The 54841-nt window shown below is 68.9% G+C and carries 67 protein-coding genes and 4 tRNA genes (2 of these 71 cut by a window edge); 55 read left to right on the top strand and 16 right to left on the bottom strand.

The window, feature by feature from the left end; all coding sequences use genetic code 11:
• Both pdxS and pgsA read right to left on the bottom strand, forming a co-directional pair.
• Positions 1-383 carry the 5' portion of a pyridoxal 5'-phosphate synthase lyase subunit PdxS gene (pdxS, locus tag QM714_RS02970; RefSeq protein WP_415097417.1) on the bottom strand. Its footprint begins 559 nt before the window's first position, so 383 of the gene's 942 nt are visible here — the first part of the coding sequence; the start codon lies at positions 381-383; its stop codon lies off the left edge, out of view.
• Positions 384-415: 32 nt separating this feature from the next.
• On the bottom strand, positions 416-1027 hold the full coding sequence (pgsA, locus tag QM714_RS02965; protein WP_415097415.1) for a phosphatidylinositol phosphate synthase: 612 nt from the start codon (positions 1025-1027) through the stop codon (positions 416-418).
• A 190-nt stretch (positions 1028-1217) separates the two neighbouring features.
• Between pgsA and xylB the strand changes: the two genes are divergently transcribed.
• Positions 1218-2624: a xylulokinase gene (gene xylB / locus QM714_RS02960; RefSeq protein ID WP_415097413.1), complete on the top strand. Its 1407-nt coding sequence runs from the start codon at positions 1218-1220 to the stop codon at positions 2622-2624.
• A 22-nt stretch (positions 2625-2646) separates the two neighbouring features.
• Here the strand turns inward: xylB and QM714_RS02955 are convergent, their stop codons facing one another.
• Together QM714_RS02955 and thrS are read right to left on the bottom strand one after the other, a co-directional pair.
• The gene (locus QM714_RS02955) at positions 2647-3168 is read right to left on the bottom strand and encodes an HIT family protein (RefSeq protein WP_415097411.1); all 522 of its coding nucleotides are present in this window, start codon (positions 3166-3168) and stop codon (positions 2647-2649) included.
• A 204-nt stretch (positions 3169-3372) separates the two neighbouring features.
• A complete protein-coding gene (thrS, locus tag QM714_RS02950; RefSeq protein WP_415097409.1) occupies positions 3373-5361 on the bottom strand; it encodes a threonine--tRNA ligase in 1989 nt (662 codons plus the stop codon).
• 631 nt (positions 5362-5992) lie between these two features.
• On the opposite strand from thrS, the gene QM714_RS02945 reads away from it, so the two are divergent.
• A complete protein-coding gene (locus QM714_RS02945; RefSeq protein ID WP_415097407.1) occupies positions 5993-6904 on the top strand; it encodes a 3,4-dioxygenase subunit beta in 912 nt (303 codons plus the stop codon).
• A 278-nt stretch (positions 6905-7182) separates the two neighbouring features.
• Here the strand turns inward: QM714_RS02945 and QM714_RS02940 are convergent, their stop codons facing one another.
• A complete protein-coding gene (locus tag QM714_RS02940) occupies positions 7183-7875 on the bottom strand; it encodes a thermonuclease family protein (protein WP_415097405.1) in 693 nt (230 codons plus the stop codon).
• 182 nt (positions 7876-8057) lie between these two features.
• Between QM714_RS02940 and QM714_RS02935 the strand changes: the two genes are divergently transcribed.
• A complete protein-coding gene (locus tag QM714_RS02935; RefSeq protein WP_415097403.1) occupies positions 8058-9107 on the top strand; it encodes a DUF4232 domain-containing protein in 1050 nt (349 codons plus the stop codon).
• A 26-nt stretch (positions 9108-9133) separates the two neighbouring features.
• Here the strand turns inward: QM714_RS02935 and QM714_RS02930 are convergent.
• Positions 9134-9205: transfer RNA gene (locus QM714_RS02930), tRNA-Val, on the bottom strand.
• A 65-nt stretch (positions 9206-9270) separates the two neighbouring features.
• Positions 9271-9744 carry a PGPGW domain-containing protein gene (locus QM714_RS02925; protein ID WP_415097401.1) on the bottom strand — a complete coding sequence of 158 codons (474 nt, stop codon included), beginning with the start codon at positions 9742-9744 and terminating at the stop codon, positions 9271-9273.
• Between the two features lie 161 nt (positions 9745-9905).
• On the opposite strand from QM714_RS02925, the gene QM714_RS02920 reads away from it, so the two are divergent.
• Entirely contained in the window at positions 9906-10331 is a 426-nt protein-coding gene (locus tag QM714_RS02920) for an SsgA family sporulation/cell division regulator (RefSeq protein ID WP_415097400.1), read from the top strand.
• Between the two features lie 85 nt (positions 10332-10416).
• Here the strand turns inward: QM714_RS02920 and QM714_RS02915 are convergent, their stop codons facing one another.
• Positions 10417-11241 carry an aminotransferase class IV gene (locus QM714_RS02915; protein WP_415097398.1) on the bottom strand — a complete coding sequence of 275 codons (825 nt, stop codon included), beginning with the start codon at positions 11239-11241 and terminating at the stop codon, positions 10417-10419.
• Between the two features lie 129 nt (positions 11242-11370).
• On the opposite strand from QM714_RS02915, the gene QM714_RS02910 reads away from it, so the two are divergent.
• The 4 genes from QM714_RS02910 (at position 11371) to QM714_RS02895 (ending at position 12992) form a co-directional block, all read left to right on the top strand.
• A tRNA-Gly gene (locus tag QM714_RS02910) sits at positions 11371-11443 on the top strand.
• Positions 11444-11467: 24 nt separating this feature from the next.
• A tRNA-Cys gene (locus QM714_RS02905) sits at positions 11468-11538 on the top strand.
• Positions 11539-11556: 18 nt separating this feature from the next.
• Positions 11557-11631, top strand: a tRNA-Val gene (locus QM714_RS02900).
• Between the two features lie 71 nt (positions 11632-11702).
• Positions 11703-12992: a tyrosine-type recombinase/integrase gene (locus QM714_RS02895; protein WP_415097396.1), complete on the top strand. Its 1290-nt coding sequence runs from the start codon at positions 11703-11705 to the stop codon at positions 12990-12992.
• On the opposite strand, the gene QM714_RS02890 is transcribed toward QM714_RS02895, so the two are convergent.
• Positions 12989-13336, bottom strand: coding sequence for a hypothetical protein (locus QM714_RS02890; RefSeq protein WP_415097394.1), 348 nt, complete (start codon positions 13334-13336; stop codon positions 12989-12991). The genes QM714_RS02895 and QM714_RS02890 overlap by 4 nt on opposite strands.
• A 207-nt stretch (positions 13337-13543) precedes the next feature.
• Positions 13544-13957 (bottom strand): hypothetical protein, encoded by a 414-nt coding sequence (locus QM714_RS02885; protein ID WP_415097392.1) that lies wholly within the window; start codon positions 13955-13957, stop codon positions 13544-13546.
• 80 nt (positions 13958-14037) lie between these two features.
• On the opposite strand from QM714_RS02885, the gene QM714_RS02880 reads away from it, so the two are divergent.
• From QM714_RS02880 to QM714_RS02710, 35 genes are all read left to right on the top strand, one after another.
• The gene (locus tag QM714_RS02880) at positions 14038-14277 is read left to right on the top strand and encodes a hypothetical protein (RefSeq protein ID WP_415097390.1); all 240 of its coding nucleotides are present in this window, start codon (positions 14038-14040) and stop codon (positions 14275-14277) included.
• Positions 14274-14483, top strand: a complete 210-nt coding sequence (locus QM714_RS02875; RefSeq protein ID WP_415097388.1) for a hypothetical protein — start codon at positions 14274-14276, stop codon at positions 14481-14483. Before QM714_RS02880 ends, QM714_RS02875 begins: the two co-directional genes overlap by 4 nt.
• Complete coding sequence (locus QM714_RS02870) at positions 14480-15259, top strand: hypothetical protein (RefSeq protein WP_415097386.1); 780 nt, start codon at positions 14480-14482, stop codon at positions 15257-15259. Before QM714_RS02875 ends, QM714_RS02870 begins: the two co-directional genes overlap by 4 nt.
• The gene (locus QM714_RS02865) at positions 15256-15750 is read left to right on the top strand and encodes a hypothetical protein (protein ID WP_415097384.1); all 495 of its coding nucleotides are present in this window, start codon (positions 15256-15258) and stop codon (positions 15748-15750) included. The genes QM714_RS02870 and QM714_RS02865 overlap by 4 nt, the downstream gene beginning before the upstream one ends.
• Positions 15751-16126: 376 nt before the next feature.
• The gene (locus QM714_RS02860; RefSeq protein WP_415096509.1) at positions 16127-16303 is read left to right on the top strand and encodes a hypothetical protein; all 177 of its coding nucleotides are present in this window, start codon (positions 16127-16129) and stop codon (positions 16301-16303) included.
• On the top strand, positions 16300-16647 hold the full coding sequence (locus QM714_RS02855; protein WP_415096507.1) for a hypothetical protein: 348 nt from the start codon (positions 16300-16302) through the stop codon (positions 16645-16647). Before QM714_RS02860 ends, QM714_RS02855 begins: the two co-directional genes overlap by 4 nt.
• A complete protein-coding gene (locus QM714_RS02850) occupies positions 16644-16883 on the top strand; it encodes a hypothetical protein (protein WP_415096505.1) in 240 nt (79 codons plus the stop codon). Before QM714_RS02855 ends, QM714_RS02850 begins: the two co-directional genes overlap by 4 nt.
• On the top strand, positions 16883-17194 hold the full coding sequence (locus tag QM714_RS02845) for a hypothetical protein (protein ID WP_415096503.1): 312 nt from the start codon (positions 16883-16885) through the stop codon (positions 17192-17194). The genes QM714_RS02850 and QM714_RS02845 overlap by 1 nt, the downstream gene beginning before the upstream one ends.
• Positions 17191-17346, top strand: a complete 156-nt coding sequence (locus tag QM714_RS02840) for a hypothetical protein (RefSeq protein WP_415096501.1) — start codon at positions 17191-17193, stop codon at positions 17344-17346. Before QM714_RS02845 ends, QM714_RS02840 begins: the two co-directional genes overlap by 4 nt.
• The gene (locus QM714_RS02835) at positions 17340-18134 is read left to right on the top strand and encodes a PD-(D/E)XK nuclease-like domain-containing protein (RefSeq protein ID WP_415096499.1); all 795 of its coding nucleotides are present in this window, start codon (positions 17340-17342) and stop codon (positions 18132-18134) included. Before QM714_RS02840 ends, QM714_RS02835 begins: the two co-directional genes overlap by 7 nt.
• Positions 18131-19093 (top strand): RecT family recombinase, encoded by a 963-nt coding sequence (locus tag QM714_RS02830; protein ID WP_415096497.1) that lies wholly within the window; start codon positions 18131-18133, stop codon positions 19091-19093. Before QM714_RS02835 ends, QM714_RS02830 begins: the two co-directional genes overlap by 4 nt.
• Positions 19090-19233: a hypothetical protein gene (locus QM714_RS02825; protein WP_415096495.1), complete on the top strand. Its 144-nt coding sequence runs from the start codon at positions 19090-19092 to the stop codon at positions 19231-19233. The genes QM714_RS02830 and QM714_RS02825 overlap by 4 nt, the downstream gene beginning before the upstream one ends.
• A complete protein-coding gene (locus tag QM714_RS02820) occupies positions 19233-19916 on the top strand; it encodes a hypothetical protein (RefSeq protein WP_415096493.1) in 684 nt (227 codons plus the stop codon). Before QM714_RS02825 ends, QM714_RS02820 begins: the two co-directional genes overlap by 1 nt.
• Positions 19913-20227, top strand: a complete 315-nt coding sequence (locus tag QM714_RS02815) for a hypothetical protein (RefSeq protein WP_415096491.1) — start codon at positions 19913-19915, stop codon at positions 20225-20227. The genes QM714_RS02820 and QM714_RS02815 overlap by 4 nt, the downstream gene beginning before the upstream one ends.
• Positions 20228-20688: 461 nt before the next feature.
• Positions 20689-20976 (top strand): hypothetical protein, encoded by a 288-nt coding sequence (locus QM714_RS02810; protein WP_415096489.1) that lies wholly within the window; start codon positions 20689-20691, stop codon positions 20974-20976.
• Positions 20977-21052: 76 nt separating this feature from the next.
• Positions 21053-21760, top strand: coding sequence for a class I SAM-dependent methyltransferase (locus tag QM714_RS02805; RefSeq protein ID WP_415097382.1), 708 nt, complete (start codon positions 21053-21055; stop codon positions 21758-21760).
• A 311-nt stretch (positions 21761-22071) separates the two neighbouring features.
• Complete coding sequence (locus tag QM714_RS02800) at positions 22072-22335, top strand: hypothetical protein (protein ID WP_415096485.1); 264 nt, start codon at positions 22072-22074, stop codon at positions 22333-22335.
• A 274-nt stretch (positions 22336-22609) separates the two neighbouring features.
• Positions 22610-22786, top strand: a complete 177-nt coding sequence (locus QM714_RS02795; RefSeq protein ID WP_415096483.1) for a hypothetical protein — start codon at positions 22610-22612, stop codon at positions 22784-22786.
• 237 nt (positions 22787-23023) lie between these two features.
• Positions 23024-23653 (top strand): hypothetical protein, encoded by a 630-nt coding sequence (locus QM714_RS02790; RefSeq protein ID WP_415097380.1) that lies wholly within the window; start codon positions 23024-23026, stop codon positions 23651-23653.
• Positions 23650-24981, top strand: a complete 1332-nt coding sequence (locus QM714_RS02785) for a replicative DNA helicase (protein ID WP_415096479.1) — start codon at positions 23650-23652, stop codon at positions 24979-24981. The genes QM714_RS02790 and QM714_RS02785 overlap by 4 nt, the downstream gene beginning before the upstream one ends.
• A 311-nt stretch (positions 24982-25292) precedes the next feature.
• Positions 25293-26186, top strand: coding sequence for a hypothetical protein (locus QM714_RS02780; protein WP_415096477.1), 894 nt, complete (start codon positions 25293-25295; stop codon positions 26184-26186).
• A gap of 115 nt (positions 26187-26301) precedes the next feature.
• A complete protein-coding gene (locus tag QM714_RS02775) occupies positions 26302-26610 on the top strand; it encodes a hypothetical protein (protein WP_415097378.1) in 309 nt (102 codons plus the stop codon).
• Between the two features lie 124 nt (positions 26611-26734).
• Positions 26735-27094, top strand: a complete 360-nt coding sequence (locus QM714_RS02770; RefSeq protein ID WP_415097376.1) for a hypothetical protein — start codon at positions 26735-26737, stop codon at positions 27092-27094.
• A complete protein-coding gene (locus tag QM714_RS02765; RefSeq protein WP_415097374.1) occupies positions 27084-28877 on the top strand; it encodes a hypothetical protein in 1794 nt (597 codons plus the stop codon). The genes QM714_RS02770 and QM714_RS02765 overlap by 11 nt, the downstream gene beginning before the upstream one ends.
• Positions 28878-28899: 22 nt before the next feature.
• Positions 28900-30303 carry a phage portal protein gene (locus QM714_RS02760; RefSeq protein WP_415097372.1) on the top strand — a complete coding sequence of 468 codons (1404 nt, stop codon included), beginning with the start codon at positions 28900-28902 and terminating at the stop codon, positions 30301-30303.
• Complete coding sequence (locus tag QM714_RS02755) at positions 30303-30926, top strand: hypothetical protein (RefSeq protein ID WP_415097370.1); 624 nt, start codon at positions 30303-30305, stop codon at positions 30924-30926. The genes QM714_RS02760 and QM714_RS02755 overlap by 1 nt, the downstream gene beginning before the upstream one ends.
• Before the next feature lie 51 nt (positions 30927-30977).
• Positions 30978-31664, top strand: coding sequence for a hypothetical protein (locus QM714_RS02750; protein WP_415097368.1), 687 nt, complete (start codon positions 30978-30980; stop codon positions 31662-31664).
• A 17-nt stretch (positions 31665-31681) separates the two neighbouring features.
• Positions 31682-32887 (top strand): DUF5309 family protein, encoded by a 1206-nt coding sequence (locus tag QM714_RS02745; protein ID WP_415097366.1) that lies wholly within the window; start codon positions 31682-31684, stop codon positions 32885-32887.
• Between the two features lie 40 nt (positions 32888-32927).
• Complete coding sequence (locus QM714_RS02740) at positions 32928-33323, top strand: Gp19/Gp15/Gp42 family protein (RefSeq protein ID WP_415097364.1); 396 nt, start codon at positions 32928-32930, stop codon at positions 33321-33323.
• A complete protein-coding gene (locus QM714_RS02735) occupies positions 33320-33736 on the top strand; it encodes a DUF6093 family protein (protein WP_415097362.1) in 417 nt (138 codons plus the stop codon). Before QM714_RS02740 ends, QM714_RS02735 begins: the two co-directional genes overlap by 4 nt.
• The gene (locus tag QM714_RS02730; RefSeq protein WP_415097360.1) at positions 33733-34125 is read left to right on the top strand and encodes a hypothetical protein; all 393 of its coding nucleotides are present in this window, start codon (positions 33733-33735) and stop codon (positions 34123-34125) included. The genes QM714_RS02735 and QM714_RS02730 overlap by 4 nt, the downstream gene beginning before the upstream one ends.
• 19 nt (positions 34126-34144) lie before the next feature.
• Entirely contained in the window at positions 34145-34336 is a 192-nt protein-coding gene (locus QM714_RS02725) for a hypothetical protein (RefSeq protein ID WP_415096456.1), read from the top strand.
• Positions 34336-34854 (top strand): hypothetical protein, encoded by a 519-nt coding sequence (locus QM714_RS02720; protein ID WP_415096454.1) that lies wholly within the window; start codon positions 34336-34338, stop codon positions 34852-34854. Before QM714_RS02725 ends, QM714_RS02720 begins: the two co-directional genes overlap by 1 nt.
• A gap of 1 nt (position 34855) precedes the next feature.
• Positions 34856-35248 carry a hypothetical protein gene (locus QM714_RS02715; RefSeq protein WP_415097358.1) on the top strand — a complete coding sequence of 131 codons (393 nt, stop codon included), beginning with the start codon at positions 34856-34858 and terminating at the stop codon, positions 35246-35248.
• An 826-nt stretch (positions 35249-36074) separates the two neighbouring features.
• Positions 36075-36620 carry a hypothetical protein gene (locus QM714_RS02710; RefSeq protein WP_415097356.1) on the top strand — a complete coding sequence of 182 codons (546 nt, stop codon included), beginning with the start codon at positions 36075-36077 and terminating at the stop codon, positions 36618-36620.
• A 307-nt stretch (positions 36621-36927) separates the two neighbouring features.
• On the opposite strand, the gene QM714_RS02705 is transcribed toward QM714_RS02710, so the two are convergent.
• Complete coding sequence (locus QM714_RS02705) at positions 36928-37380, bottom strand: MmpS family transport accessory protein (protein ID WP_415097354.1); 453 nt, start codon at positions 37378-37380, stop codon at positions 36928-36930.
• A gap of 32 nt (positions 37381-37412) precedes the next feature.
• Here QM714_RS02705 and QM714_RS02700 point away from each other — a divergent pair, with 32 nt between their 5' ends.
• From QM714_RS02700 to QM714_RS02650, 11 genes are read left to right on the top strand one after another with little or no spacing between them, the layout of a single operon-like run.
• Positions 37413-40043, top strand: a complete 2631-nt coding sequence (locus QM714_RS02700; RefSeq protein ID WP_415097352.1) for a phage tail tape measure protein — start codon at positions 37413-37415, stop codon at positions 40041-40043.
• 4 nt (positions 40044-40047) lie between these two features.
• Positions 40048-41469, top strand: a complete 1422-nt coding sequence (locus QM714_RS02695) for a hypothetical protein (protein ID WP_415097350.1) — start codon at positions 40048-40050, stop codon at positions 41467-41469.
• Positions 41466-43097, top strand: a complete 1632-nt coding sequence (locus QM714_RS02690) for a hypothetical protein (RefSeq protein WP_415097348.1) — start codon at positions 41466-41468, stop codon at positions 43095-43097. The genes QM714_RS02695 and QM714_RS02690 overlap by 4 nt, the downstream gene beginning before the upstream one ends.
• Positions 43094-43534, top strand: coding sequence for a hypothetical protein (locus tag QM714_RS02685; protein ID WP_415096436.1), 441 nt, complete (start codon positions 43094-43096; stop codon positions 43532-43534). Before QM714_RS02690 ends, QM714_RS02685 begins: the two co-directional genes overlap by 4 nt.
• Positions 43531-44292, top strand: a complete 762-nt coding sequence (locus tag QM714_RS02680; protein ID WP_415096434.1) for a hypothetical protein — start codon at positions 43531-43533, stop codon at positions 44290-44292. Before QM714_RS02685 ends, QM714_RS02680 begins: the two co-directional genes overlap by 4 nt.
• Entirely contained in the window at positions 44289-44852 is a 564-nt protein-coding gene (locus QM714_RS02675) for a M15 family metallopeptidase (RefSeq protein WP_415096432.1), read from the top strand. Before QM714_RS02680 ends, QM714_RS02675 begins: the two co-directional genes overlap by 4 nt.
• 10 nt (positions 44853-44862) lie before the next feature.
• Entirely contained in the window at positions 44863-45090 is a 228-nt protein-coding gene (locus tag QM714_RS02670; RefSeq protein ID WP_415096430.1) for a holin, read from the top strand.
• 5 nt (positions 45091-45095) lie between these two features.
• Positions 45096-45362 carry a hypothetical protein gene (locus QM714_RS02665; RefSeq protein WP_415096428.1) on the top strand — a complete coding sequence of 89 codons (267 nt, stop codon included), beginning with the start codon at positions 45096-45098 and terminating at the stop codon, positions 45360-45362.
• On the top strand, positions 45362-47926 hold the full coding sequence (locus QM714_RS02660; RefSeq protein ID WP_415096426.1) for a hypothetical protein: 2565 nt from the start codon (positions 45362-45364) through the stop codon (positions 47924-47926). The genes QM714_RS02665 and QM714_RS02660 overlap by 1 nt, the downstream gene beginning before the upstream one ends.
• On the top strand, positions 47923-48681 hold the full coding sequence (locus tag QM714_RS02655) for a hypothetical protein (protein WP_415097346.1): 759 nt from the start codon (positions 47923-47925) through the stop codon (positions 48679-48681). Before QM714_RS02660 ends, QM714_RS02655 begins: the two co-directional genes overlap by 4 nt.
• Before the next feature lie 9 nt (positions 48682-48690).
• On the top strand, positions 48691-49560 hold the full coding sequence (locus QM714_RS02650) for a hypothetical protein (RefSeq protein ID WP_415097344.1): 870 nt from the start codon (positions 48691-48693) through the stop codon (positions 49558-49560).
• A 537-nt stretch (positions 49561-50097) separates the two neighbouring features.
• Here the strand turns inward: QM714_RS02650 and QM714_RS02645 are convergent.
• From QM714_RS02645 to QM714_RS02635, 3 genes are all read right to left on the bottom strand, one after another.
• Entirely contained in the window at positions 50098-50316 is a 219-nt protein-coding gene (locus QM714_RS02645; RefSeq protein WP_415097342.1) for a helix-turn-helix domain-containing protein, read from the bottom strand.
• A complete protein-coding gene (locus QM714_RS02640) occupies positions 50313-50645 on the bottom strand; it encodes a helix-turn-helix transcriptional regulator (protein WP_415097340.1) in 333 nt (110 codons plus the stop codon). Before QM714_RS02640 ends, QM714_RS02645 begins: the two co-directional genes overlap by 4 nt.
• 702 nt (positions 50646-51347) lie before the next feature.
• Positions 51348-52406, bottom strand: a complete 1059-nt coding sequence (locus QM714_RS02635) for a Fic/DOC family protein (RefSeq protein WP_415097338.1) — start codon at positions 52404-52406, stop codon at positions 51348-51350.
• A 74-nt stretch (positions 52407-52480) separates the two neighbouring features.
• Between QM714_RS02635 and QM714_RS02630 the strand changes: the two genes are divergently transcribed.
• Positions 52481-52639 carry a hypothetical protein gene (locus QM714_RS02630; RefSeq protein WP_415097336.1) on the top strand — a complete coding sequence of 53 codons (159 nt, stop codon included), beginning with the start codon at positions 52481-52483 and terminating at the stop codon, positions 52637-52639.
• A gap of 367 nt (positions 52640-53006) precedes the next feature.
• Here the strand turns inward: QM714_RS02630 and QM714_RS02625 are convergent, their stop codons facing one another.
• Positions 53007-53645: a LysE family translocator gene (locus QM714_RS02625; protein ID WP_415097334.1), complete on the bottom strand. Its 639-nt coding sequence runs from the start codon at positions 53643-53645 to the stop codon at positions 53007-53009.
• A 69-nt stretch (positions 53646-53714) separates the two neighbouring features.
• Positions 53715-54841, bottom strand: partial view of a substrate-binding and VWA domain-containing protein gene (locus tag QM714_RS02620; RefSeq protein ID WP_415097332.1) — the 3' portion only. Its footprint extends 556 nt past the window's final position; only the last 1127 of its 1683 coding nucleotides appear in the window; its start codon lies off the right edge, out of view; its stop codon occupies positions 53715-53717.

The raw sequence follows: 54841 nt of genomic DNA, 5'->3' as shown, positions 1-54841 counted from the left end.
GGAGTCAGCACCTCGGACTCGTCGATGTAGTCCACACCGAGCGACTGCAGCACCTGCGCCTCGGCGAAGTGCCCGATCCGAGCCTTGGCCATCACCGGGATCGAGACGGCCGCGATGATCCCGTCGATCATGTCCGGGTCGCTCATCCGCGACACCCCGCCCTGAGCGCGGATGTCGGCCGGCACCCGCTCGAGGGCCATCACCGCGACGGCACCGGCATCCTCGGCGATCTTCGCCTGATCGGGGGTGACGACGTCCATGATCACCCCGCCCTTGAGCATCTCGGCCATGCCACGCTTGACGCGGGTGGTGCCGGTGGACTGCTCGGTGACGGGGGCCGAGATTTCGGTGGGCTCGGAGGTGGGCTCGGACTGCTGTGGCATGTCTCTCATCGTATCGCCGTGGCCGGGCCGGCTCACTGGTGGGCGAGCGCCTGACGGCGCACCACCCAGATCCGCTGGCCCACGGTGACGGTGCTGGCGATCGCAAGCGCCCACAAGGTGACCCACAGCAGGACGGGTGCGTCGAAGATGTCGCTGAGACCGGTCATCACCAAGATCGCGACCAACCGGTCGGCGCGCTCGGCGATGCCCACCTTGGCCTCGAAGCCCAGCGCCTCGGCCCGGGCTCGGGCGTACGACGTCACCGAGCCCATCACCAGGCAGGCCAGCGACAGGACCAGATAGAGCATGGAGTCACCAGGACCGGCGAAGTAGAGCGCCAGCCCACCGAAGACCGCGGCATCGCCGATCCGGTCCAGGGTGGAGTCGAGGAAGGCACCGAACGAGTCGGTGCGGCCGGACTCGCGAGCCATGTAGCCGTCGACCATGTCGCTGAAGACGAACGCGGTGATCACCAGCACGCCGATCAGCAGCTGACCGCGGGGGAAGAAGATCAGTGCCCCGGCCGCGACACCCAGGGTGCCGACCAGGGTGACCGCATCGGGGCTGACCCCCAGTTTGAGCAGCAGCCCACCGACCGGTGCCGCGATGACCTTGGTCCAGAAGGCGCGGAAGTGTTCCATCATGGCGGTTGCAGGGTAGCCGTCCTGCTCTTGCCCGAGAGAATCCCTGGGCATTGGGCAAGGTCACTCATCCGGTCGCCGGAGCGACTGAGGGGACGACCCACACCATGACGTCCGCTGCACGACTCCTCGACCTCAACAGGCAGACTGGACCCATGATGACGAGCTCAGGCGCGGCACCCGAGGCTGACCGGTGACGCTGGTCGCCGGGGTCGACTCCTCGACCCAGTCGTGCAAGGTCCTCGTCTTCGACGCCGACACCGGGGCGGTGGTCCGTGAGGGCCGGGCCACCCATCCAGATGGCACCGAAGTGGATCCCGAAGCCTGGTGGTCCGCCCTTCAGGTGGCCATCGGAGAAGCCGGTGGCCTGGCCGACGTGGCGGCACTCGCCGTCGGTGGCCAGCAGCACGGCATGGTCTGCCTCGACTCGACCGGAGAGGTGGTCCGGCCGGCACTGTTGTGGAACGACACCCGCTCCGCCGACGCCGCGACCGACTTGATCGCCGACCTCGGCGGCGCCCGGGCGTGGGCCGAGGCGGTCGGACTGGTGCCGGTGGCCTCGTTCACCAACACCAAGCTCCGCTGGCTGGCCGACCACGAGCCGGAAGCGGCGCGCCGCACCGCTGCGGTCTGCCTCCCCCACGACTGGCTCACCTGGCGCCTGCGCGGCACCCGGGACATCGCCGACCTGGTCACCGATCGGGGCGACGCCAGCGGCACGGGCTACTGGTCGCCCACCTCGGGCGAGTATCGCTCCGACTTGCTGCGTCTCGCCCTCGGACATGACGCGCTGGTGCCGCAGGTGCTCGGGCCCGCCGAGGCGGTCGGCTGGACCGACACCGGTGTCGTGCTCGGGCCCGGCACCGGTGACAACGCGGCCTCTGCCCTGGGGCTGTCCGCCTCGACCGGCGACATGGTGGTCTCGATCGGCACCTCCGGGGTCGCCTGCGCCGTCTCCGAGGTCCCCGCCGCCGACTCCAGCGGGGCCGTCGCCGGGTTCGCCGACGCCACCGGTCGCTTCCTCCCGCTGGTGTGCACGCTCAACGCCGCACGGGTGCTCGACAGCACCGCGGCCCTGCTGGGCGTCGACCACTCCGGGCTCTCCTCGCTCGCCCTGTCCGCACCGGCCGGTGCCGGTGGCGCGGTCCTGGTGCCTTGGCTGGAGGGCGAGCGCACCCCCGACCGTCCCCTGGCGACCGCGTCGTTGCACGGTCTCACGCTCACTTCGTGGACCCCCGCTCATGTGGCCAGGGCCGCGGTCGAGGGGCTGCTCTGCGGCCTCGCTGACGCGGTGGACGCGTTGATCGACCAGGGCGCCGAGGTCTCCCGGGTGTTGCTCGTCGGAGGCGGGGCCTCCTCAGCCGCATTGCGCGAGATCGCACCCGCGGTGCTCGGTCGCCCGGTGCACGTGCCGCCTGCCGGGGAGTACGTCGCCCGCGGCGCGGCGCGCCAGGCCGCCTGGGTCCTCAGTGGCAGCGTCGAGCCCCCGGTGTGGGAGCTGCCGGCGACGGAGGTCTACGAGGCGGCCGCGCTGCCCGCCGTACGGCAGCGCTATGCCGAGGCCCGCGACCACGTTCTGGACCGCCTCTCCGCCTCCTGAGCGGCGGCTGTCCAGGCTTGGGTTAGGTCGGCCAGGCCTGGCTGAGCAGGTCGCGGGTGTCGGTGAGCAACTGGGGCAGCACCTTGGTGGCAGCGAGGACGGTCATGAAGTTGGCGTCACCAGACCAACGCGGCACCACGTGCTGGTGGAGGTGCTGGCTCAGCGAGCCGCCCGCCGCGCCCCCGAGGTTGAGCCCGACGTTGAACCCCTGGGGCGCGGAGACCTCCCGGATCACGCGCAGAGCGTCCTTGGTCAGCTCCGCGACCTCGAGCGTCTCGGCCTCGCTCAGATCGCCGTAGTCTGCGACGTGTCGATCCGGCACGACCATGAGGTGGCCGGGGTTGTAGGGGTAGAGGTTCAGCACGACGTAGGCCGTCGTCCCTCGATGGACCACCAGCTCTGACTGCGGACCGCCGTTTGCCATCCGACAGAACGGGCAGCCCTCGTCGGGCTCGGCCACCTCCCCGCGCACGTAGGCCATTCGGTACGGCGTCCACAGCCGCTCGAGTCCGTCGGGATCACCCAGCTCATCTAGATGAGTCACCGGGTCAGCATGCCAGGTCAGCCGCTCCAGCCTCGCGCGTTCTCAGCCTGGATCCGTGGAGGGGCGCCGTCGCGAGCGGCACCGGAGGGGTGCGATGGCAAGGCGTCGACGCGAAGGCAGACTGGACGTCTTTCGAGCGTCCGGCAACGCAGCCAGGGCGCCGCTCCGGCGCCGCGCAGTAGGCGGCCTTCCACGGACCCAGGCTCAGACCTGCTCGCGCGACTCCACTGCCGCGCGAACCCGGTCGACGGCCTCCTCGATCGGGACTCCGTTGTCCTGGTGGCCGTCGCGGTAGCGGAACGACACCGCCCCGGCGGCGACGTCGTCGTCTCCGGCGATCATCATGAACGGGACCTTCTGCAGTTGAGCGTTGCGGATCTTCTTCTGCATCCGGTCGTCGGACTCGTCGATCTCGACCCGCAGCCCCTCGCCGGTCATCCGGTCCGCGACGCCACGCAAGTAGTCAACGTGTCGCTCGGCGATCGGGATGCCCTGCACCTGCACCGGCGCGAGCCAGGGCGGGAAGGCACCGGCATAGTGCTCGACCAGCACACCGAGGAACCGCTCGATCGAGCCGAACTTGGCCGAGTGGATCATCACCGGCTGCTGCCGCGAGCCGTCCGGGGCGACGTACTCCAACTCGAAGCCGGCCGGCTGGTTGAAGTCGTACTGAATCGTCGACATCTGCCAGGTCCGCCCGATCGCGTCGCGCGCCTGCACCGAGATCTTGGGGCCGTAGAACGCGGCGCCACCGGGATCGGGAACGAGCTCGAGGCCGGAGTCGACCGCTACCTCCTCGAGGACGGCGGTGGCAACCGCCCAGTCCTCGTCGGAGCCGACGAACTTGTCCGGTTTGGAGTCGTCGCGGGTGGACAACTCGAGGTAGAAGTCGTCGAGTCCGAAGTCCTTGAGCAGGGACAGCACGAAGCCCAACAGATGGCGGATCTCGTCGGCCGCCTGCTCGGGCATGCAGTAGGAGTGCGAGTCGTCCTGCGTCATCCCCCGGACCCGGGTGAGCCCGTGCACGACACCGGACTTCTCGAACCGGTAGACGCCGCCGAACTCGAACAGCCGCAGCGGCAGCTCGCGGTAGGACCGTCCGCGCGAGGAGAAGATCAGGTTGTGCATCGGGCAGTTCATGGCCTTGAGGTAGTAGTTCGCGCCCTCCATCTCCATAGGCGGGAACATCGTGTCGGCGTAGTAGGGCAGATGCCCGGAGGTGTGGAACAGCCCCTCCTTGCTGATGTGAGGGGTGCCGACGTAGGAGAAGCCCTCCTCGATGTGGCGCTGCCGGACGTAGTCCTCCATCACCCGCTTGACGACGCCGCCCTTGGGGTGGAAGACCACCAGGCCGGAGCCGAGCTCGTCGGGAAAGCTGAACAGGTCGAGATCGCGGCCGAGCTTGCGGTGGTCGCGGCGCTCGGCCTCCTCGATCCGGTGCAGGTGCTCGGCGAGCGCCTCCTTGGACTCCCACGCTGTGCCGTAGATCCGCTGCAGCTGCTTGTTCTTCTCGTCGCCGCGCCAGTACGCCGCCGCGGAGCGCATCAACTTGAAAGCCGGGATGCGCTTGGTGGTGGGCAGGTGCGGGCCCCGGCACAGGTCCTTCCAGGCGAGCGAGCCGTCGCGCCGGAGGTTGTCGTAGATGGTCAGCTCGCCCGCACCGACCTCGACCGAGGCGCCTTCGGCGGCATCCTCGCCGCGGCCGGAGCCCTTGAGCCCGATCAGCTCGATCTTGTAGGGCTCGTCGGCGAGCTCGGCGATGGCGTCGTGGTCGGAGACGGGCCGTCGGGAGAAGCGCTGCCCCTCCTTGATGATCTTGCGCATCCGGGTCTCAAGGGCGGCGAGATCCTCCGGCTTGAAGGGCTCCTCGACGTCGAAGTCGTAGTAGAAGCCGTTCTCGATCGGCGGACCGATGCCGAGCTTGGCGTCGGGGAACAGCTCCTGGACGGCCTGTGCCAGCACGTGCGCGGTCGAGTGGCGCAAGATGTCGCGGCCGTCCGCGGAGTCGATCACTACGCCCTCGACCTCGTCGCCGTCCTGGAGCTCGTAGGCCAGGTCGCGCAGGTCCTCGCCTACCCGCGCCGCGATGACCGAGGTGTCGTCCGTGAACAGCTCCCAGGCCTTGGTGCCGGTCGTCAGGGTCTGCTCCTCGCGCGCGTCGGCGGTGCGGAGGGCGACCTTGATCTCGGACACGGAAGGACTCCTAGTGGGCTGCTGGTGCGGCGCTGCCGCTGGACCCGTCGATGGTATCGGCGGGTTGGCCTGGCCCGCACCGCGGTTTGCCCGTCAGGCCAACCTTGCTCAGCCGACCGGCTCCAGGCGACGGCGCCGCGCTGGATGGCCGCCGCGCCGACCAAGACCAAGGAGGTCACCATGCTCAGCCTGAGCGACGGCACGGTGAGGTTGGCCGCCCACATGTGGGCGCCGTGCTCCCAGATGTCATGGGTCTCCTTGTTGACCCAACCGTCCTGGCCCACGCGGACCACCGCCGCGATCAGCACTGGTCGTTTCATCTCGGGCGCTCCTCCTTGTCACGGTTCAGCTGATCACGGTTCAGATGTCGGTGACGCTAGGAAGCCGCGGGTCAAGCGCGCATCGGCAGCTAGGTAGGCGAACCACAGTCGACCCCGGACCATCGGCATCCCCCGACTATCGCGGCTGCGCGAACCCACGGCTACTGGTGCGTACGACGCAGATGCCATGTCGTACGCACCAGTAGCCCTGCCGGCCCTTTCGTTCGCCCAGCACAGTGATGGCACAGGAATCGCACAGGCGCAGTCGGTTTGCTGGGACGCATCGGCCCCGGACGTCAGGAGGACATCCCATGAGTCACGACCACGACGAGCACCGCGAAGGCTTCGCCTACGACCTGCCCCGGCTACAGGAACGAGGCATGGTCCGACGCACGCTCGGACGCCGAGGGGTCCTCGGCGTGCTCGGCGGCGGGGTCGCGGCGACCGCACTCGCCGCCTGCGGCGCCAGCGAGGCCGACGACGCCAAGAGCGCAACCAATGCCGGCGACACCCACAGTGGTGGTCCCGGTGGTACACCACCGGACGGTGGCAGTGGCGGCGCCGCAGGAGCGGTCTCCCAGGACGGTGTGTCGGAGGGCGACATTCCCGAGGAGACCAACGGGCCCTATCCCGCCGACGGCAGCAACGGGGTCAACGTGTTGACCGAGTCCGGCATCGTCCGCAGTGACATCCGGTCCAGTTTCGGCGACGCGACCGGGGTCGCCGAGGGAGTGCCCATGAAGATCCGGCTCAAGGTCTACAACCACGACGGCGACGAACTGACACCGTACGCCGGCGCGGCGGTCTATCTATGGCACTGCAATCGGGAAGGGAACTACTCGCTCTACTCAGAGGGGCTGGAGAACGAGAACTACCTGCGTGGCGTCCAGGAGGTCGCCGACAACGGCAGCATCGAGTTCACCAGCATCTTCCCCGCCTGCTACTCCGGCCGCTGGCCGCATCTGCACTTCGAGGTCTATCCCTCCCTCGACGACGCGACCACCGCTGCCAACAAGCTGCGCACCTCCCAGATCGCCTTCCCCGAGGCCGTCTGCCTGGAGGTCTACAACAACGCCGAGGGATACGAGGCCTCGCAAGACAATCTCGCCCAGGTCAGTCTCGACAGCGACAACGTCTTCGGCGACGGCCACTCACTGCAGATGGCCAAGCTCACCGGCTCCGTCGACGAGGGCTACGTCCTCTCCATGGCGGTGCCGGTCTGACCCCGATCCAGCGGGGCTGGCAAGTGAGGGACAACAGCACGCACAAACCGCGTCATAGTGCGTGACCTCGACCGTTACATGTCCGCAGGGCCACGGGGGAAACGGCCCTCACAAGCCACAGTGCCCCGCGCCGTACCCGAGAGCGGCGTGGGGCGCTGTGCTGTGTGGAGGTAGCGGCGTGGGACGTGATCAGCGGCGCGCAGACCCGTGCGGCGGGACTGCTGGCGTCCTCGGCGCACCTACCGCGTCTCAAGTGCCAGTAGCCGAAACCCAACCGGCTAGCCGCAGGCTCCCCAGAGGCCGCGGTCGCCCTTCTTGGCCTTGCGCTGCGCCTTGCGGTAGGACTTCACCCGCTCGAATGGATGGCGGTGATAGACGTACACCTTCGCCGCGCCCCGCCGGACCTGCACCTGACCGATGTCCTTGTCGCCCTTGAGCACGTATCGCAGGATCCGGCCGTATCGATCCTTGAGGTCCTGAGTGCGATCGGAGATCAGCCGGACCTTGGTTCCCTCGGGTAGCAACGCCTCCATCGATGCCGAAGCCTCGGGGCCGTAGCACTCCACGCCGTCGTAGACCTCGGGAGTGTCGATGCCAAGCACCCGGACGCGCTTGAGGCGGCCACCCTTGATCTTGACGTCCACGGTGTCTCCGTCGACGACGTGGGTGACCTTGCCGCGCTGTCGGACGCGAGCGGGCCTGCTGTCTCCGCCGGGCGGCTTGGTCCCGTAGTAGCAGGGGCACGGGTTGGACTCGCAGGCGACGCCGTCACCGTCATAGTCCAGTCGGTGCGGGTCACGCTTGGGGCCGCCATGGTTGAGAAAGAAGATCTGGGCAGCCTTCTGCGTCTTGAAATCCCCGCAGTCCTTGTCGGCGGCCTCGGCTGGTGAGGTCGGCACGAGTGCGATCATCAGCCCGACCATCAACGCGATGAGGGTGGCTGTCGCACTGAGACGAGGCCAGAACGGCACGATGATCGGTCCTTCTTCTTGTGGTCCTTGGCATGCCCTACGCCGCACGCACGCTAACCGCCGGGCCAGCGGCCCCGCAGACGAATCAACGACACGGCCGCAACTCAAGAGGCTCGCCGGGAGTCCCAGGAGTGGCGTAGCACCTCACTTGAGGTGACGAGCACACACCCGGGGGAGGTGACATGGAGGGACCTGACCGGGACAGGTACGGGGCAGAGGTTGCCCTCCACGCCGCGTGGATGGGGGCTCTGGTCGCCGCGGGCGCGGTGGTCGCCACGGGCGTCATCACCGCCGTACTCTCGCGACCCGGCCCGACCGGGCCCGCCCCCGCCGCGACGCCGACGACCTCCTCGACACCGGCGGACCTGGCCACAGGAGTGGTGCCGTGGAGCAACCGGACCGACTACGAAGAGTGGATCTACACACATCCCACCGAGGCTCCGTGTCACACCGCCGATCTCAAGCCGCTGCCGAGTGACGTCGAGGGAGCCGGACAACACCTCGGCTGGTTCCTCAAGTTCCGCAACCACGGGGCTGCGGCCTGCACTCTCGGCGGCTATCCCACCGTCCAGACCCGCACGTCCGGTGGGAGCTGGACGACGGTTGGCCTTCGTCGGGGAACCTTCTTTCCGGTCGGCTACACCCCCGGCACGGTCAGGCCCGGAGCGGATCCCGCCGAGCTGACCTTGGAGTTCCCGGCCAACGAGACGACCTGCCCATCCGCGCCCAGCGGCCTGGAGATCCGCCTGATGCTCGATGACGGAACCGCACTTCCGGTTATCGCCCCCGAAGGCAGCACCCAGACCTGCGCCCCCATCGCGGTGAGCCAATGGCACGCCGGTCTTGTCGAGCAACCCGATCGCTTTCCCGGTCTCCAGATCCGGCTGGAGACGCCCGCCTCCGTCCGGCCGGGGTCGACTCTGGAGTACGTCGTCACCCTGACCAACCGCGGCGACGAAACAGTTGATCTGAGGCCGTGCCCAGGCTACGAGCAGAGCCTCTCGGCCTACGACACGGTCGCGATGAGCTCTGGAGAGGCCCTGGTCCGGGGCCGCTGGCGACTCGAGTGCGGCTCCACGCCGCTGGTCGCCCCGGGCGCGAGTGTGCGCTACGCGATGCGGCTGGATGCTCCCACCGACGTCCGGGACAGTCCGGAGATCGACTTGCGCTGGAACTTGGTCGACCTCAGTCCCGACTACGACGGCCAGGAGTGGCTCCAAGTCGTGCCCTGACGTCGGGCTACAGGGTGAACTAAGGGTGGGCGATACTGGGTTCGAACCAGTGACCTCTTCGGTGTGAACGAAGCGCGCTACCACTGCGCCAATCGCCCGTGCGGTGGGCAACGTTAGCGCATCGCCGGGGCGTCCTCACATTCGAGGCCGCCTGGCTGGCGCCTCACATTCCGGGGAGCTCGGGGACGAAACGGCTGAGGCCCTGGACCCAGTCCCAGCCGGTGACGGCGAAGCTCGGCCAGTCGTACGTCGCCACGTAGGCCCACACCGCTCCGGCGATGCAGATCACTCCGAGCACGATGAAGACGAGACGGCGACGTCGGACCTTGGGGTCCATGTCGCGGGCCTTGTCGGCGGCCGCCTGCGCCTTCGCCTTCATCGCGTGCATCCACCGCTGCGCCCAGTGCCACTCGGTGCCGAGGATGCCCAGTCCGACCACGATCGCGACGATGCCGGGGCCGGGCGTCACCATCATGACTAGACCAGCTCCGATGACCGCAGCGCCGAGGATGGTGACCACGATCTTGGTCACGAATCCGGTGACCGGATTCCTGTGCAGGTGGCGGTGCGTGCGATGGAATCGGTGGCGGACACGGTGCCAGAAGCCGGATTCCGCGGCTTCCTCGGTGTCGGTCACGTGGGCTCCTGAGCTGGGTTAGCGTCCTCACGACGCGCTCGGACGAGGTTTCTCAGCCTACCTGTGGACACCCGGGCGGCAACTGTCCAGGAATCGGCGTCATGGCTCGATGGGTGACCCGTCTCATCAGCGGAAGGCACAAACTCAAGGAGGAGAGCGAGATGGGCGAGAGCCACCCGCTGACAAGCACCCTGACCCAGGACGTCATCTTGGAGTGCGTGGACGTGACCGGTCACGCCCGCCAACTCGATGCCGAGCTGGCCTACGACGCGAAGGACCCCTTTGCCGTCACCATGACTTTCCGCACCCGCAGCGGCGACGTCCCGTGGGTGTTCCACCGAGAGCTCCTTCTCGGTGGCATGTCGGACCCCGCCGGCGAGGGCGACGTCCGCATCTCCCCCAGCATCGACCTGGAGGGCCGCGCGGTCACCGTGATCGAGCTGCACTCCAACACCGGCTCGTTCGTGGCGCAGACCCGGACACCCGAGGTGGCCCGCTTCGTCGAGCGCACGCTCGAGATCGTGCCGCTCGGTGCCGAGACCATCGACGTCGACGCGATGATCGACACCTTGCTGCCTTCAGCCTGAGCCTCCCAAGCCGCCCGAGCAGAGCCTGGGCCCCTTCCTCCTTAGGGGCTCAGGCTCTCGGCATTTCGGGTGTCGTACGACGACCTCAGGGATCGAGGTTCTTCGCCTCCCGCTCGGCCCATACGCGGGCCACCTCCTGAGTCACCGATCCCCGAGCGACCAGCGCTCGGTCGTCCCAGCGGCGCACACCTTGGACGTCACGTGTCGTGGAGGCCAAGAAGATCTCGCTGGCCTCGCGAAGCACGTCGATCGGCTCATCGACCTCGCGCGCGCCATACCACTCCAGTACCAGCGCCCGGGTCACCCCGGCCAAGCACCCGGACGCCAGCGTGGGGGTGCGCAGCTCGCCGTCGAGGACGTAGAAGACGTTGGAGCCGGTGCCCTCGCACAGGTGGCCGGCCAGGTTGGCGAAGACGGCCTCCGAAGCACCCACCTGCTGCGCGCGCGCGAGGGCGACGACGTTCTCGGCGTACGACGTGGTCTTCAGGCCGGCCAGCGGTCCCCGCTCGTTGCGTGGCCAGGGAACGGTCGCCACGACTGTCGTCTCGGGGGTAGGCGCCATCTCGTCCACCACGACCGCGAGCGTCGTCGGCTCCAAGTCCCCACGTCCGGAGCCCAGTGGCGCCGGACCGCCCGTGTAGGTGATGCGCAGTCGGCCCAACGGCGCGTCGAATCCGTCCAGCACAGCCGCAACCCCGCGGCGTACCTCCACCAGGTCGACCTCCGGGAGCCCCAGCCCGCGTGCCGAGTGCACCAGCCGCTCCAGATGCCGGGTCAGCGCAAACGGGACGCCACCGAGCACCTTGACGGCCTCGAACACCCCGTCGCCAACCGTGAACCCGTGGTCCACGACCGTCACCGCCGGGCCGGTCGGGTCGCTCAACAGTCGTCCGTCCAGCCACGCGCGCATGGGGAGACTCTAGGAGGCCACTCCCTCGCTCTCACCACTGCCAACACGCGCCGAGCCTTGATTTTGATCGGTTCGGGGCATCCGTTAGTGTTCTCTGCGCACCTCCGGCCGAGCGTTGGCCGGGAGCGCGCGGACGTAGCTCAGTTGGTAGAGCGCAACCTTGCCAAGGTTGAGGTCGCGAGTTCGAGCCTCGTCGTCCGCTCGGAGCGGGTCTCGACCCATCCACGGTGGGTTGGCCGAGAGGCGAGGCAACGGACTGCAAATCCGTCTACACGGGTTCAAATCCCGTACCCACCTCGAAAACCCGAACAACCCGGGCGATTGGCGCAGCGGTAGCGCGCTTCCTTGACACGGAAGAGGTCACTGGTTCAAACCCAGTATCGCCCACCAGTTTTACGCTCAAACACTGGCTTTCAGACTAGGCATGACACACCATGTTGAAACATGAAATGGCTGACAACATGGCTGACACGACCGTGACGCGCTCGGCATACGGCACCGGCACCATGTACCAACGCCGCTCCGACTGGCGCTGGATCGCCGCGGTGGAGGCCGACACCTTCACGGCCGCGGGCGGCCGGAAGCGCCCCACTGTCTCCGGCAAGGGCTGCGTCGGCGGCTGCCAACAGCGCTGTCCACACCGGGCAGCAATCAAACGGAAGCTCCGCAACAAGCGCGCCGAGCTTGAGCGCGACAACGGCCATGTCGCGAAGCGCACGGTCACCATCGCGATGTACGCCGAGCAGTGGTTGCAGGACATCGAGCCACACGTGACGCCCAGCGCCTACACGACCGACAAGGCCGCCGTGAAGGCCATCGTCGCCTCGATCGGCAAGACGCGACTCAACGAGGTCGAGCCCTCCCACGTCAAGGCGCTCGACCGGTACATCCGGAAGCAGGGCAACAACTCCAGCACGTCCCAGCGCTACGCCGGCAGCCTCATGCGCCTGCTCAAGGCGGCCGCACAGGACGGCTACACCATCCGCCCCAACGTGCTCCACACCAAGAAGCCCAAGGCCGCCGTCAACGACCGCGACGCTGTGCCGGTGGACGAGGCGATCAGGGTGCTCACCTATCTCGCCGAACTGCCCACAGAGGAGGACCTTGTACGCCGTGGCGGTGTGTCCAGGTGGGCGCTCACGTTCCTGCAGGGCCACCGATCCGCCGAGTCCCGCGGGCTCACCTGGCCGATGGTCGACTTGGAGGTCGAGTCACTCACGATCGCCTGGCAGATCCAGGGCCTGAAGTACATCGAGAACCGCAACCCCGCCGCCGGGTTCCGGGTGCCCGACGGCTACGAAGCCGTGCGTGTCGTCGGAGCACAGCACCTCGTGCGCCCCAAGTCCGAGGCGGGTTGGCGCGTTCAGCCGCTCGTCCCCTGGGCTGCCAACAGCCTCCGTGCATGGCGCGAGATAGCGCCCGACAACCCCCAGCAGCTCGTCTGGCCAGGACGTAGCACCAAGGCCGGCACCTGGCCGCGCAACCCAGCCAGCGACCTCGACGAATGGCACGACATCCAGAAGGCCGTAGGGATCGCGCACCCGACCGGCCGGCCCTGGCACCTCCACGAGATCCGCCACGGCACCGCAACCCTGCTCATGGCCCTCGGCGTCCCCGAGTCCGTCCGCATCGCGATCATGGGCCACTCCTCGATCGCCAGTACCCGCGACTACGAGCACGTCGACCTCACCGAAGCCCGAAGGGCGCTGGAGAAGGTCGCGGCGCGACTGGAGCTCGTGCAGTCGAACTAGCCTTCGCTCCGGCTGTTGTCCATGTCTCCCCCGATGTTCACCGTGTCGGCATGCACGGCACCGGCCACGCCGATGGCGCTCTGCTGGTGAGGCTCGAACGGCGGCGGGCTCGGTAGGCGCCGTTCCGCCCGGCGCCAGAACTCGCTCACCGTGATGCCGAGCGCGTCGGCGACGATCTCCAACTTGGCGAGGTCGATCGCCTCGGCGGCCTCCATGGCCGCGATCTCTTTGAGTGGTAGGCCCGACCGCTCAACCAGGTCCGTGGCCTCTATGTCGAGAGCCGCCCGCTCGGCTCTGATCTGTGCTGCTGCTGCGTCCGCCATGGGGCTTCTCTGCTCTGACATTGCGCCAGGCTAGACCACTGCCCAAACCGCCTGCGAGCGGTCGCGGGACCATGCATCATGGGCGCTCTCGGAAGGGGGTCGCCGTGGGGAACCCGGAGCCGTTCGCAGTGCTAGAAGCGATGGGCGTGAAGGTGCAGACGATGTGGCGGTTAGGTGGGCCAGCGTTCTGGTACGCCGATACGAAGACCCTCTTGGTCGACCTTGACCTCAATCCCGACGAGCGCGAGAACCTCGTTTGCCGGATGCTCGGGATTCTTGCTGAAGAGGCTCGACGCTGACCTCTTCGGGGTCATCCTCGGTCCGGCGCTGAGCCTCACCTTCGGCCTTCTTGATCGCGTCACCCTGCTCGACCCATAGGCGCTCAGAGTGAGTGTCCCATGCCCGTTGGACGAACTCGTCGACATCCTCGTCAAGGTAGTGAGTGATCAACTCCAAGTCGTCGAGCGTGAGCGGCTTGGCGTCGCGCAGTCGCAAGGCCAGGTAGTTATTCCCGAGGCCGATCTTGCTGCCAAGTTCACGGCGCGACATTCGGCGGGCGGCAAGCACGGCGCGGATCTCGGCGCTAATCGCGCGGGCGAGCACGCTCTGCGTCCCACTGGGGAAGGCGTAGAAAACATCCACAGGCCGGGAATGTACCCGAAATCCGGCGCGCCGTCACCGTGCCCTTGCATTTGTACCCGAGACGTGCTTACTGTACCGACATGGGTACACCAGCGACTTTCCGCCAACGCGTCGCGGCCGAGATCCGCGCCGAGATGGCACGGCAGAAGCGTACCGGAGTGCAGCTCGCTGAGGTGCTCCAGTGCAGCCAGCAGTCTGTCTCGCGACGACTCGCGGAAGGCCAGGGGCTCGACCTCGACGAACTGCCGTTGATCGCGGAGTGGCTGGGGATTGATGTCCTCGACCTAATCGCTCCCGGTCGTGAGCGGGTGTCGGCATGATCGCCGCGACTGCCCCGATCTCCTACTCGCTTGCCGGGGCGGCCTTGGCCACGGGGCTCTCGAAGGCCACGCTCGATCGAGCAATCAAGGCGGGCCACCTCCAGGCCAAGAAGTCGAGCATCGACGAGGACGGCAACCCGGTCGGCTCCTGGGTCATCACGGCCGACGCGCTGCGGGCATACGTGGACGGACTGCCGGACGCATGACCATCGTCAACACCGAGGTCACCTACGGCCAGGTCCGCGAGTCCGTCGCCCTGGCCCGCGAGTCCGGCTCGACGTTCTTCGAGGCCATCGTCTGGCAGATCGAGAACCAGGCGTGGACCGTGCTCGGGTACGCCGACTGGGACGAGATGCGCGAGGCCGAGTACAAGGGCCTTGGCGTGGTCTGCCCCAAGGCGGATGTCCCCGAGATCGGCGCCCGGCTCCGACGCGGCGGCCTCACGCATCAGCAGATTGCCGACACGCTCGGGCACCCGGAGACGACGACGCGGCGCGAGGTCAACCGCCAATTGGCGGATGAGGACGTGACCATCACCAACGCTCGCGGCCAGGAGCGGCCCGCGACGTACACCAAGACCCCCGCCGCCCCGACCGAATACCAAGCGGCCGGGACGTCGGGCGCCACCCGGCCGGAGCCCGAGCCCGAGACGAGGGCTCCGGCTGCGGTGGTCGATATCGGACGATCGTCCGATATCGCGCAGGGTGCCCCCGAAGTAACACCCGCTTTCCCGCCTGCCCCGGTTGAGACGCCCGAGCAGCGCGCCGAGCGAGAGCTTGAGCACGGCCGCCAGTCCACCGTGACCCGCATCGCCGAATGCGTGCGGTTCCTCGACGGCGGCGCCGACCAGGCCGCCATCTTCCTCCGCGACTTCTACCCCCACGAGGCCCGGTTCCTCGCCCACGGCATGCGCCTGACCCGCACCCGCGTCGACTCCTGCATCGCCTTCCTGGCAGCCATCCGAGAAGAGGTCCCAGCGTGAACATCGACGACCGCATCATCGACCTGTACGACGCCTACGTGCGCGGCAGCGACGACGCCGAGGTCAAGACCTCCGAGGCCAAGGCAGCCATCCGCGAGGACGTGCTGGCGATGGTCACCGGCTCCGACCGCGACCCGCAGCGGGAGACCGACCTGCTCATGTCGCAGGTCATCGGCAACGCCCGGTCGGCCCGCTCGCGATCCATCAAGCGCAACCTTGAGCACTTCCTCGACGGCTTCGAAGAGGGCGACGACTACGCCGACCCGCTGATGGACATGGCGTTCCCGGTTGGCGACGAACGGGGCATCGACAAGACGCTGCGGCGCTGGACCACCGACGACTTCGGCGACCTCGTGGTGACCCGCTACCGAGTAGCAGCCGAGTCCACTGCTGCCGCTGCGCAACTCGACGGCACTGTCTCCCGCGTGCTCGACCGGATGCGCGCCGATGCTGCCGGGACGTTCGGCGACGTCGCCTGGGAGCAGCGATGACCGACCTCCTCTGGTTCGACCAGCTCTTCCAGACTCCCGCCGCGCCGGCGATTGGGGAATACCCGGTCGCGGCGGGACACAACGCCCTCCCCGACCCACCCGTGTCGGGTTGAGCGGCAGCCCGGGTCGCGCTACGAGGTCGCGGCCCGGGCACAGACTTCCGGCCCGCATATGGGGAGTGGGCCGGAGCAAACCAAATAACAGCGGGGCCGCCCGGACACCCAGTCACAAGCGGCCCCACCAACCACAGCAAAGGATACGTGATGACCGACCCAGTCGCAGCCATCCAGGCCGCCGAGGCGCGAGCCCTGGCCGAGCACGAGGCGGGCACCTGCTCGGAGTCCGAGTGGACGTGCAGCACATGCGAGGCGGCCCGATGAGCCCCGCCGCCCTCGTCGCCTTCGTCGTCGCTGCCGTCGTCTGTGCCATCGGCCTGTCCGGCCACGCGCAGGACTTCCTGATCGCCGTCTGGTCCCTGCGCGGGCCCATCGTCGTCGCTGCCGTGCTCGCGCTGGTCGCGGGTGCGCTCGACCGGATGGGGGTGCGGGCATGAGCGCCATGGCCCCCGAGCAAGAGCCCACCGTCATCGAGCGCACCGCGCCCCGCGTGTGGCGCGAGGTGGACGAGTCCGGGCTGCCCCGTGCGACACGGCGGGCGGTCGAGGCGTGGGTGCGGACGGTGTGCGAGTGGGTCGGGGTCCGCAAGCCACGCATCGGCTTCAATGCCGAGGACGCGGAGGTTGCGGTCACCCTGCGCAGCACCCGGGAGATCGAGCGGCTCGGCCTGGCGCTGCTGGCCGACTACTGGCAGGTGGGCATCGGTGGTGGCGGGCTGTGGCTTGTGGACCATCCGCTCGGGGTCGGGGTCATCTTCCGCACGAAGGTCGGTGCGGCATGAGCGACGACGGCCACTGGCAGAACGCCGACGGCACGTGCCCCGAGGCCACCTGGCCGCAGCCCGAGCGTGGCGTCCCTCGCACCTACATCGCGACCCTTCCCATTCCCGGCGAAGTGCCCTTCGGGCTCGACCTCCTCATCACCGTCCACCCCGACGAGGCAGACGGCATCGAGGTCGCCCCGCGCCTGGACGAGACGCGCTGGGGTGCGCCGCTGCCGGTCAGGAGGGCGGACTAGTGCCTGACGTGCCGAGCCCAAGGCCTGCCCCCGACGACCTGACCGCCCTCGCTGATGCCGTCGGCGTCCTGCGCACACCACTGGACGCGCTGGACTTCGAGCACGTGCCGATGTGCGAGGCGCGGCCCGGCTTCCACGACAAGGTGCCGCCTGCTGACTTCCTGGTCATTGTCGGCCCGACCTGCTCGTGCCCCATTCACCCGAGTAACGCCTATCTGTGCTCGGGTTGCTGGCGGTGCTACGCGGGCAAGTTCGCGGTCTGCAACGCGTGCAAGCGGTTCGTCGCCTTCCGAGCGGAGGCGCTGCGATGAGCACGCCGACCAACCTCCGCGAGGGCCTCGACGCCGCCGAGCGCGCCGAGGCAGCAGACAACGAGCGGGCGCTGCGGGTCGCCGAGTTCCTGGCGTGCGCTGACGACGAGGAGAAGGCCGAGTACTGGCGGGCGAGGGGGCGGCGATGCTAGATCCCGGCATCTACCCCAACCTCGACCGCGCCGACCTCCCGCCCGGACTGTCGTACTCCGGCGCGAAGGACATCCTCAACTGCCCCGCGCTCTACAGGTGGAAGCGCGCCAACCCGAGCGCGCCCAGCGAGGCGATGGAGACCGGTACCGTCACCCACGCCCTCATCCTCGACACGCCCCAATGCTGGCGCACCATCGACGGCGGACGCGGAGTCACCGAGCGACGCAAGGCAGCCCGCGCCGAAGGGCTCATCCCCATCACCACCGACGCGCTGGCCACCGCAGCACGCATGGCCGTCGCAGTCCGGGACCTGCCCGAGGCCGCCGACCTGCTCGACCGTTGCAGCTCCGAGAACCGCGAGGTCGCCGCCATCGCACAAGACCCCGAGACGGGCGTGTGGGTGCGCTGCTACTTCGACGCCCTGCACGACGGCGGCCGCTACGGCGTAGACGTCAAGACAGGCCGAGAGGGCACCCTGGGCGACTTCGCCCGGACCGCCGCGAATCTCGGCTACGACCTACAGGCAGCCACTTATGCCGCCGTCATGGAGTGGCTGGGGCAACCGATCGACGCGCTGCTGTTCTGCATCGTCGAGTCCTCCGAACCGCACTTCGTCGGGGTCCGCGAACTGGACGCCGACTTCCTCGCCCGCGGCCGAGCACGACTCCGGCGCGCCCTCGACACCTACGCCGCGTGCGTCGAGACGGACACCTGGCCCGGACCGGCCACCTACCAGACCATCAGCGCCCCGCCCTGGGCGCTCCGAGCAGAAGGAATCCCAGCGTGACCGTCGCAATCCACGAGCCCAGCGGCTCAACCCTCGCCATCGCCGCCGAACAGAGCGGCTTCACCGACGCCCAGGTATCCGCGCTCCAACAGATCGGCGTAGACAAGGCGTCCTCGGGCGACCTGCAAGTGTTCTTCCACGTCTGCCAGCGCACCGGCCTCGACCCCTTCGCCAGGCAGATCCATCTCATCGGCCGCCAGGTCAGCGAGATGGGCGCAGACGGCCAGTGGACCAAGGTCACCAAGCAGACCATCCAGACCGGCATCGACGGCTTCCGCCTCATCGGCCGCCGCGCCGCCGACCGGGCACACCACAAGCTGAGCGTCGGCGCGGCCGAGTGGGCGCACCCGGACGGCACCTGGCGGCCCGTGTGGTCCAAGGAGTGGGGCTTCCCGGTCGCAGCCCGCGTCACCATCCACCGCGACGGCGAGCCGTTCACAGCCGTGGCGATGTTCGACGAGTACAAGCAGACCAAGCGCGGCGGCGACCTCAACAGCATGTGGTCGCAGCGTCCGGCCGGGCAGATCGCCAAGTGCGCCGAGGCGCTGGCGTGGCGAATGGCGTTCCCGCAGGACCTCGCCGGGCTCTACTCCGACGACGAGATGGGGCAGGCCGACAACCGCCACCATGAGCCCGCGCCCAACCCGACCACCCGCCTCGCGGACCTGACCGCAGAGCCCGAGGTCGTCACCGCCGAGCGCGAGGAGTACGACGCCCTCCTCGCCGAGGCTGAGGAGAACTACCAACTGCTCGACACCACGAGCCAACTCGCCAAGCGGCTCTACGCCACGGTCGGACAGGCGGGCATCCCCGAGGAGCAGATGCACGAGTTCCTGTCCTCAGCGGTCGGGCGCGACATCCCATCCAGCAAAGACCTCCTCGAGCGAGAGGTCCGGGAGATCCTCGACAACTTCGACGCCCTCCTCGCCGCCTTCATGGCAGACGGGAGCGCGTCATGAGCAGAGCACCACGCCGCACGCCCGGGCAGATGGCCGCCGCCGACCTCACCCGAGCGCGCGGCGAGCAGCGGCGACTCAAGGCCCTGCGCAACTACCAGGCCGCGCACCCGCTGCTGGCCGAGAGCAAGGAGGACGAGTGATGGCACGCCTCCCGCACCCGACCAAGTGTGTCGGGGTCTGCACGGGCTGCAGTCACTGGCAGGTCGACGTCCCGCCCATCGCAGGCCGCGACTTCGACGGCCCCAACGCCATCGTCTGGGCCATCGGCGAACTGCACCATGAGCACGTCTACGGCGACTGCCCCGGCGGCACCGAGGGCCGCATCAAGGTCATGGGCCAATGGGTCGAGCGTCCCGGCGTCGACGACGGCACCCCCGTACAAGGCGCGCTGGCCTTCCAGATGCTGCCCGAGTGGTGGGTCTGGCGTGGACTGATGGCGGTGAACGCGGCACGGGAGTTGGCGGTGAACGCGGCACGGGAGTTGGCGGTGAACGCGGCACGGGAGTTGGCGGCGACGGGGACACCTGGCGAGTGGGTGGTACTCGGCAACTCGATCGGCGCGTCGATCGGACAGTGCAACTGCGGCACGCAAGGCATGGATGGCTATGGCCACGAGCCCGGCTGCGGCCTAGAGCAGGTTGCCTCAACTCAGGCCGACGATGCCGTCAAGATCACCAAGGCCGTCAACGCCCTGCCCGCGATAGGCGACCTGCTCGACGCGGTGGAGGGCCTGCGCAGGCACTGCGCCAAGGGGTCTGCCTGCGACTGGGCGCCGTGTCGCACCGTGCGTGCTGCGGACGCGCTCACGGAGGCACTGCGATGACCGCCCCGACGCTCGCCGAGCGGCTGAATGAGCATCAATGGACCACGTGGCGGTCGTTCACCAACGACAACACCATCCGCCGCTGCTGTGGGCAGGACTTCGGCAACGCCACCCGCAAGGGCCGGCGAGGCGATGCCGAGGCCGCTGCGGCCGCACTGAACGAGCACCTTGCCTCCGTCGCCCTCGCGTGGATGCGGGAGCGGCTGGCGGAGGTCGAAGCGCCGGGATACCTCGGGCACGGGTCTCCTGGCCGCTTCTGGTATCAAGTCGCGCTCGCCGAGGTGGCCGAGGCGCTTGGAGGCGAGTCGTGAGCGCCAAGTGCCTGTGCGACCAACTCTCGGCTGACTTCGGAGTCGGCATCAACCACTCCCGGCGGTGTCCAGCAGGCCACGGCTACCAGCCCCCCGGTGGGCTGAGCCTTGCGCCGGGCGGCAAGGCCTGCCGTCAATGCGGACACCCCGCACGAGACCACGCCGCGGAAGGTGAGTCGTGAGTATGCAATGGCTGGGCCAGTCGATCCGGGTCGAGCACCTTGTGGCTCCTGGTGGCTGGCTGACCAGTCTGGGTCGACATGTGGCCTCTTGCCACTGTCGGTGCAGCGAAGTGCAGACATGTCCCAAGTGTTTCGGACCGGCCTCCCCTGCGGCCATCAAGGGTCGCTGGGACGCCGAGGGCGGCCACACGGCGCGACCATTCGACCCCGTGTGGGTGCGGCTCTCCTGCGGCTGCGAGTTCGGAGACGCCTCGCTGGCCCACCCACTTGGAGGCAGCGATGACTGACGTCGTGCACCTGACCGAGGCCGAGATCGCCAAGATGCGCGAGGCCAGCGAGTGGCTACGCACTCACCCCGGCGCCGTGGACGTGCAGCTGTGCGCCGTGGAGCGCATCCTCACCGCCCGCCTCGCTGCCCGTGACGCCGAGTGGCGGGTCAAGATCAAGGCGCTGGCGGACGAGTGGCAGGCGCAGTACGAGGCCAGCGACTACAGCGAGCACATGTCACTCGCAGGCACCGTCGCGGTCCTCCGCCGCCTCCTGCGCGACATGGAGGCCGACTCATGATCGACCCCGTCGTCTGGTGGGACGAGGACGAGCAGCGATGGTTCCGGGTCAGCGATGTGCTCGCAGAGGGGGAAGCATGAGGCGGCCACGGCTCTTGGACCTGTTCTGCGGCGAGGGCGGGGCCGGCATGGGCTACCACCGCGCCGGCTTCGACGTGACCGGCGTGGACAACGACGACAAGCGCCTCGCGCACTACCCCTTCGAGCACCACCGCGCCGACGCACTGGAGTACCTGCTCGCCCGCGGCCGCGAGTACGACGCCATCCACGCCTCGCCCACCTGCACCGGATACACCCGCGGCACCGCAGCAATCCCCAACCGATACGAGCGCTACGACCGCCTCATCGCAGCAACCCGCGAGGCACTGCGCGAGATCGGCCGGCCGTACGTGATCGAGAACGTCGAGGGCGCACGCCCCGAGCTCATCTCACCTGTCCTGCTGTGCGGACGCATGTTCGGGCTCAGCGCCACCGACACCGACGGCACGTCACTGGTGATGGACCGACACCGCCTGTTCGAGTCCAACATCCTGCTGCTGGCACCCGAGCACGTCAAGCACGACCGCAGCTTGCAGGTCGCCGGAGCGTACGGCGGCGCCAGACGCGACAAGCACGAGGCCCGGCACGTCCGGAAGGGCGGCTACGTCCCGGCCGACCTGGGCGTGCTGCGCGACCTCCTCAACACGCCCTGGATGACCGAGCGCGGCTGCTTCCTGTCGATCCCGCCCGCCTACACGACCTTCATCGGCGCCCAGCTCATCGAGCACCTGGAGGCCGCAGTATGACCCACCGCCCACCACCCGCAGCAGTCCCCGCCGCCCTCGCGCGCCTCATCGCCCGCCGCCCCGAGCTCGCACACATCGGCCTCGGGTGGGTCGTCGTGGTCAGGAGCGCCAATGCGTGAGACCCCCGCCCGCTGCATCGTCTGCGGGTCATCGCCAACCAAGGCCCGCGGGCGCTGCGGCGCCTGCTACCAGCGGCTCCGGTACCACTCGCGGCGAGAGGCCCTCCATGACACCGTCGCGGACCTCGCCTACACCGGCGGCTGGACGCGGCAGGGGCTCGTGCTGGTGCCCAACCAACGGAGGTGTGCGGAGTGAAGGGCTGGGAACTGCGAGCACTCAGCGACCACGCCCGGCAGCGAGCACAGTGGACCAGCGCGAAGATGGCCCGGCTCGCCTGCTCGGACCGGACGGCATTCGGGACACCGAAGCCACCCGACCACGCCAACTGCGGCGACGAGTACGGGTGCGCGTGCGAGTGTCACCGGCCCACTGACCGCGAGCGGAGGCTGTGGACGCAGATCGCCGACGAGCTGGACGCCTACCTCGCCGACGAGCAGGAGGAGGCGCTGTGGTGACCACCTGCCCCTGCGGCACCCCCATCGCCTCCGAGGCCGCCGCGCAACGCCACGCCAAGGTCTGCCCCTACCAGGGATGGCCACAGGCGGCCTACGAGCGCGACCAGGGAGCGCTGGGGCGGCTGGTGCGCACAGGCACTGTCGACAGCACCGGCAACTTGTCGGCAACACGTGGTGCACTTGTGACCACAGGGACGACGACAGAAGTCGGCCCCGGTGGCGCGCCAACGCCGAACCCGGGGCCTCGCCGATCAGAAAGGACAACGACCGACTCATGACCACCGTAAACGCGCCCCCTGACACAACACCACCCGCCACCTGTCCGACCTGCGGGCTGCCCGGCGAGGGATTCACCCGCAGCGAGCGCACCATTCACCACGCGCAGTACCAGTGCCCGGCCGGACACATCTGGATCACCAAGTGGGCCGACCTGACGGGAGGCGCCGCCTGATGCGCATCAGGTCGACCAAGCCGGAGTTCTGGCGCAGCGAGCGAATCGCCTCGGTGAGCTGGGACGCGAGGCTCGTCCTCAAGGGACTGGAGTCCTACGTCGACGACAACGGCGTGGGCAAGGACGACATCGCCCTCATCGTCTCCGACGTGTTCCCTCGCGACATGGTGCGAGACCCTCGCGAGACCCTCGCGAGGGTTGCAGACGCCATTTCTCGAGCTCCACGAAGCCGGACTCGTGCACCGATACGAGGACGACGACACCGAACTGCTCTTCGTCTCATGGTGGGAATCGGTCCAGCGCATCGACAGACCCAACAAACCGCGTTTCCGCAGGCCAGACGGCACATGGGCCTACTCGGAGTCCGAAATTCGCGGAACCCTCGCGACACCCTCGCGAGTATCTCGCGACACCCTCGCGACTGGAACAGGGGAACAGGGGAACAGGGGAACAGGGGAGAACCCCTCTTGCCCATCGGCTGACGCCGATGAGGCGACGGAGGCCGACTCGCGCTTCGACGAGTTCTGGAACACCTACGCCAAGAAGGTCGGCCGCAAGAAGGCCGAGCAGCGCTGGCGCATCGCACTGAGGAAGCCCGGCGTTGACGCGGACCGGCTCATCGCGGCTGCTGGCCGCTACGTCACGGCGCAGCAGGTCAAGGGCAAGCACCCCGAGTTCACCAAGGACGCAGCGACCTGGCTCAACGGCGAGCACTGGAACGACGAGGCCGCCACGGCGACCACGACCACCACCACCCCGGCGGCGTACGCCGGGCCCATCGAGCGACCCCCGGACAACCTCAGCCCCGAGGAGTACCACGCCTGGCATATGGAGCAGGTCGCCAGGAGACGGGCGGCCAGCCAGTGATCGACGAGCCCCCGATCGACCCCGACGACGAGCCGACCCCGGGCAGCCAGATGGCCGACGTCCGCGACGCCGAGATCTCGCTGCTCGGCGCGGTGATGTCCGGCTACGACGACCTCGACGGCCTGGCCGAGCAGGTCACCGGCGCGGACTTCTACCGCCCCGAGCACGAGGAGACCTGGGACGCCGTGATGCGCGTCCACCGCGGCGGCGTCAAGCCCGACCCCGTCTCGGTGCGGCTCGCGCTCGACAAGGGCTCCCGCGTCGACCCGCTCTCGCTGCTGCACATGACGCAGATGGTGCCGCTGGTCAGCCAGGCGCCCTACTACGCCGACCGGGTCGCCACCGCCTCCGGGCTCCGCCGCATCCAAGCCGCGGGCCTGCGCATCCAGCAGCTCGGCAACGCCACCGGAGGCGACCTCGACGACATCCGCGAACGAGCCCGCGCCGAGGTCGACGCCGCCACCACCGGCCGCGTCGTCTCCCGCGCCCGCACCGTCGCGGACCTGCTGCCCGACGTCCTCGACATCGCCGAGCACGGACAGGCCAACGTGCTGGGCACCGGCTGGCCCGACGTCGACGACAGCATCGGCGGACTGGGTCCCGGCAGGCTCGTGGTCGTCGGCGCGAGGCCCGGTGTCGGCAAGTCCCTGATGGGCACCAACCTCGCGCTGCACATGGCCCACCACCACGGCCATGCCGTCCTGCTCGCCTCCCTGGAGATGCCCGAGCGCGAGGTTGGCCAGCGGATGCTCGCCGCGTTCGCACAGGCCAACCTCACCGACCTGCAGACCGGTCGCACCGACGAGCGCACCTGGGAGCGCATCGGCCGCCACGCCCAAGCCCTGATGGACCTGCCGATCACCATCGACGACAGCCCCGACCAGACCGTGACCAGCATCCGACGCGCCGCCCGCAACGTCCAACGCAAGCGCGACGACCTGGCGCTCATCGTCGTGGACTACCTCCAGCTCGTCCGGCCGGTCGACAACCGCCCCAACCGCGCCGAGCAGTTGGGCGAGGTCTCCCGCGGGCTCAAGCTGCTGGCCCGCGAGACCGGCGCCTGCGTGGTCGCCATGGCGCAGGTCAACCGCGAGTCCACCAAGCGCACCGACGGCCGCCCGATGCTCGCAGACCTCCGTGAGTCCGGGTCCATCGAGGCCGACGCCGACCAGGTGCTGCTGCTGCACCACCCCGACGACGAGCTTCCCGACCTTGAGGTCATCACCGCCAAGAACCGGCACGGACCCAAGGCGACCCGCCACCTGTACATGCAAGGCCACTACGCCCGGCTCACCTCCACGACCTGGGCACCACGGGAGGACGCATGACCTGCGGCAACTGCGGCAAGCCCACCGAGGAGCGTTGCGAGCACTCCGACCTCCCTCGCTCGTCCTGTGCGCACTGTCGGCCAGGCCAGGAATACCCCGAGAACGCACAGAAAGGCCCCTCTGAGCGCCGCAGGGCCGAAACGGGCACCGAATTACGCGGATGTGGTTCTAGGCCCTCAGAGCCCCGATTTCGCCGAATCTGGCCACCCGTCGCACCGACCCGGCCGACAGCCTCCACGTCGCCGCCCGCCGAGGAGCCCACCGACGACCCGCGCGTCCAGGTCGCCCGAGACCTCCGCGCCATCGGTCACATGGCCGCGATGCTGTCCGACCGGGCGCTCGACCTCGCCGACGACCCACACATCCCCGGCGGCGACGCGATGGTCAACCTCGCGCCGGCCGCCAACCTCGAAGCGTGGCAGCACCAGGTCGAGACCGACGAGCGGCTAGAGCTCGCCAAGCTGCGGCACGCGCCCTACACGTCCGCGGCCGACGAGGACCCCGACGAGTCCTGGCCCGCCTACCAGACGCTGCGGTACTGGTCCGAGGACTGGCGGCGCGACCTCGAACAGCCCGACATCGAGCTGCCCACCATCGCCACCGAGACCCGCTTCCTCGGCAGGCTCATCGACTGGGCATGGAGCACCGAGCCGCACTTCGAGGAGTTCGCCGCCGACATCCACGCCGCCCGCGTCAAGCTGGAGAACGTCGTACGCGACGGCATCCGTGAGACCCGCTCCCGCGTCCTGTGCGACCGGTGCAACCACCCGAAGCGACTCATCCGCAAGTACGGCAAGCGCGACCGCGAGGACACATGGAAGGCGCCGTGCTGCAAGGCCGTGCTCACCGCCGACGAGGCCAAGCGCGCCCTGGCCAGGCAACTGCGCTCAGCGGGTGCCGAGCGGTGGGTGACGCTGACCGAGGCGTTCGGTGCACTGAGCGTCAAGGGCTGGACCGAGGCGACCGTACGCGGCTGGCTCGCCGACCCCGACGTGGCGGTCGGGCAGCTGGATGACGGACGCCTGGCGATCTGGTGGCCGGACCTGTGGCGATGTCACCTGACCGCAAGTGCCCAGCGCGAGGAGCGGGCACGACGACGGGCCGAGAAGGCGGCAAGGAAGGCGGCGTGCGAGCAGGCTCACGGCACCGACTGCTGGGAACGCGGGCGCTGCACGGCGGGGAAGCGAGAGGCGCGTGTGGTCTAATGGGTCTCGCGAGGGCCCTGGTCGCCGCCGTTTACTGCGTGATACGACCGCGCCCTCAGCCGCCCACCGTCGTCGCCAAGGCCACGGTGGGTTTGTACGTTCGGGGGTGAGTTGGGTGGCATGGGAGACCAGTACCCGACGCAGCCGACTCCCCAAGGACTGGGCCAAGCGAGTGACCCGGGTCAAGCGCAGGGCACGCGGTAGGTGCGAGGCCAAGGTGCACGAGCCCGAGTGCGATGGCTACGGCCGCGAGTGCGACCACATCGACTCGCCCGACGACCACAGCCCCGCCAACCTGCAGTGGCTGAGCACGCCGTGCCACCGAGCCAAGACGCTGGCCGAGGCCAAGCGGGCACGCGGAGGCAAGGCACTGCGGCCCGCTGAGCGGCACCCAGGGGCCCGTCGAACCCCCGTTCGGAAGTAGGGGGGAGGGCCCCCGTACCCCCCGGAGCACAGGACCGGGGGCATAGCGGCTCCGGATCTGCGTGCGGTTCGACCCTGTTTTTCCGGCCCCAGGCGGGCCGTTGTCTGCCCCAGGAGGGCCCGTCATGTCGAAGCTGAATCACCCTGTCCCGGCGTCTCTCGGCAAGGCCGGGAAGGCGTTGTGGTCCGATGTCGCGGCGAAGTACACGCTGCGGCCGGACGAGTTGCGGGCGCTGGAGGATGCGTGCGCCGCGTCCGACATGCTGGCCGAGTTCGAGAAGGCGTGGCGTGATCTTGGGCGGCCGTACATGTCCAAGGGCAGCATGGGCCAGGAGGTCGAGCACCCGTTGATCGGGAGTATCGACAAGCAGCGAAAGGCGCGGCAGGCGTTCTTGGCGAAGCTGGAGCTGCCGGACGACGCTCCGGCCGGCGAGTCGAACCAGCAGCGCGGCGCGGCTCAGCAGCGCTGGAAGCATGGCGCGTAGCAGTGGCCCAGCACTCATCGAGGACCTGTCCGGCGACTATGCGGCCATCGAGCGGGAGTACCGCGACCTCCTAGAGCGGACTCAGCCGCCGGCCGACCTGGAGTGGGAGCCGGTCCGCATCGGCCCGACGTGGCAGTACGGCGACGCGGGCTGGCTGCTCCCGGAGGCGTCTCTCGGCTGGGGCTTCTTGTCGTGGACGACGTACTGGCTGACCGGCAAGGCCGGGCGCCCGTGGTGGTGGACGGCCGAGCAGACCCGTTTCCTGTTGTGGTACTTCGCGGTCGACACGCACGGCGATGCGCTCTACCACTCGGCGATGCTGCAGCGGCTCAAGGGCTGGGGCAAGGACCCGCTGGCGGCGGGCGTCTCGGCAGGCTCGCTGCACGCGCCGGTCATCTTCGACCGATGGGAGGGCGACCGCCCGGTTGGGCGGGACGACCCGGAGGCGTGGACGCAGATCGCGGCCGTGTCGCAGGAGCAGACCAAGAACACGATGAAGCTGTTCCCGGGCCTGATCCCGCAGCGGACCCGGGACCGGTACGGCATCCAGATCGGGAAGCTGAACGTCTGGTCCGATGGCGACCGGCGGCAGATCGAGGCCATCACCGCGAGCCCGGACAGCATCGAGGGCGGTCGTCCGCACCAGATCATCCGCGCTGAGACTCAGAACTGGTTGGCCACGAACGGCGGCCACGAGATGGTCGGCGCGATGGAGGGCAACGCGGCGAAGGCCGAGGTCGGCACTCCGGCGCGCATCTTGGACATCTTCAACGCCTTCCGCCCCGGTCGTGACTCGGTGGCCGAGCGGGCTCGCGAAGCGTGGGAATCGACGCAGGGCGACGATGCGACACAGGCCGACTACGGCGTGCTGCTCGACTCGCTGGAGGCGCCACCGAAAGCGCCGCTGACCGCCGAGGACGCGCCCGCTGTGGTCCGCTCGATCGCCGGTGACGCGACGTGGCTGGATACGCGACCGAAGGGCCGGATCGTGAAGTCGATCCTGAACCCGGACAACTCCCCGAGCGAGTCGCGGCGCAAGTGGTACAACCAGATCACCGGCACCGAGGACGCCTGGGTGGACCCGGGGGCGGTGGACGCCGCCGCGGTCGACGACCCGGAGCAGCACCTCAAGCCGGGTGACCGCATCGTGGCGTTCGGTGATGGCTCGAAGTCGGGCGATGACACCGGCATCCTCGCTATCCGCATCTCCGACGGCTTCGCGCAGACCCTGCACTGGCAGCATCCGAAGGACGGCGAGCTGGTCGACCGGGCCGCGGTGGATGCGGCAGTGACCGAGATGTTCGACACCTACAAGCCGGTTGCGTTCTATTTCGACCCGAGCCACGCGAAGGCCGACGACGGCGCGGAGGACGACCGGTTCTGGTGGCCACTGGTCGATGCGTGGCACCGCCGCTATTCGGGGCGACTGAACAAGAAGTTCTGGCCGGTCAAGTCCGGCCCCAAGGCGCACGCCATCGCGTTCGACATGATGACCACTCCGGCGCAGCAGCTCTTCCAGCCGGCCGTCTCCCAACTCGCCGAGGACCTGGAGAACGGCGAGGCGCACCACCACGGCGGCCGCCAACTGCGCCGCCAGATGAAGGCCGCTCGCCGTCGCGAGGGCCGTTTCGGCGTGACCATCGGCAAGGAGCACCGCTCCTCGAAACGCAAGGTCGACCTGGCGGTGTGCTACGTGGGCGCCCGGATGCTGTGGCGCCTTGTCCGGATGCAGCAGAAGTCAGGCGCCCCAGGCAAAGGCCGAGTGATCGTCATGGACGACTAGGGCATGGAGTGAGGGGGTCTGCGTGCAGTTCCCCACCCTTGTGGCCCCGACCCTGCCGCTGCTGGGCCTCTCTGAGGACGAGCGGGCGCTGATCGAGCGTCTGCAGCGAGCAGGCATCGCGGCCCGCGCCGACATGGCACTGACCGAGGCCTACTACCAGGGCGCCTACATCGTGCGGAACCTCCGCATCGCGGTGCAGAAGGAGCTGGAGTTCATCCGCACCATCGTCGGGTGGCCCGCCGTGGCCGTCGACCCGCTGGTGGAACGGCTGTTCGTGGACGGCTTCCGGGTGCATGGTGCCACGGACTCCGACGACTACCTCGCCGAGCTGTGGGAGGCCAACGGCGGCGACGCGGAGCAGTCGCTCGCGTTCACCGACGCGCTGTCAATGAGTCACTGCTACTGGTCGGCCGGGTCTCCGCTGGAGTCGGGTGGCGCGCCCCGCATCACGGTGGACTCGCCGCTGAACATGTCGGTCCTATGGGACCTGCGCGGCCTGGAGGCTCGCGCGGCGCTCAACGAGTACCAGGAGAACGGCAGCAAGCGCGGGACGCTGATGGTACCCGGCAAGGCCATCCACCTTGCCCAGGCCGACAACTGGAGCCAGTGGGAGGTCGTCGACCGCGACGAGCACGACTTCGATTTCGTGCCGGTGGTGCGGATGTCGAACAAGCCGCGGACTGCGAACCGGAATGGCTCCTCGGAGATCACTCCGGCGCTGATGTCGCTGGTGGACTCGGCGTGCCGGACGCTGCTCGGCCTGGAGGTCTCCCGGGAGATCTACTCGGTGCCGCAGAAGATCATCCTCGGCGCCAGCGAGGACGCCTTCGTCAAGACCGACGGCACGCCGAAGTCGGCGTGGGAGACCTACATCACCAAGACGCTCGGCCTGGAGCGCGACGAGAACGGCGACCTGCCCGACATCAAGCAGTTGCAGGCCTACGACCCGTCGGTGTTCACCAAGCTGATCGAGATGTACGCCTCGCAGGCCGCTGGCCTGATGGGCGCGGTGCCCCAAGACCTCGGCCTCTACACCGAGGGCAACCCGACGTCGGCCGACGCCGCCCAGGTCAGCGAGTCTCGTCGCGACCGTCGCGCGATGCTGCGCCAGGCGATGTTCGGCCCGTCACTGACCAAGGTCATGCAGTACGCCGTCCGGTTCGACAACAAGGGCTCCCTGCCCGAGGAGTACCGCCGCATCAGCGCGGACTGGCGCGACGTGCGACTGGAGTCGCCGGCCACGACCTCGGACGCCATCACCAAGCAGATCACCGCTGGCGCCATCCCGGCTACCTCGGACGTGACGCTCAAGCGGCTCGGCTACACCGCCGTGGAGCGGCAGCGGCTCGAGCAGGACCGGCTCCTTGAGCGCGGACGCAACCTCGCCGCCACTACCGCGGAGCCCGAGCAGCCGCAGGCCGAGTGATGGCCGTCTCGGACAACCCGACCGTCCAGCGCTACTACCGGTCGAACCTTGCCCTCTCGGCAGCCGTGGAGCGGGCGCTCGCGCAGGCGGGGACCCGGGCGGCCGTTGAGGCGATCTTGCGGGCCTACGCCGAGGCCGCGATCGCCGATGCGCACGACTACTACCTAGCTATGCGCCTAGATGCCGGAGTTCGCGGCCGCTTCCGGATGCCGGTCGAGACGCCGAACCGGGAGCAGTGGGACGCCTCGCTCGACTGGGCGATGCAACAGCCGGAGACCGCGCTCCTTGGCGTCGGGCAACGACTGGTCGCCAACGCCGGGCGCGGCCAGATCCTCGCCGGAATCCGTGCCGACGCGAAGGCGAGGCGGTGGGCGCGGGTCACCTCGGCCACCGGTTGTGCGTTCTGTCGGATGCTCGCCACCAGGGGCGCGGTCTACCGCTCCGAGGAGTCCGCAGACTTCCGGGCCCATGATCACTGCGGCTGCACCATCGAGCCGCTGTTCGGTGGCCGCTACGAGCCCCCGGCGCACGTCCGCGCGGACCAGCAGCTCTGGGCCGAGTCCACTGACGGCCTGTCGGGCGGCGACGCCCTCAATGCCTTCCGCCGCGCTGTCGGCGCCTAGGACCACCCGCCAGACGCGGGGCAGCACACCCCGACCCAGGAGGTCACCCACATGTCCAAGCCGGACACCGGCACCACCCCGCCCGTAGTTGTCGAGCCCTCGGCCGCGACGCCACCCCAGGAGCCGCAGGCGCCCGCTGCAGCGACGCCCGAGCCTCCGAAGCCCACCGAGCCCCCGGCGAAGTCCGGGAACGTGTGGGACGACCCGTCGGCCGCCGAGGCCGAGATCAAGCGTCTCCGGCAGGAGAATGGCGCAGCCAGGACCAACGCCAAGGCGCAGGCCGCCGAGGACGCGAAGAAGGAACTGGCTCAGACCATCGGCAAGGCCCTCGGCCTGGTCAAGGACGAGCCGATCGACCCGACTGCCCTCACCGAGCAGTTGACCAAGTCCCAGGCCGACGCGAAGCAGGCGCGAGTCGAACTCGCGGTGTTCCGCGCGGCCTCCAGTGCGGGCGGCGACCCGATCGCCCTGCTGGACTCCACGAGCTTCTTGAGGTCGCTCGACAACGCCGACCCGTCCGACGCCGAGGCCGTCAAGGCGGCCATCGCGGCGGCGGTGCAGGCCAACCCGCGGCTAGGTGCCGCGCCGAACGAACCCCGCGTCCCCGCCCCGAACCCTGGCCAGGGTGCCAGCGGCGGCGGGCCGTCCATCGACCAGCAGATCGCGGAGGCGACCAAGAAGGGCGACCACGCCCGCGCCATCGCGCTCAAGCGGCAGAAGTACGCCGCGCAGACCTGACCTAAGGAGACACCACCATGGCTGGCGCCATCACTGGCATCGGGACCACCTTCAACCTCCCGAACTACCACGGCGAGCTGTTCGCCCTCAGTCCGACCGAGACCCCGTTCCTGTCTGCCATTGGCGGACTCACCAGCGGCGGTCAGTCCGACGACTACGAGGCCGAGTGGCAGACCTACGACCTCCGCGACCCTTCGGACCGCCAGCGCACCGAGGGCGCGGATGCCCCGACCGCCGAGGAGCGGGTCCGCGGCAACGTCCGCAACGTGGCCGAGATCCACCAGGAGAAGGTCTCGGTGTCCTACACCAAGCAGGCCGCCATCGGCCGCTACGCCACCCCGCAGGCGGCGCCCTTCGGCTCCGGCTCCGGCGGCGCGAACCCGGTCACCAGCGAGCTCGACTGGCAGGTCGTGCAGGCCATCAAGCAGGTCGCACTCGACGTGAACTACTCGTTCATCAACGGCGAGTACAACCTGCCGACCGACAACAGCACGGCCCGCAAGACGCGCGGGCTGCTGTCGGCGATCACGACCAACTCGGTCAACAAGGGCACCGCCGTCACCGACATCACGACCGCCACCGACACCTTCACCAAGGCTTCCCATGGTCTGTCGGACGGCGACAAGATCGTGTTCACCGCCGTCGGCGCCATGTCGGGCATCGTCAAGGGCCGCGTCTACTACGTGGTCAACTCCTCGACCACGTTCAAGGTCGCCGCGACCTCTGGCGGCTCGGCCATCACGGTCGGCACCGCTTCGGGCGTGGCGCTGATCAAGCTGTGGTCGACCACCCTGGCCGTTGAGACCCACCTGAACCCGTTCTTCCGCGGGATCTATGACAACGGTGGCCTGCGTGGTCCTGTGGTCTTGCTGGCGAACTCGGGCCAGAAGATGGCCATCTCCGCGGCCTACGCCAACGCCTATGCCAAGGCCGACCCCCTGGTTCGCGGCGAGCGCATCGGTGGCGTCGCGGTCGACACCATCGTGACCGACTTCGGCACCTTCGGCATCATGCTCGAGCCGAACATGCCCCAGGACGCCATCGCCGCGGTGTCGATGGAGGAGTGCATGCCGTTCTTCTTGAACGTGCCCGGCAAGGGCGTGTTCTTCGAGGAGGCCCTGGCGAAGGCCGGCGCCGCCGAAGAGCGCCAGATCTACGGCGAGATCGGGCTCAAGTACGGCGCCGAGCGTCACCACGGCGTCCTGCGCGGCCTGGCCGCGTAGGCCCGTCCCCACCCCCACCTGAGGTCGAGAGGAGGGCATCATGCCGAACCCCGCGTCACCTGTTGACATCGAGGTCCGCTGGCGCTCCCTCTCGACCCAGGAGACCACCAACGCCGTCACGTTCCTCGACGATGCGTGGCGGATGCTGCGGCGCCGCATCGACAACCTCGAAGCCAAGGTGCTCGCAGACTCCGACCTGGCCGGCGAGGTCATCCGCGTGATGGCCACCGCCGTCTTGCGAGTGATGAAGAACCCGGACGGCAACCGGCAGGAGTCCATCGACGACTACTCGTGGACTCGCGACCAGGCCGTCTCCGCAGGGTTGCTGTACTTCACCGACGACGAGCTGAACGACCTCTACCCCGGGCTGATGAACGCTGGCCGGGCGTACACGATCGACCCGCTGGCCGGGCGCGACTGGGGCGACTGGTCGTGAGCGCTCCGTCTGCGATCCTGCGCGGCCGCGCCGCTGCCGAGTCGCTGATGACCCTGACCCTCGCCTGGTACGAGCCCAACGGCTGGACCACCGGCACCGACAAGCAGGTCCCCGCCTTCACTTCCCGCGGCACCACGCCCGGCAAGTTGCAGGGCTCGGCGGGCTCGGACTCCACCACCCGCTGGGTCTCGGTCGGCGGCGTGGAGCGGCCCGTCTTACAAGCGGGCCTGCACGTCCCCGCCGAGGGCTTGGTGCCCGGCATCGACTGGGAGGCCGAGGTCACTGCCGTGGGAGACCTGGCCGACATCGCCCTGCTGGGTCGCCGCTACCGGGTGACCGGGCTCTCACTCAAGTCGTTCGCCACAGCTCGGCGCCTCGATGTGGTCGAGGTGACTCCCGAGGTGACTCCGTGACGCAAGAGGCCGACATCCTCGCCGTGGTCATCCCGGTCTGCCAGGCCGCGCTCGGCACCGTTCCCGTTCTGACCCCGACCGAGGTCAAGAATGTTCGACCTGCCCCGCCGGCCGACTACCTGCAGGTGTCGGTCGACCAGCGTCCCGGCGGCGATGCCCGCCAGGACCCGGGCGCCTCGATCTCGCGGTGGCGGCTGCTGCTGCGTGGTGTCGGCGCGACCGAGCGCAACGCCCAGGACTTCCTCTCCAAGGTCACCCGCGCCTTGGAGTACCGGCAACTGGTCGTCGGCGCCACGTCGACGACCCCCATCGAGCTTGAGACCAGTTCCGGCGTCGGCGAGGACGACGACCGCTGGTCCGGCTTGCGCACGTTGACCTTCACCCTCTGACCCCTCCCGAGGAGCCCCGATGTTCGAGTCGTTCGTTCGCGTCCGCACGCCCGAGGGAGCCGAGTACTCCATGCGCGAGGGCAGCCCGGTCCCCGAGGGCTGCCAGGTGCTCAAGGGCACCCCCGCTACTCGCCCGGACGGCACGCCGTTGCCGCCGACCTACCCCGAGAAGCACGGCCAGAAGGCCGAGTCCAAGAAGGAGAACGACTGATGGCCGCACCTGTCCGCCCGACGCCGAGCAAGGCGTACGGCACCGAGAAGATCATCTTCTGCCCAACCCAGACCCTCAGCGTCGCCACGTTGACCGGCGCGACCGCGCTGGACGTGACGAAGATGTTCTTCGAGTCCTCGGCTCGCCCGGACGCGACCGCCAACATGGTCGAGTCGCCGCCCCGTGTGGGTGACATCGAGTCCTACGAGTTCGTGGGCGCCACGAAGTGGACCCTCGGCGAGGTGCGGTACTCCTACAACCCGCAGGGTGCCGCACTGTCGGACGGTGTGAAGGCGTTCGAGAAGTTCCCGGCCGGAACCACTGGCTACCTGTACTTCCGCGGCGGCCTCAACCGTGACACCGACCTGGCGACCGGCCAGTTCGCCGAGGAGTACCCCGTCGAGTTCGGTCCGCAGGTCATCACCAAGGAAGGTGACGGCGAGGGCGCGGAGTGGGCGGTCAAGCAGGGTGTGGCGGTCACTGGTGCCCCTCGCCTGAAGCAGACTCTGGCCGCCTGACATGGGCTTCTTCCGCGGCGACGCGTCCGAGGTGTACGCGCTTGCGTCCGACCTCGCGCAGATCGGCGCCGAGTCGGTCCCTGCGATGCGCGGCGTCATGCAAGAGGCCGGGGACGCGTTCGCCAAGGACTGGCAGTCCAATGCCCGGGCAACCTCCGGTGCCCACGGCGTGCACTACCCGGACAGCATCAGCGCAGAGCTGGCGTTCGGGGTGACCAGCATCGCGGTCGACGTCGGCCCGGAGGCGTCGAAGTTGCAGGGCTCGATGGGCCGAGGCTTCGAGTACGGGAGCATCAATTCGCCCCCACACCTGGATGGACTCAGGGCGCTCGACGGCATGCAGATGAGGGTCGAAAAGATGATCGACGCTGCCGTCGGGCACCTGTTTCCGTGAGACAATTGAGTGAGGCCGAACGGCGGTAACCGTCCGGCCTCTGCACACCACCTGATGCGACCAGGAGATGCACATGAGTAACGATATGCCGTGCGCCGTGAATGGCTGCGATCGGTCCGCCGAAGTCCGCGGCTGGTGCCGAGGTCACTACCAACGGGTCCAGCGAGACGGAGAGCCGGGGCCAGCGGATTTCCGCCGTCCGCCGGGACCGATGCCCGCCAAACTGCTCACCAGGCAGAGGCTTGAACCGTGCAAGATCGAGGGTTGTGACGACCCGGCGACCGGGCGCGGCTGGTGCAACCGCCACTACCAGCGCTGGTATCGCACTGGCGACCCTGGTCCTGCGGACGCCCGGCGTATCGGGATGATCGAGGTCTGCACTGCCGACGGCTGCGAGCGGAAGCACAAGACGCAAGGCTTCTGCGACATGCACTATCGGCGATGGAAGCGCGGCCTGCCGACCGACTCGCCCGAGTTCCTGTCTACGCCTCCCGCCTTCGATGACAACTCCTACGGGGCGGTCCATCGACGGATCGCAATCGAGCGCGGGCCGGCTCGCAGCCACATCTGCGGATGCGGAGAACCTGCGGACCAGTGGGCCTATCAGCACAACGACCCTGACGCACTGGTGTCACCGCTGGGTCATCCGTACTCCCTGCGCATCTTCGAGTGCTACGAGCCCATGTGCCTGTCATGTCATGGCCGACTGGACAGAGCTCGGCCCGCGAGCCCGGGTCGCTCGCCTACCTGTTGCCGTCCTAAGGACCCCCCGGCCGCGTTGGCGAGACGCGGCCGGGGTCTCGCCAACACTCGCCAGGAGCAAGACATGGCCGACGCCGATGTGATGATGAGGCCCTTTCTCATCGAGTTCATACCAGAGCGGTATCGAACTGAACTTGATGCGGCGTTCGCGGCGGCAGAGAAGGCCGCCAATGATGAGGGTTCTGCGCACCGAATCGGCGACACTGCCGGAGCGGAGCTGCGCCAGAAGTACGACACGATCCTCCGGGAGTGCGTCGTGTCGGTCTGGGCCAGACCGTTGGCTCGCTCGGTCCATCGGGGCATCAAGGCGAGCCATCCGCCACAGCCGCCCAAGGAAGGCGAAGAGAGGCCGGTCGACCGGATCGGACTGGACCTCGACGCCGCCGAGGACGACTTGCTCTATGCCGGGCTGGTCGATCCCGCAACGGTGGACGCGGCCGTTCCGGCGCCACTGTTCAAGACCCGCGCCGCATTCGACGAATGGGCCGACAGTCGGGCGCCGGGCTTCTTGACCTACATCGCTTCTCGCATCTGGGCCGCCACGACGGAGGTCTGGGTCGACCCAAAATCGCTGCCCGCCTCGCCGACCCGGAACACCTCCTCGAGCTGAACACCGCGAAGGCGTGGGGCTACACCCTCGACGCCTGGCGGGCGCTGTCCGACGACGACCGCGACCTGCTGTTGGAGTACGAGCGGCAGATCTGTCCCCGCTGCGGCAACCTGCGCTCGGTCTGCTCGGACCCGGATGTGCCGTGGTATCCGCAGCGGTCGATGTGCTATGCCACCGGGGCGCGAGAGCTGACCCTGCGGCGCTTGCGCAAGAAGCACAAGGACCCCGGCACCGACGCAATGGCCCCGACTGACGGTATGACGGTGTGGATGTCGCGGGACGATCTTTCGCCAGAGGACGAGTTCATTTAGCTGTGGCAAACGGCGATGCCGTATGACCCCGTCGAGGTGTTCTCCGAGATCACGGTGCCATCGAGCGTGATTCGGCAGGTCACTCTGCCGAACTCGTTGGGGTTCTGCGCAGAGATGTACGGCGACCACGATGTCGTGCTCGTGTGGATCGTGATGCCCCGCTCGCCGCTCTTGGTGCGCAGAGGGACGTCTGGCGATGCCTGCTGAGTGCCCGTCGGGGTGCTGATAGTGATGTCGGCGTAGGCAGGCGTGCCCTCGACCTCATAGACCACAACGTGCTCCGTCGGCGCCGTTGGCAGGTCGTCGTCTGGGTGCGAGTTCTCTCCGAACGCACTGGATAGCCACGCCGCCAGGCCAAAGACCGCGCACGCAGCGAGGGCAATAGTCCACGCCTGTCGCGTAGTGACCAGCCCGCCGCCACTCCCACCGCTGCTCTCCGGCTCATCCATTCCCGAACGGTACTCCGAGAGGCGGTGACTCGGTGAGCGATCGGACCGTAACGTACACGCTGATCGCTCGGGTCGATCAGTTCAAGGCCCAGATGGCCCAGGCCAGCGCCTCGGTCAAGAAGGCCGCGGACGACATGACCGCTGGCTCGAAGGCCAGCAAGAACTGGCGGGCTGGACTAGACACCGCAGGCCGCACCGCAGGCCGCATCGGCCTTGTCGCCGCCGCTGGTCTCGCAGCCGCGGTGACCGTTGCGGCCAACTTCGACCAGGCTATGTCCAAGGTCCAGGCGGCTACCCACGAGTCCGCCGCCAACATGGATCTGCTACGCAAGGCGGCGGTCAAGGCGGGCGCGGAGACGGCGTTCTCTGCGACCGAAGCGGCGCAGGGCATCGAGGAGCTTGCCAAGGCAGGCGTCTCGACCAAGGACGTACTGGCCGGCGGCCTTTCCGGCGCCCTCGACCTGGCTGCGGCCGGAAGCATCGGCGTCGGCGAGGCTGCCGAGACCGCCGCGTCCGCGATGACGCAGTTCAGGCTCTCCGGCTCCCAGGTGCCGCACATCGCCGACCTTCTCGCAGCAGGTGCCGGCAAGGCGCAGGGATCCGTGCATGACCTCGGGATGGCGCTCAACCAGTCCGGCCTGGTGGCCTCGCAGGCAGGGCTGTCGATCGAGGAGACCACCGGCGCGCTATCCGCCTTCGCCTCGGCCGGGCTTATCGGCTCCGACGCCGGAACCAGCTTCAAGACCATGTTGCTTCGCCTCACTCCACAGAGCGAGAAGCAGGCGAAGCTGATGGACGAGCTCGGCCTGTCCGCTTTCGACGCCTCGGGTCAGTTCGTCGGCATGGCCGAGTACGCCGGTCGTCTGCAAACCGCACTCAGTGGCATGACGGACGAGCAGCGGCAGTCCACTCTCTCCGTGCTGTTCGGCACTGACGCCATCCGGGCCGCGAACGTCATATACGAGCAGGGCGCCGACGGCGTCCAGGGCTGGATCGACAAGACGAACGATGCCGGGTACGCAGCCCAGACCGCCGGCATCAACATGAACAACCTCAAGGGCGACCTGGAGCAGCTTCGGGGAGCGCTAGAGACCGCACTGATTGGGACCGGGGAGGGCTCCCAGGGGCCGCTCCGCTCGCTCACTCAGGGCGTGACCGGGCTGGTGAACGCCTACAGCAGTCTGCCCGGCCCAGCGAAGACGGCGACCGCTGCGCTGCTTGGCCTCACGGCCCTTGCGGGCAGTGGCGTCTGGGCATTCAGCAAGGCGATCAACGGCATCGCGGCCGCACGGGTCGCCATGACGCAACTGGGCATCACCGCCGAAACGACCCGCGCGAAGTTGTCATTGCTCGGCACCGGTTCTGCCGCCGCGACGCTCGGGCTCGGGTCTCTGTTCAACACCTTGTCTCAGATGGACTCGATTGGCCGCAGCAAGGCCGCTGCCGACGCCACGGTCAAGTCCTATCAGGACCTGGCAGACGCCCTGCAGTTTTCGAACCTTGGCAAGAACGCAGCCGATCTGTCGGTCAACCTCGACCGGTTCACACAGGACCTGTACGACAACGGCGAGTCCGGCGAGTACGTCACGCGGGTCATGGACCAGTTGGCAGAGAGGTCGCACGGATTCGGCGCGCTAGTCAGCTCCGAGGTTGGGCATCTGACGCTCGGCGTGCTCGGCGGCGATGCCGACAAGGCGTCGGACGCCTACAAGGATCTCCAGGAGATCTTGAAGAACAACGCCGGTGCTCTCGGTCAGGGTGCAGCTGCCGAGGAGGGGGCAACGGCTGCCACCCGGTCTGGGACGGCCGCGATCCAGTCCAACACGGCGAGCATCCACGACAACGTCAACGCTCTCCGAGCCCGCCGAGAGGCCCAGGTCGCCTCGCAGAACGCAGAACTGGGCTACCAGTCGGCCGTCCTCGACACCCGCGACGCGGTCAAGAAGAACGGCGAGGTCTTCAAGAAGAACGGCGAGTACGCCCACGGGATGACCCGGGCCGCCATCGAGAGCAAGCAGGCGCTGCTCAACCAAGCAGGCGCGTGGAACAACTTGACCAACAAGGCCCAGAACGCCCCCGGCGCCTTCAAGGCCGCCAAGGCGTCTCTGGTCGAAGCTGCCGTGCAGATGGGCATGTCCAAGAAGGCCGCCGAGGCCTACGCCCAGTCCATCCTGGAGATCCCCAAGAAGGCAGCGACCAAGGCCGAGTTCAACAGCTCCGGCGCCATGTCCAGCGTCAACGCCCTCGAACACCGCCTCGACATGCTCAACGGCAAGCACGTCACTACCACCATCGAGATCCGCACCGTGCGCACCGGCTCGGATGGTGCAGGCGGACCGCGGGAGATGCGCTTCGCGACCGGTGGCTACATCTCCGGCCCCGGCACTGCGACCTCCGACTCCATCCACGCCCGCCTGTCCAATGGCGAGTACGTCGTCAATGCCGCCGCCACCGCCCGCCACCGCTCGCTGTTGGAGGCCATCAATGCTCACGCCTACGCGGGTGGCGGCCACGTCAGCCACGGAGGTGGCAGCAGGGTGCCGGACCTGCCGTCGAACCACGACATCGAGCGTGCGGTGACCCGGGTGCTGGACCGAGCCCAAATCCGGCTAGTCGGGGCGGACGCGGGGCAGAAGGCGTACTTGATGACCGGGAAGGTGTGAGCAGGTGGCGCACTCGATCGCGTTCGTGGACTCGGTGTCGGCCTCCCCGACGACACGGCTGGACCTGAACACGGCGTCCCTGCGGTGCACGGCGTTCGACTGCCCGCCGCCGCAGCTGAAGCAGGCGGTGGCGGACAACATGATGACCGACGGCGGCGAGGTGTCCGCGTCGGCCTACGGGCTGCGGCAGCTGCGCTTCGAACACGAGCTGGTCCAGTCCACCGAGGACGCCTGGGCGGCGGCGTGGCAGTCGCTGGCGCGCGAGCTGGACCGCGAGACGAACATCATCCGGTACTTGCCGGACGGCGCAACCTCGCCGGTGTTCTTCAAGACTCGCCGCGGAAACGTCACCGACCTGTATCAGCAGATCGCCTATCGCAAGCGCCGCGCGCTCACCTTCGACCTGCTCGCCGAGCCGTTCGCCCTCGGCGTCCGAGAGTCGATCTCGGTCGGCACGGTCACCACCGCGCAGGGACTGTTCGACGTAGGGTCCGCCTCGATCAAGGGTGACGTCGAGGCGCCGTTCGTGATGGTCGACGCGACGCCGCATTCGGGATTCTCGCCCGCGACCGGGAACGCCAAACTGCGCTGGACGCTGGCCCGCACCACCCGTGACGCATCCTCCAATCCGGTGATGACCACCTGTGGCGGCATGACGCTCGGCACCAACACCACCGTCTCCTCGACGTCGGCGCTGGTGAGCTTCGCCAACACCTCATCGGCCACCAGGGTCACCTGGACGCCATCGGGGACCACTGCCGCAGCGATGCGCGGCAAGTACCGGCTGATGATCGGCGCCCGCGGCAACGCGGTCACCTCGTCGGCGACGCTGACGGTCTCGGTGTCCTACGGGTCAGCGTCGGTAGCGTCGGCGAGCGCAGACGAGGTGACCAAGTCGATGTCGCCGCTAGGCCAGCAAAGCTGGCTGATCGACTGCGGCATCGTCGGCTTCGACGCGCCGGACGCCATGACGCTCGCACCCCGCATCGAGATCGCTGCCGCGGTGAGCAATGTGACGTACTCGCGGACCCTGTATCTCGACTGGCTTTGGCTGGTCCCGGTCGACGAGTCCTGCGCGACAGCCGGCGCGACCTTCCTGCCCTCGGGCTACATGCCGGGCGGCGGATCGTATCCGACATCAAGCCCGCTGGTGTTCGACGGCGAGGCTGACGACGGGTCGGGGTCGGTGTATATCGCCTCCTCGGCGTCGCTGTGGTCCTCGGCCACTCCGGTGCTGCCGGGGTGGGTCACCTACACCGGCGCCCTGCCCCGGCTGCGACCCGGCGTCGACAACCGCTTCGCCTACATGCGCTACGCCTCGGGGATCACCGGGACGCCTCCTGTCGCGGAGTTCGCCTCGGGGTCGGGCGCCATCACGCTCTACTACCACCCGCGCTACCTGTACGTGCGACCGGCGACCACATGACGCTCAACGTCCCGCTGACCGTTCGTGTCGGAGACCGCCACATCACCCGCCAGCTCAAAGACCTGTCGTTCCGCAAGGAAGCGGTCGGCGGCGTGCAGTCCATCACGCTGGGGCTGTCGGCGCGGCTGGACTCGATGGCGGTCAACCCTCTGGACCGGGTCTATGTCTACGACGCCCGGACCGCGGAGGTGGTCGCTGAGGGTCGCGTCGCCGACCCCGGCCGGACTGCCGACGCCGACGGGCAGACGTGGACGATGACAGCGTTCGGGCCAGCCCAGCACGCCTCGGACCTGATCCAGCCGCTCATCTACGTCGACCAGTCCATCAGTGACGGGTGGCGACGCGCGAACCGCCTCGCCAACGTGTCCGGGGAGATCGACCAGACATCCAAGCCGGGATCTAGCAGCGACTCGGCGCCGGAGTGCATCGTGTGCCGCTGGCCCCGCAACTCTTATGCTCCGGGCCAGGCGGCGCTGACGATGCGCTACGAGCGGCTACAGCAGTCGGGGCAGAAGCTGGCTCGCTACTCGCTGTCCTGGGACGGCGGCAGATCCGACTCTGACTACAGGGTCCAGATCATCCCGCTGACCGACGGCACCACCGGGTCGGCGTCGCTCAACGCCGCGCTCGGCAACACGGTGTCGGCCGTGACCGGCGTGGTGGTCACCGACTGGACCAATGGCCGCAACACCCTCGACGTGTCACTGCTGTGCAACAACGCGTCCGGCACCGGCGCGCAGCAGACTGACGACCGGTGCTGGGTGGCGTTCTACTACCCGATCCTCCGCGCGATGCTGCTCGATCAAACGGGCGCCGACATCACCACCGGCTACAGCGCCGACTACGTGCTGGCCCACGAGGTGGTCACCGACGTCCTGGCGCGGGTACTCACCCAGTTCGACGCCGCGGGCGCCAGCATCGCCACCACCGGCACCTATCAGATCGACCAGCTCGCCTACCCCGATGGCGTCTCCGCGGCAGAGTTGCTCGACGACGTGATGGAGCTGGAGCCCGGCTACTACTGGACGACCGGGCCGAGCAACAGCAGCGGGCTGTACGCCTTCGCCTGGCAGGAGTGGCCGACCTCTGTGCGCTATGAGGCCACCTTGGAGGACGGCGGCGACTTCCCGGTCTCCACTCAAGAACTGTACAACCAGGTCACGGTCCGGTGGGTCAACCGCAAGGGCTCGCGGCGTACGACGCTGCGCACTGGCTCCTGCCCCATCCTCGACGCGCAGGGCATCATCCGCCGCGCCAGCATCGACGTGGCCGACGAGCTGGGCAGCAGCAATGCGGCTGTCCGCATCGGTGACAACTTCTTGGCCGAGCACCAGTACCCGGCCAATGCGGGCACCCTGACGATCGCCCGCCCGATCCGCGACCTGAGCACTGGGCGGATGGTCGAGCCGCACGAGATCGAGCCTGCCGAGCTGATCCGGGTCCGTGGCGTGGAGTCCTACCCGGACTCCCTCAATGCTTCCAGCAGCGACGGGCAGAGCGTCTTCCGGGTCTGGGCGCTGAACTACACCGCCGACTCGCACTCGGCGCAGCTGGAACTCGACACCTACCCGCGCACCACGGCAGCAGCCCTGGCGCGTCTGCATCGGCGGAGGAGGCGTAAGCGTTGACCCTCGCTGTCGCCCGCGATCTCGGCGCCCTCGTCGTCTCGCTGTCGGTCCTGCTCGGCATCGCCTGGCGCTTCGTGATCATCCCCAACCTGCGCCGCGAGTTCGGGCAGCCGATCGCCGAGGCCCACCAGGTGGTACGGCGCATCGAGCACGAGGTGTCTGACAACGGCAACAAGGACCCGGACAACCCGACACTCAAGGACTACCTGTCCCAGCTTGCCGCCCGGCTCGACGCCTTCGACGAGCGGATGCAGGCACAGGAGGCGGTCTCGGCCGAGCGGGCCACGGTGCTAGAGCAGATGTCGGGCGCCACTGAGCAGTTGGCAGGCGAGGTCCATCGACACCTGACCTGGTCGGAGGACTACGTGGAGCGTGCCGACAAGCGCTCCGACCGCCAGGAGCAGCGCCTCGCCGACTTGGAGCGGGGGTCGGAATGACCATCTTCTCTGCCGCGATGCTCAATCTCGGCCCGGGCTCCCCGTCTCGTCTGCAGCGTCTCCTCGGTGATCAGCGCGGACGTGTGTCGCTGTGGTGTCTGCAGGAGGGCTCGGACTGGTGGGGTCGCCGTGATCTGGGCGGCATCGCCAAGCGGGTCGGGCTGGACGTGATGCGCGGCACGGGGCGCACGGGGCAGCTGGCGACGCCGCTGCTGTACGACCCGGACGTGTGGGACCTGGTCCGCGCGTGGGACCGGCTGCTGCTCGGCAGGGTCGAGGACGGCAAGGTGCATCGCCTCTACGCCGGACCCGGTGCCGGCGGGACATGGCTCAAGCCCAAGTGGCTGATTGGCGCTCGGCTGCGGCACCGGGAGACGGGCTTCCCTCTGCGTGTCGCGTCGGCGCACTGGCCCGCGTCGCAGTACATGCCGCGTCGTGCTGTGCTGGCGCGGCGGATGAGCGAGCAGGTCGCCGGCGAGGCTGACTTGTACCAGCGGGCGCTCGTCTTGGTGGGCGCCGACACCAACGCCAAGCCCGATGCCCGCACGCTCGCGCCGCTGCGACACAAGGGCTGGCACCTGACCCAAGCGCAGACACCGCGGCCGATCGGCACTCACGGCCGCCGCCCGATCGACGGGTTCGCCTGGCGGGAGGGGCATCACGGGCGCGCGGAGTTCCTGGCCGCCGACACGCTCGACGGCATCGGGTCGGACCACCTGCCCTATGTGGCGACGTGGCGCATCAAGGAGGACAAGTGAGCACCACCGTGTCCGGCTGGCCCGTGCTGACCAGCAACCGCACCACCGGGGCACTTCCCCGGCTCCGGAAGTGGGTCGTTCCCGGCGCCAGCCGACACCTCTACCTCCGCGACGGGTCGGCCGGCTTCCTCCTCGTCCACCTTGCGCTGTGGTGGCACCAGAGGGTGGAGCGGCTCGACCTCGGCGTCTGGGACGACTGGGGCTGGGCCGTCCGCGCCGTCCGCGGACAGACGTCCGGCTACTCCAACCACGCCGGCGGCATCGCCGCAGACCTCAACGCCACCAGGCACCCGCGCGGCGTACCCACGCGCAGCACCCTGACCGACGCGCAGATCGCCGCGGTCCACAAGCGGCTGCGGCTCTACAAGGGCCTCATCATCTGGGGCGGCGACTGGCCCAGTCCGGGCGGCTCGGGCGTCACCGACGCCATGCACTTCGAGCTCGGCAACTACTCCCGCTTCGACGACATCGAGGTCCTCGCTCGTCGGCTCACCAAGAGCCCGCGAGGGAAGCGAATCCTGGCCGCCAATCCCGGCGCCCTGGCTGTCATCAACTCCTAGGAGACCCACCATGAAGAAGTACCTGCTCGCCATCGCGGAACGCGCCACCAAGACGGCAGCGCAGGCCGCGCTCGGCCTGATCGGCACCAATGCCGTCGGCCTCACCGACGTCGACTGGCAGCAGGCAGGCTCCGCGGCCGCGCTGGCAGCGATCTCGTCGGTGCTCATGTCGGTGGCCGCGATCAAGTTCACCAAGAGCGACGGCCCGGCCGCGTTCGGCCCGGAGAGCGTGGACTGACCCTCGTGGCCTACGTCGACTACACCGGCTGCACGGTCCGCTGCCAGGTCCGCCCCTACGCCTCGTCGGAGACGGTGCTCGACACCATTCCGGCGTCGGTGGACGGCGACGGCCACATCGTGTTGTCGGCGTCTGCTGAGCAGGCGCAGGACTGGGCGGGGTATGCGGCCTCGACGGTGTACGACGTGGAGGTCACCTGGCCGTCCGGCCGCGTGGAGACCATCCTGGCTGGCCGGTTCGCGCCGAAGACCGATGTGAGCAGGAGCGCGTGATGGGGCTGCCCGGCAAGTACGACTTCGCGCCCTACGTGGGCGACACCTTCGACCGCCTCATCCGCGTCATCGAGGGCGGCGGCGTGGAGGTCGTCGGGGACGGGCAGGTCACCACGGTCGAGGTCGGCGTCGTCGGGCCACAGGGACCTCAGGGACCCGCAGGCGCGGGCGAGGCCACGGCATCGGACATCACCTACGACGCCACTGCGTCGGGGCTCGCGGCCGAGGATGTGCAGGCGGCGATCGACGAGGTGGCAGCGGGTGGCGGCGCAGGTGGCGGCGGCGAGACCCCGCTGACCGGCTTCGCGCTCACCTCGACCAGTGAGACCACGCTCGACAGCAGCGACATCTACCCGATCGGCTCCATCGACGGCACCGTCTACGGCCGCCACCCCTCCGCCGGCCGCATCTACACCACAGCCGACGACGGCGGCACGTGGACCCTGCTCACCACGGCCGCGTCCCCGTACGCCCTGCTGCCCACCGGCGGCGGCGAGGTCCTCTCCGTCGAGGGCTCCATCATCAAGCGGTCAACCGGCTGGGCCGACGACCCGGCCACCGCGACCTTCGCGACCGTCGCGACCGCCAACGGCTCGTCCGCGTTCATCGCCTCCACCGTCGCCACCTGGGGCGACTTCGCGATCGCCGCGGAGTACGCCGTCCCCCGCACCGACGCCCGCTACGTCAAGGTCTCCACCGACAACGGGCAGACGTGGACCAACGTCCGCGACCTCAACACCATGCACCCCGGCCAGGAGACCGAGACCCACTGGCACGCCGTCGCCATCGACGGCTTCCACGACGAGGACACCCCTCGGCTGTGGGCCTCCCACGGCGACGGACCCCGCGGCGTCTACTACTCCGACGACCTCGGCTCCACCTGGACCCAGTACGCCGACGACTGGCAGCCCATGCCGCTGGCCGCCACCGCCAACGGCATCGTCACCAGCACCGACGCCAACGACCCAGACGGGATCTGGCTCATCGGCCGCGACCTCGGCGACCGGCAGCTCATCGCACGCATCCCCGCCCCGTTCTGGGCCGGCGCCCTCCTCGGCTTCGGCACCGCCGCCTACACCGACCCGGCGACCGGCATCGTCTACATCGCCCACCGCGCAGACCAGCAGACCTACTTCACCGCGGGTCGCCCGGCACTCCTGCTCGCCACAGACGGCTACAAGGCCGACATCATCTACGCCACCGAGGGCACTGGCACTGTCGGCATCGCGGAGTCCGTGACCTTCGACTCGCTGCCCGCGATCAGCGCCACCGGCAGGCTGGTCGTCTCCTACACCGACGCGACCGCGCGGCACCTGGTGGTCGGCACGCCCCGCCGCGCCGCCCGCACAGTCACCGAGATCGACCCGGGCAACGCGCTCACCGGTCAGTCCGAGGACCGCTACAGCATCGGTATCGGCCCCGGCGTCGTCGCGCGGCTCGGCAACGTCCTGATCGGCCCTCTGGCCGGCGCGGAGCTCGACGACACCGACGCCGAGACCGTCCTGATCGGCGGCGAGACCCTCGGCGGGAACCGGTCCACCGGCATCGGGCACCAGGCGTCAGCCACCGACCACTGCGTCGCCATCGGCTACACCGCCGCCTCCGATACCGAGTCGGTCGCCATCGGCTCCCAGGCCGACGCCACCGGAACCACCTCAGTCGCCATCGGACGCTCGGTCACCGCATCCGGGTCCAACGCCGTGGTCGTCGGCAAGGGCGCCACCGGCACCGCGCAGGGAGCGACCTCGGTCGGCAACAACGCCCACGCCACCGGCCAGGACTCCACCGCCCTCGGCTCCAACCCGACCGCGAGCAACTACGCCACCGTGGCGATCGGCGACTGGGGCACCCTCGCCGACGGCAACTCGGCCGTTGCCATCGGCGAGTCCGCCACGTCGTCCGGGCTCCGGTCGGTCGCACTCGGGGCACTCGCAGACGCCGACCACACCGACTCCGTGGTGCTCGGCAAGGGCGCCAGCAGCGCCGCCAACCAGGTGACCGTCGGCGCCAAGCACATCGAGCTGACCGAGACCTCCGACCCCGACGCGCCCGCAGCCGACAACGGCCGCCTATACCTCAAGGACGACGGCGCCGGGAACACCGTCCTGTGCCTGCGCACATCGGCAGGCGTGAGGGCCGTGGGTATCCCCGCCACCGCGAGCCTCGACGCCGACACCGACCAGATCACATCCCTGACCATCGTCGACGACGGCACCGCCACCAGCGGCTGGCCCAACCGGTGGGAGTGGCTGTACAAGCCCCTCGCCGGGGTCGCCAAGCTCGTGCAGTGGGTCAACGAGTACGGCGAGCTGCGCCTCATCCCCGCCAAGTCCAACACCGTCGCGCTCCGCATCTTCGGCCGCACCGCCCCCGCCGACACCGCGCACACCGGCCCCGTCTTCGAGATCCAGGACAACCGCACCGACCGCAACACCGTGTTCGCCGTGGACGAGACCGGCACCGTCACCGCCGCCAACATCGGCGCGATGGTGCTCGTCCTCGGGGCAGGCGACACCGTGCCCGCCGACACCCCGGCCGGGACCGTGATCTTGAGGACGTCGTGACCCTCAGCACCCCCGCACTGCTGATCGAGGGCAGCTCCAACACGGCCGCAGCCGCCTACACCACGGCCTCCGTCACCCCCGCCGCCGACGAGCGCGTCGTACTGTTCGTCGCGTCCTCCAAGTCCTCGGCGGGCGCCCTCTGCCCGACCGGAGTCACCCACGGCGCAATGGGCGCACTGACCAAGATCTGCGACCAGGCGATCGGCAACACCAACGTATGGCTCTCCGCATGGACCGGCGTCGGGACCGGCACCGCGGGAACCTTCGTCGTCACCCACGCCTCCGCGATGGGCAACTGCCTGTGGCAGGGCGTCACCGTCGCCTCCGACCTGGGCACCGCGATCATCTGGCAGTCCGCCGTCGCCGCAGCCGTCACTGCGGGCACCCAGGGCGCCACTCTCGCCACCACTCCGGACGCCGCCGCCTGCGTCCTCGCCGCCTACGGGTACAACAACATCGCCACCGGGCAGACCGCTGGCAGTGGATACACCCTCATCGGCAGCAGGCTGACCGGCTCGTCCCCGGCCGTGTCGATGCAGAGCGAGTACGACGCGACGACCCCGCCGGCCTACGCCTCGTTCGGCTTCTCCAACTCCTCCGGCAAGACCATCGCCGCCATCGAGGTCCGCGACCCCGCCGCCGCCGCTGCCGCCTGGTCGCTGTGGGACGGCACCACCGAGGAGCCGCTCACCCTCGACGGCACCTGGGACGGCACCACCATCCAGACGCTCGACTACGACACCGTCACCACCTAGGAGCACCCCATGACCGCACCCGCCGACAACTCCGCCCTCCTCCAAGCCGCCGACGACATCCGCGCCTACGAGTACGCCCGCGGCCAGGACTCGCGCCAGGCAGACCTCGACGCCGCGCAAGCGACCATCGCCGACCTGCGCGCCCAACTCGCCGCGCTCACCAAGCCCGCCACCCTGTTCGGCGTCAACCTCGCCAACGCCACCCCCGGGCTGGTGCCAGCCGTCGCGCGCATCTACTTCGCCGGCGGCGACTTCGACGAGACCCAGACCTGGGCGGGCAGCAAGGCCGCCGCAGCCTACGACGCCGGGACCCGCACCTTCGTCATCTCCGTCAAGGACTACACCGACGCGCAAATGGTCCGCCTCGGCGCGTATCTTGATACGGTCCCCGACGACGCCGTCATCCTCGGCTGCCACTGGCACGAGATGGAGGACGACATCCTCCGCAAGCAGACCCTGACCGCCGAGGCCTACCGGACCCGGTTCGAGGTCGTCAAGCCCGTCTTCCGCTCCCGCGGCCACGGCTTCGGCCCCATCCACAACGGCATGACGTGGACCGGCAGCAAGTGGGTCTGGGGCAGCGGATACGTCGAGCCCGACCTGACCGACTGCACCTTCTGGGGCTTCGACTGCTACGACCCCAATAGCAAGGGCCCCACGCTGTTCCAGCCCGTCGTCGACTACGCGAGCCAACACGGCCTCCCCCTCGTCGTCGGAGAGACCGCCACCCCCGCAGGCACCGGGCAGGCCGCCTGGGCGACTGAGGCGCGCGCATGGTTCGCCGAGCGCGTCGCTGTGGCCTGCTGGTGGCATCAGCAGTTCGCCGGGAAGCCCGACTACGTCATGTCCGCCGAGACGCAGGCAGCCTGGCTGGGCTGAGCCCTCCTACTTGCGACAGCGGTGCTCCCAGCCGCACCACCCCCCGCCCTGAGCCATCCCCACGGCTCGGGGCGGGGGGCTACTGCTATTTCAGAAGCTTGATGCGGAAGCCCTTGCCCAGCCGGACGGACGCGCGGCCGCGCAGCGGGACCTCGGAGCGTGCGCTCCCAGCGCTCGACGCGAGTCGACGCCGCGGGGGCTGGGTCGTGATGCATGGCGGGATGGTGGCACACAGCATCGCAACGTCGTCAGTGGGATCGGGTAACGGTTGGGCCACGGTGCGGATGCGGCGATGAGAAATGGCTGACAGAATGGCTGACATATGGCCGTCGTGGCCGCCTGGCACGCGTGAGGAGCGCTTCCTTGACACGGAAGAGGTCACTGGTTCAAACCCAGTATCGCCCACAGCGAGAAAATGCCCTCTGACCAGCGGAAACCTGGTTGGAGGGCATTTTCATTCTGGTCGTCGTGTCGGATACGTGTCGGATCGGCCGAACTCGGGGACGCTCGGAGACCTAGCGGGCGCAGTCAGGCGCCTCAGCGGTCCTTGGCCCAGGTGCCGACGGTGGGGATGGCTCGGGCTGTGGCTTCGAGGTCGTCGAGTTTGATGCGGATGTTGCGTCCGCCGAATCGGTAGGCGGGCAGAGTGCCGTCGGCGATCCGGCGCCGGATGGTCTTGACCGACTGCTCGGTGATCTGGGCGGCCTGCTCCAAGCTGAGGTAGGTCGGTAGCGTCTTGTCGATGGGCCGGCTCATGACCGTCGTCCTTCCTGGTGGTCCTTGTCTCGGTGCTCCTGATGGGGCTGGTCGTCGTGGCGGTGAGCGGATGGGTGTCCGTGCGGCCGGCGGGACTGTTTCTCGATCCAGGCGTTGACGTCGGAGCGCCAGTAGCGCACGAAGCGGCCGATGCGGAAGCTGTGTGGCCCTGCTCCGAGGTGGCGCCAGTAGCGCAGAGTGGCGACTGGGACACGCAGCAGCTCGGCCAGCGTCAACATCTCGTCTCCTGGATGCGCGCCGCACGAGCACCTGGCAACAGTCGCGGGCACCGCCGTGTGGTTGGTGTCGTCGTGGTTGCGGTTGTTCATCGTGTTCTCCTCGATCCGCCTGCTGTGCTCTCCGTGCTGCTCGTGTTGTTGTGGGACATCCTGGAGAGGTGACGTCCCCCGATCCGTCCCCCCGAGCGGCGTCGCCCTGCTCGTGAGACGTCGGGCACGCGGTCTCCTCGGGCGTGTTTGTACTGGTCAGGTGGCGTCCCCCGAAAACTCGCGTCCTTCGTGGGATCAGCGATGTCCCACCATGCAGAGGGGGCGTTACCGGATGGGTTCCCCTCGGTGCGATCGCGTGGGGGGACGCATACGGACGCCGCAGGGGGAACGCCCCGAGAGCCGTCGGAATCCGTTGCCCCGGGGCGGGGGAACCCCCTGCTTTCCGTCGTCCCAGAGGGTTCCCCCGAAAGTTCTTGACGTGCCCGCCCAAGAGTCTGGGGAGGCGCCTGGCTGAGGATTTACTGCGAGTGTTCGTTGTGGCCATGGCGGCACCGTGCAACGCACCTCTCACCACTTCGCTCACCATGACCTCGGCCTGTTTGGTCGGCCCGGCTTCAGCACTCACCAGTTGACTCACCATGTCGCTCACCACGCCTTCTGATCTGTCAGTGAAGGAACTTCCTGACAGGTAGGTGCGCAGCACTTCCCATCGCCGAGACCGTGGGTACGACAGGGACGCTCAGGCGCCGTCGAGAGCAGTCAGCGACCGACGGCTGGGGCCGCGCCCGGCCGTGAAGGGCGTCAGAAGCCGATGCTGGGCGGCTCGGGTGGCTGTGAGGATGACGACGGGGAGATCGGCTCAGCCGGTCGCAGGTCGGGCGGCCGCAACCCCGGGCGCTGGCGTCGCATGGAGCGTCGTAGCCGGTCGGCTGCCGCGTCCGGCTGGCTCTCAGGCACAGGGTCGAGATCCGTATCGACGCCGGCCTTCGGACTGGCCCCAGGGCCGATGATGGACCTGTGGCGTCGCTCGATCGCCTGACGCAGCTGCTGGTCGAGCTCGGCGAAGGTACGCCGGGCGCCGGGGGTGAAGAAGTCCCGTGCAGCCTCGTGGACGCGGCCCGCCAGTGCGGGGTCGGTCTCGACTTCGCTCAGGGCGCGCAGTGCCGGGCGGAGTAGGGCGTCGATGCCGCGTTCGTCGCGGACCATCGAGACGGTGCGGGCGTAGCCGAACAGGTAGGGGTCGATCAGGCTCCAGTCGATCACCCAACCGGCGTCGTGGGCGAGTTGGTTGAAGAACACGTACTGGCTGCGGGTGTTGACGTCACGAAATGGGTGCAGGACCGTGGTCTCGCCCCACGCCCAGGCGAGCCCCGCGGAGAAGGCGTCGGCGTCAAGGCCGCGCAGATGGTCCCGCTCGGCCAGGGCGGTGAAGATGCGCTCGGCCTCGGCACCGATGAACTGCGGGCGGCAGTGGGCGATCCCGGTGCCGCCGGGCTTGGTGTCGGTATCGCGGAGCTGGCCTCCCCAGGCGTAGAAGCCGTCGACGAGATAGGCGTGGATCGCGCGCAGGTGGTCGAGGTCGTAGCGGCCCTGGATCGGCGAGAGCAGTAGCTCTGAGAGCCGCGACACGACGAGGAGGGTCTCGGCGTCTTTCCAGGCCGCTGGGTCGGTGATGCCGGAGAGGTTAACCAGCACCTCGGTGGCTCGGCCAGCTCGCCGAACCGGGCGTACGACGTCGCCAGGAACCGCATCGCTTCCATCATCGAAGTGGGCCGTCGACAGCCCTGCTTCGTCCGCGCCCTCCTCGGGCGCCAGACGATCCTCCCCACCGCACGCCGAGATCTGCTCGTGGCGACACATCGAGCACCGGACTAGACGTGCCACAGCCGCCTGCCCAGATGGCGTCAGAGCAGCCGCGATGGAGCGTTTCACCCATGTCGGCAGTCCGGGCTGCCCGCGCACGAGTTGAACAGGGTTGGGGGACCTGGATGCACCGACACGACGTCGCCGCGCTGGCGGCGGCAATCTTTGCTGCGCTGCTCACCGCCGCCCTGCTCTCCGCCCGCGCAGCGGGGCTCTGGGTGACGAGATGATGCCCGGGCACGCGGCTGCCGGCTGCCGGGTGCCGTCAGACGCTGATCGGCGCCGACCAGGACAGCACCTTCCCCGGCCCATCCTGCGGGTCGGCAAGCCTCATCTGCCGACCGCGGGCCCGGCCCTGCTGGCAAGGTTTGCCAGCCCGCTGCGGCGACCGTCTCCGCTCCCATATCCGTTGTCGCTGGCCGAGACCTAGACAGTATGAAGTGACCCCTTCGTGGTGATGTGGGGTTGCGGGCCGGGGCCTCGCTCACCTCGCTTGGGGCGATCATCTCCCCGAACGACTCTCCGGAGGTGTCGGCCGTCCGATCACGATAGTCCGGGAGCCGGCCGACGCGACTGACGAGGACGACCTTCCCCGGTCTACTCGCTGGCAGCCAAGGTGATGCCGAGCGCGACCATCATGCCTCCGCCGACGGCGCCTAGCTTGTCGAGCCGCTGGGGCTTGCGGGCGAACCAGTCGCGGGCCTTCCCGGCACCCAGTGCCCACAGGCTGTCCGAGCACACCGCCAAGACACCGAACACCGCTCCGAGTGCGGCGACCTGCAGCGCCTCGGGTCCGGATCGCTTGGTGAACTGCGGCAGGAACGCCGCGAAGAACACCACCGTCTTGGGGTTGGTGGCACCGACAATCAGGCCGGTGCGCACGGCATCGCCGCTCGTCCTCGGCACCCGCTCGGCGTCGGTCAGCGCTGCTCGAGCATCCGCCCGGTGTCTGATCGCCGCGATGCCCAGCCAGACGACGTACGCCGCGCCGACCAGCTTGAGCACCGTGTAGGCCTCGGCGCTGGCGGCCACGATCGCCCCCAGACCGAGCGCCACGAAGACGACCTGAACCACCAGCCCGAGCGCGTTGCCCACCACCGACAGCAACGCCTCACGCCGGCCGACGGTCAACGCCCGGCCGATGGTGAACAGCAGACTCGGCCCCGGCACCTGGATGAAGAGGATCGAGGCGACCACGAACGCAAGCCACTGACTGGAGGACGGCACGTCGATCATTGTTGCCGATCACTGCGGGTGCTGTCGCCCGCCACCACCATCCAGCGCTCCCGCGAGCCCGGCGTGCCGCTACAGCTCTGACAACAGTTGGCCGAGACGCTGCTGCACCTGCTCGCCGGTCAACGCGCGATAGGACCGGCCTCCGGTGGCGTCGGCGATCTTCCGCAGCGTCTGCACGTCGGCGTCCTCGCCGTAGGCGACCGTGATGATGCGGACCGGGCGGGCACCGTCGAACTCGCGCCTGACCTGGTCGAGCAGCGCAGGCAGCTCAATGCTGCCCGGGTCTTCGTTGCGACCGTCGGTGACCACGACCACGGCGTTGAAGCGACCGTCGACGTAGAGGTCCGAGGCAGCGGAGTACGCCGCCGCGATCGTGTCGTAGAGAGACGTCGAGCCACCCGGGACCGGTCTCAGCGCGTCCACCTGGTCGAGGAACTCCGATCGGACGGTCACCCCGTCGACCACCCGATCGAGTGGCTGAGCGGGCAGCAGCACCTCGAAGTCGCCGTTGCCGACCTCCGTGGTGAAGCCCCACAGCCCCAGAGCGTCGTCGGGCGAAGCGCCCGCGACGAGGCCGCGAAGGGCGTCCTGAGCTGCCTCGGCGCGGGTCTGCCCATCGGGGAGACGCTCCCCCATCGAGCCGGAGAGGTCCATCAGCAACAGCAGCCGAGCCCGACGGCCCTGGGTGGCCCAGTCCGTGCGGGCCTGGTCGATCCCCTCGGTGTCTGTCACGGGCTCACCCACCGCAGCCGCGTAGTCGACTGCATCGCTTTGCGGGACGACATCGGAGACGGTGCCGTCGGGGCCACGGAACCCGGCCCGCCCGAAGATCTTCTGGCCGGCCCCTCCGGTGAGGGCCTGGTGGATCTTGTCGAACAGCGCGTCGGCGTCCTTGTCCTCCTTGGCGTCCAGAGGACGGACCCGGACCAGCGGGTAGTCCAGTGCGTCGAAGCTGTCGTCGTACACCGCCGCCAGGTCGGTGCCCTTCGTCTTCGCGGTCGCGACTTCTTGCTCGGTGCTCGGGACCATCTGGGCCCGCTCCGAGATGACCAGGCTCAGCGGCTCTCCCTCGGGCAGCGGGGGTGCCGCCACCAGCCTGGCGAACTCCGAGAGCGGCCGGGTGTCCTCGAGTGCACCCAGAGCGGCCAGACCCGCCGAATCGGTGTCCAATCGCGGCATGGCGAGCGTGACCGGCG

Origin of the sequence: Nocardioides sp., assembly GCF_047602075.1 — a bacterium.
In the GTDB taxonomy this organism is placed as follows: domain Bacteria; phylum Actinomycetota; class Actinomycetes; order Propionibacteriales; family Nocardioidaceae; genus Nocardioides.
The sequence above is the reverse complement of the archived record's forward strand: the minus strand, read 5'-3'. Positions and strand labels throughout refer to the sequence as shown.

Coding starts and splice junctions, on each gene's coding strand:
- pgsA (WP_415097415.1), bottom strand. CDS start 1,027: ATGATGGAACACTTCCGCGCCTTCTGGACCAAGGTCATCGCGGCACCG.
- QM714_RS02945 (WP_415097407.1), top strand. CDS start 5,993: ATGAGTCACGACCACGACGAGCACCGCGAAGGCTTCGCCTACGACCTG.
- QM714_RS02935 (WP_415097403.1), top strand. CDS start 8,058: ATGGAGGGACCTGACCGGGACAGGTACGGGGCAGAGGTTGCCCTCCAC.
- QM714_RS02920 (WP_415097400.1), top strand. CDS start 9,906: ATGGGCGAGAGCCACCCGCTGACAAGCACCCTGACCCAGGACGTCATC.
- QM714_RS02915 (WP_415097398.1), bottom strand. CDS start 11,241: ATGCGCGCGTGGCTGGACGGACGACTGTTGAGCGACCCGACCGGCCCG.
- QM714_RS02895 (WP_415097396.1), top strand. CDS start 11,703: ATGGCTGACACGACCGTGACGCGCTCGGCATACGGCACCGGCACCATG.
- QM714_RS02890 (WP_415097394.1), bottom strand. CDS start 13,336: ATGTCAGAGCAGAGAAGCCCCATGGCGGACGCAGCAGCAGCACAGATC.
- QM714_RS02880 (WP_415097390.1), top strand. CDS start 14,038: ATGGGTACACCAGCGACTTTCCGCCAACGCGTCGCGGCCGAGATCCGC.
- QM714_RS02875 (WP_415097388.1), top strand. CDS start 14,274: ATGATCGCCGCGACTGCCCCGATCTCCTACTCGCTTGCCGGGGCGGCC.
- QM714_RS02870 (WP_415097386.1), top strand. CDS start 14,480: ATGACCATCGTCAACACCGAGGTCACCTACGGCCAGGTCCGCGAGTCC.
- QM714_RS02860 (WP_415096509.1), top strand. CDS start 16,127: ATGAGCCCCGCCGCCCTCGTCGCCTTCGTCGTCGCTGCCGTCGTCTGT.
- QM714_RS02855 (WP_415096507.1), top strand. CDS start 16,300: ATGAGCGCCATGGCCCCCGAGCAAGAGCCCACCGTCATCGAGCGCACC.
- QM714_RS02850 (WP_415096505.1), top strand. CDS start 16,644: ATGAGCGACGACGGCCACTGGCAGAACGCCGACGGCACGTGCCCCGAG.
- QM714_RS02840 (WP_415096501.1), top strand. CDS start 17,191: ATGAGCACGCCGACCAACCTCCGCGAGGGCCTCGACGCCGCCGAGCGC.
- QM714_RS02835 (WP_415096499.1), top strand. CDS start 17,340: ATGCTAGATCCCGGCATCTACCCCAACCTCGACCGCGCCGACCTCCCG.
- QM714_RS02825 (WP_415096495.1), top strand. CDS start 19,090: ATGAGCAGAGCACCACGCCGCACGCCCGGGCAGATGGCCGCCGCCGAC.
- QM714_RS02820 (WP_415096493.1), top strand. CDS start 19,233: ATGGCACGCCTCCCGCACCCGACCAAGTGTGTCGGGGTCTGCACGGGC.
- QM714_RS02815 (WP_415096491.1), top strand. CDS start 19,913: ATGACCGCCCCGACGCTCGCCGAGCGGCTGAATGAGCATCAATGGACC.
- QM714_RS02810 (WP_415096489.1), top strand. CDS start 20,689: ATGACTGACGTCGTGCACCTGACCGAGGCCGAGATCGCCAAGATGCGC.
- QM714_RS02805 (WP_415097382.1), top strand. CDS start 21,053: ATGAGGCGGCCACGGCTCTTGGACCTGTTCTGCGGCGAGGGCGGGGCC.
- QM714_RS02795 (WP_415096483.1), top strand. CDS start 22,610: ATGACCACCGTAAACGCGCCCCCTGACACAACACCACCCGCCACCTGT.
- QM714_RS02780 (WP_415096477.1), top strand. CDS start 25,293: ATGGCCGCGATGCTGTCCGACCGGGCGCTCGACCTCGCCGACGACCCA.
- QM714_RS02770 (WP_415097376.1), top strand. CDS start 26,735: ATGTCGAAGCTGAATCACCCTGTCCCGGCGTCTCTCGGCAAGGCCGGG.
- QM714_RS02765 (WP_415097374.1), top strand. CDS start 27,084: ATGGCGCGTAGCAGTGGCCCAGCACTCATCGAGGACCTGTCCGGCGAC.
- QM714_RS02755 (WP_415097370.1), top strand. CDS start 30,303: ATGGCCGTCTCGGACAACCCGACCGTCCAGCGCTACTACCGGTCGAAC.
- QM714_RS02750 (WP_415097368.1), top strand. CDS start 30,978: ATGTCCAAGCCGGACACCGGCACCACCCCGCCCGTAGTTGTCGAGCCC.
- QM714_RS02745 (WP_415097366.1), top strand. CDS start 31,682: ATGGCTGGCGCCATCACTGGCATCGGGACCACCTTCAACCTCCCGAAC.
- QM714_RS02740 (WP_415097364.1), top strand. CDS start 32,928: ATGCCGAACCCCGCGTCACCTGTTGACATCGAGGTCCGCTGGCGCTCC.
- QM714_RS02725 (WP_415096456.1), top strand. CDS start 34,145: ATGTTCGAGTCGTTCGTTCGCGTCCGCACGCCCGAGGGAGCCGAGTAC.
- QM714_RS02720 (WP_415096454.1), top strand. CDS start 34,336: ATGGCCGCACCTGTCCGCCCGACGCCGAGCAAGGCGTACGGCACCGAG.
- QM714_RS02715 (WP_415097358.1), top strand. CDS start 34,856: ATGGGCTTCTTCCGCGGCGACGCGTCCGAGGTGTACGCGCTTGCGTCC.
- QM714_RS02710 (WP_415097356.1), top strand. CDS start 36,075: ATGGCCGACGCCGATGTGATGATGAGGCCCTTTCTCATCGAGTTCATA.
- QM714_RS02705 (WP_415097354.1), bottom strand. CDS start 37,380: ATGGATGAGCCGGAGAGCAGCGGTGGGAGTGGCGGCGGGCTGGTCACT.
- QM714_RS02690 (WP_415097348.1), top strand. CDS start 41,466: ATGACGCTCAACGTCCCGCTGACCGTTCGTGTCGGAGACCGCCACATC.
- QM714_RS02680 (WP_415096434.1), top strand. CDS start 43,531: ATGACCATCTTCTCTGCCGCGATGCTCAATCTCGGCCCGGGCTCCCCG.
- QM714_RS02670 (WP_415096430.1), top strand. CDS start 44,863: ATGAAGAAGTACCTGCTCGCCATCGCGGAACGCGCCACCAAGACGGCA.
- QM714_RS02660 (WP_415096426.1), top strand. CDS start 45,362: ATGGGGCTGCCCGGCAAGTACGACTTCGCGCCCTACGTGGGCGACACC.
- QM714_RS02650 (WP_415097344.1), top strand. CDS start 48,691: ATGACCGCACCCGCCGACAACTCCGCCCTCCTCCAAGCCGCCGACGAC.
- QM714_RS02645 (WP_415097342.1), bottom strand. CDS start 50,316: ATGAGCCGGCCCATCGACAAGACGCTACCGACCTACCTCAGCTTGGAG.
- QM714_RS02640 (WP_415097340.1), bottom strand. CDS start 50,645: ATGAACAACCGCAACCACGACGACACCAACCACACGGCGGTGCCCGCG.
- QM714_RS02635 (WP_415097338.1), bottom strand. CDS start 52,406: ATGTGTCGCCACGAGCAGATCTCGGCGTGCGGTGGGGAGGATCGTCTG.
- QM714_RS02630 (WP_415097336.1), top strand. CDS start 52,481: ATGTCGGCAGTCCGGGCTGCCCGCGCACGAGTTGAACAGGGTTGGGGG.
- QM714_RS02625 (WP_415097334.1), bottom strand. CDS start 53,645: ATGATCGACGTGCCGTCCTCCAGTCAGTGGCTTGCGTTCGTGGTCGCC.